Source organism: Oceanobacillus locisalsi (assembly GCF_042675985.1).
Lineage (GTDB): Bacteria > Bacillota > Bacilli > Bacillales > Amphibacillaceae > Oceanobacillus > Oceanobacillus locisalsi.
In genome coordinates this window covers 1-57,671 of sequence record NZ_JBHTKK010000025.1, presented here as the reverse complement: position 1 = coordinate 57,671, position 57,671 = coordinate 1, and the positions used below count along the sequence as shown (strand labels likewise).

53 protein-coding genes (1 of these 53 running past the window's edge) are annotated in these 57,671 nt (G+C 36.6%); 13 read left to right on the top strand and 40 right to left on the bottom strand.

From position 1 onward, the window contains the following. The 19 genes from ACFQ19_RS16760 to ACFQ19_RS16670 form a co-directional block, all read right to left on the bottom strand. Positions 1-24: the beginning of an SDR family NAD(P)-dependent oxidoreductase gene (locus ACFQ19_RS16760; protein ID WP_379593805.1), read on the bottom strand. The gene continues 744 nt to the left of window position 1, outside the view; 24 of the gene's 768 nt are visible here — the first part of the coding sequence; the start codon lies at positions 22-24; the stop codon falls past the left edge of the window. Positions 25-44: 20 nt separating this feature from the next. Next, entirely contained in the window at positions 45-794 is a 750-nt protein-coding gene (locus tag ACFQ19_RS16755) for an SDR family NAD(P)-dependent oxidoreductase (protein WP_379593811.1), read from the bottom strand. Between the two features lie 76 nt (positions 795-870). Further along, positions 871-1,629, bottom strand: a complete 759-nt coding sequence (locus ACFQ19_RS16750; protein WP_379593804.1) for an aspartate/glutamate racemase family protein — start codon at positions 1,627-1,629, stop codon at positions 871-873. Between the two features lie 296 nt (positions 1,630-1,925). Next, complete coding sequence (fahA, locus tag ACFQ19_RS16745) at positions 1,926-3,167, bottom strand: fumarylacetoacetase (RefSeq protein ID WP_379593803.1); 1,242 nt, start codon at positions 3,165-3,167, stop codon at positions 1,926-1,928. 363 nt (positions 3,168-3,530) lie between these two features. After that, positions 3,531-4,382: a cupin domain-containing protein gene (locus tag ACFQ19_RS16740; protein ID WP_379593801.1), complete on the bottom strand. Its 852-nt coding sequence runs from the start codon at positions 4,380-4,382 to the stop codon at positions 3,531-3,533. Between the two features lie 634 nt (positions 4,383-5,016). Beyond that, positions 5,017-5,670, bottom strand: a complete 654-nt coding sequence (locus ACFQ19_RS16735) for a GntR family transcriptional regulator (protein WP_379593799.1) — start codon at positions 5,668-5,670, stop codon at positions 5,017-5,019. Between the two features lie 469 nt (positions 5,671-6,139). Further along, on the bottom strand, positions 6,140-6,424 hold the full coding sequence (locus ACFQ19_RS16730; protein ID WP_379593798.1) for a class II aldolase/adducin family protein: 285 nt from the start codon (positions 6,422-6,424) through the stop codon (positions 6,140-6,142). Positions 6,425-6,656: 232 nt separating this feature from the next. Beyond that, on the bottom strand, positions 6,657-8,171 hold the full coding sequence (gene mqo, locus ACFQ19_RS16725; protein WP_379593797.1) for a malate dehydrogenase (quinone): 1,515 nt from the start codon (positions 8,169-8,171) through the stop codon (positions 6,657-6,659). 135 nt (positions 8,172-8,306) lie between these two features. Further along, positions 8,307-8,441, bottom strand: coding sequence for a hypothetical protein (locus ACFQ19_RS16720; protein ID WP_379593796.1), 135 nt, complete (start codon positions 8,439-8,441; stop codon positions 8,307-8,309). Positions 8,442-8,674: 233 nt separating this feature from the next. Next, the gene (locus ACFQ19_RS16715) at positions 8,675-8,803 is read right to left on the bottom strand and encodes a hypothetical protein (protein ID WP_379593795.1); all 129 of its coding nucleotides are present in this window, start codon (positions 8,801-8,803) and stop codon (positions 8,675-8,677) included. A 211-nt stretch (positions 8,804-9,014) separates the two neighbouring features. Next, positions 9,015-9,158 carry a hypothetical protein gene (locus ACFQ19_RS16710; protein ID WP_379593794.1) on the bottom strand — a complete coding sequence of 48 codons (144 nt, stop codon included), beginning with the start codon at positions 9,156-9,158 and terminating at the stop codon, positions 9,015-9,017. 949 nt (positions 9,159-10,107) lie between these two features. Beyond that, complete coding sequence (locus ACFQ19_RS16705; protein WP_379593793.1) at positions 10,108-10,746, bottom strand: class II aldolase/adducin family protein; 639 nt, start codon at positions 10,744-10,746, stop codon at positions 10,108-10,110. A 21-nt stretch (positions 10,747-10,767) separates the two neighbouring features. After that, complete coding sequence (locus ACFQ19_RS16700; protein ID WP_379593792.1) at positions 10,768-12,159, bottom strand: four-carbon acid sugar kinase family protein; 1,392 nt, start codon at positions 12,157-12,159, stop codon at positions 10,768-10,770. 33 nt (positions 12,160-12,192) lie between these two features. Next, the gene (locus ACFQ19_RS16695) at positions 12,193-12,714 is read right to left on the bottom strand and encodes a TRAP transporter small permease (protein ID WP_379593791.1); all 522 of its coding nucleotides are present in this window, start codon (positions 12,712-12,714) and stop codon (positions 12,193-12,195) included. Positions 12,715-12,732: 18 nt separating this feature from the next. Beyond that, positions 12,733-14,016 (bottom strand): TRAP transporter large permease, encoded by a 1,284-nt coding sequence (locus ACFQ19_RS16690; RefSeq protein WP_080872594.1) that lies wholly within the window; start codon positions 14,014-14,016, stop codon positions 12,733-12,735. Continuing rightward, positions 14,013-14,933 carry an NAD(P)-dependent oxidoreductase gene (locus tag ACFQ19_RS16685; protein ID WP_379593789.1) on the bottom strand — a complete coding sequence of 307 codons (921 nt, stop codon included), beginning with the start codon at positions 14,931-14,933 and terminating at the stop codon, positions 14,013-14,015. The genes ACFQ19_RS16690 and ACFQ19_RS16685 overlap by 4 nt, the downstream gene beginning before the upstream one ends. A gap of 112 nt (positions 14,934-15,045) precedes the next feature. Beyond that, the gene (locus ACFQ19_RS16680) at positions 15,046-15,525 is read right to left on the bottom strand and encodes a PPC domain-containing DNA-binding protein (RefSeq protein ID WP_379593787.1); all 480 of its coding nucleotides are present in this window, start codon (positions 15,523-15,525) and stop codon (positions 15,046-15,048) included. A 45-nt stretch (positions 15,526-15,570) separates the two neighbouring features. Beyond that, positions 15,571-16,587 (bottom strand): TRAP transporter substrate-binding protein, encoded by a 1,017-nt coding sequence (locus tag ACFQ19_RS16675; protein WP_379593786.1) that lies wholly within the window; start codon positions 16,585-16,587, stop codon positions 15,571-15,573. A 95-nt stretch (positions 16,588-16,682) separates the two neighbouring features. Further along, positions 16,683-17,396: a FadR/GntR family transcriptional regulator gene (locus tag ACFQ19_RS16670; protein WP_379593785.1), complete on the bottom strand. Its 714-nt coding sequence runs from the start codon at positions 17,394-17,396 to the stop codon at positions 16,683-16,685. Positions 17,397-17,656: 260 nt separating this feature from the next. Between ACFQ19_RS16670 and ACFQ19_RS16665 the strand changes: the two genes are divergently transcribed. The 9 genes from ACFQ19_RS16665 (at position 17,657) to ACFQ19_RS16625 (ending at position 27,201) form a co-directional block, all read left to right on the top strand. Continuing rightward, the gene (locus tag ACFQ19_RS16665; RefSeq protein WP_379593784.1) at positions 17,657-18,049 is read left to right on the top strand and encodes a helix-turn-helix domain-containing protein; all 393 of its coding nucleotides are present in this window, start codon (positions 17,657-17,659) and stop codon (positions 18,047-18,049) included. Between the two features lie 230 nt (positions 18,050-18,279). Next, positions 18,280-19,131 carry a MurR/RpiR family transcriptional regulator gene (locus ACFQ19_RS16660; RefSeq protein ID WP_379593810.1) on the top strand — a complete coding sequence of 284 codons (852 nt, stop codon included), beginning with the start codon at positions 18,280-18,282 and terminating at the stop codon, positions 19,129-19,131. Between the two features lie 31 nt (positions 19,132-19,162). Further along, positions 19,163-19,861 carry a hypothetical protein gene (locus tag ACFQ19_RS16655; RefSeq protein ID WP_379593783.1) on the top strand — a complete coding sequence of 233 codons (699 nt, stop codon included), beginning with the start codon at positions 19,163-19,165 and terminating at the stop codon, positions 19,859-19,861. A 111-nt stretch (positions 19,862-19,972) separates the two neighbouring features. Then, a complete protein-coding gene (locus ACFQ19_RS16650) occupies positions 19,973-21,421 on the top strand; it encodes a sodium/proline symporter (RefSeq protein WP_379593782.1) in 1,449 nt (482 codons plus the stop codon). Between the two features lie 31 nt (positions 21,422-21,452). Continuing rightward, positions 21,453-22,235 carry an SDR family NAD(P)-dependent oxidoreductase gene (locus ACFQ19_RS16645; RefSeq protein WP_379593781.1) on the top strand — a complete coding sequence of 261 codons (783 nt, stop codon included), beginning with the start codon at positions 21,453-21,455 and terminating at the stop codon, positions 22,233-22,235. 26 nt (positions 22,236-22,261) lie between these two features. Continuing rightward, a complete protein-coding gene (locus tag ACFQ19_RS16640; RefSeq protein WP_379593780.1) occupies positions 22,262-23,401 on the top strand; it encodes a M20 family metallopeptidase in 1,140 nt (379 codons plus the stop codon). Positions 23,402-23,418: 17 nt separating this feature from the next. After that, positions 23,419-25,155, top strand: a complete 1,737-nt coding sequence (locus ACFQ19_RS16635; RefSeq protein WP_379593779.1) for a M28 family peptidase — start codon at positions 23,419-23,421, stop codon at positions 25,153-25,155. Next, a complete protein-coding gene (locus tag ACFQ19_RS16630) occupies positions 25,155-26,168 on the top strand; it encodes an NADH:flavin oxidoreductase/NADH oxidase (protein ID WP_379593777.1) in 1,014 nt (337 codons plus the stop codon). The genes ACFQ19_RS16635 and ACFQ19_RS16630 overlap by 1 nt, the downstream gene beginning before the upstream one ends. Before the next feature lies 1 nt (position 26,169). Next, the gene (locus tag ACFQ19_RS16625) at positions 26,170-27,201 is read left to right on the top strand and encodes a ketopantoate reductase family protein (RefSeq protein WP_379593776.1); all 1,032 of its coding nucleotides are present in this window, start codon (positions 26,170-26,172) and stop codon (positions 27,199-27,201) included. 506 nt (positions 27,202-27,707) lie between these two features. Here the strand turns inward: ACFQ19_RS16625 and ACFQ19_RS16620 are convergent. The 12 genes from ACFQ19_RS16620 to ACFQ19_RS16565 form a co-directional block, all read right to left on the bottom strand. Next, complete coding sequence (locus tag ACFQ19_RS16620; RefSeq protein ID WP_379593775.1) at positions 27,708-29,630, bottom strand: BglG family transcription antiterminator; 1,923 nt, start codon at positions 29,628-29,630, stop codon at positions 27,708-27,710. 261 nt (positions 29,631-29,891) lie between these two features. After that, a complete protein-coding gene (locus ACFQ19_RS16615) occupies positions 29,892-31,280 on the bottom strand; it encodes a glycoside hydrolase family 1 protein (RefSeq protein ID WP_379593774.1) in 1,389 nt (462 codons plus the stop codon). Positions 31,281-31,290: 10 nt separating this feature from the next. Beyond that, the gene (locus tag ACFQ19_RS16610; RefSeq protein ID WP_379593773.1) at positions 31,291-31,599 is read right to left on the bottom strand and encodes a PTS lactose/cellobiose transporter subunit IIA; all 309 of its coding nucleotides are present in this window, start codon (positions 31,597-31,599) and stop codon (positions 31,291-31,293) included. A gap of 151 nt (positions 31,600-31,750) precedes the next feature. After that, a complete protein-coding gene (gene celB / locus ACFQ19_RS16605; RefSeq protein WP_379593772.1) occupies positions 31,751-33,034 on the bottom strand; it encodes a PTS cellobiose transporter subunit IIC in 1,284 nt (427 codons plus the stop codon). Positions 33,035-33,055: 21 nt separating this feature from the next. Further along, positions 33,056-33,364, bottom strand: coding sequence for a PTS sugar transporter subunit IIB (locus ACFQ19_RS16600; RefSeq protein ID WP_379593771.1), 309 nt, complete (start codon positions 33,362-33,364; stop codon positions 33,056-33,058). Positions 33,365-33,927: 563 nt separating this feature from the next. Further along, entirely contained in the window at positions 33,928-35,370 is a 1,443-nt protein-coding gene (locus tag ACFQ19_RS16595) for a glycoside hydrolase family 1 protein (RefSeq protein WP_379593770.1), read from the bottom strand. 178 nt (positions 35,371-35,548) lie between these two features. Next, entirely contained in the window at positions 35,549-36,907 is a 1,359-nt protein-coding gene (gene celB / locus ACFQ19_RS16590; RefSeq protein ID WP_379593769.1) for a PTS cellobiose transporter subunit IIC, read from the bottom strand. A gap of 17 nt (positions 36,908-36,924) precedes the next feature. Next, on the bottom strand, positions 36,925-37,431 hold the full coding sequence (locus ACFQ19_RS16585; protein ID WP_379593767.1) for a hypothetical protein: 507 nt from the start codon (positions 37,429-37,431) through the stop codon (positions 36,925-36,927). Between the two features lie 10 nt (positions 37,432-37,441). Continuing rightward, on the bottom strand, positions 37,442-37,768 hold the full coding sequence (locus tag ACFQ19_RS16580; protein WP_379593765.1) for a PTS cellobiose transporter subunit IIA: 327 nt from the start codon (positions 37,766-37,768) through the stop codon (positions 37,442-37,444). A gap of 228 nt (positions 37,769-37,996) precedes the next feature. Beyond that, the gene (locus ACFQ19_RS16575; protein WP_379593763.1) at positions 37,997-38,329 is read right to left on the bottom strand and encodes a PTS cellobiose transporter subunit IIB; all 333 of its coding nucleotides are present in this window, start codon (positions 38,327-38,329) and stop codon (positions 37,997-37,999) included. 45 nt (positions 38,330-38,374) lie between these two features. Then, positions 38,375-39,805 (bottom strand): 6-phospho-beta-glucosidase, encoded by a 1,431-nt coding sequence (locus ACFQ19_RS16570; RefSeq protein WP_379593762.1) that lies wholly within the window; start codon positions 39,803-39,805, stop codon positions 38,375-38,377. 255 nt (positions 39,806-40,060) lie between these two features. Continuing rightward, positions 40,061-41,989, bottom strand: a complete 1,929-nt coding sequence (locus ACFQ19_RS16565; protein WP_379593761.1) for a BglG family transcription antiterminator — start codon at positions 41,987-41,989, stop codon at positions 40,061-40,063. 322 nt (positions 41,990-42,311) lie between these two features. On the opposite strand from ACFQ19_RS16565, the gene ACFQ19_RS16560 reads away from it, so the two are divergent. After that, on the top strand, positions 42,312-42,527 hold the full coding sequence (locus ACFQ19_RS16560; protein ID WP_379593760.1) for a helix-turn-helix domain-containing protein: 216 nt from the start codon (positions 42,312-42,314) through the stop codon (positions 42,525-42,527). 105 nt (positions 42,528-42,632) lie between these two features. Here the strand turns inward: ACFQ19_RS16560 and ACFQ19_RS16555 are convergent, their stop codons facing one another. The 6 genes from ACFQ19_RS16555 to ACFQ19_RS16530 form a co-directional block, all read right to left on the bottom strand. Next, positions 42,633-46,985: an AAA domain-containing protein gene (locus tag ACFQ19_RS16555; RefSeq protein ID WP_379593758.1), complete on the bottom strand. Its 4,353-nt coding sequence runs from the start codon at positions 46,983-46,985 to the stop codon at positions 42,633-42,635. Positions 46,986-47,571: 586 nt separating this feature from the next. After that, the gene (locus ACFQ19_RS16550) at positions 47,572-47,658 is read right to left on the bottom strand and encodes an excalibur calcium-binding domain-containing protein (RefSeq protein WP_379593809.1); all 87 of its coding nucleotides are present in this window, start codon (positions 47,656-47,658) and stop codon (positions 47,572-47,574) included. Between the two features lie 132 nt (positions 47,659-47,790). Further along, a complete protein-coding gene (locus ACFQ19_RS16545; protein WP_379593757.1) occupies positions 47,791-49,062 on the bottom strand; it encodes a hypothetical protein in 1,272 nt (423 codons plus the stop codon). 659 nt (positions 49,063-49,721) lie between these two features. Beyond that, the gene (locus ACFQ19_RS16540) at positions 49,722-50,414 is read right to left on the bottom strand and encodes a TetR family transcriptional regulator (protein WP_379593756.1); all 693 of its coding nucleotides are present in this window, start codon (positions 50,412-50,414) and stop codon (positions 49,722-49,724) included. Continuing rightward, positions 50,401-51,951: a BCCT family transporter gene (locus ACFQ19_RS16535; RefSeq protein WP_379593755.1), complete on the bottom strand. Its 1,551-nt coding sequence runs from the start codon at positions 51,949-51,951 to the stop codon at positions 50,401-50,403. The genes ACFQ19_RS16540 and ACFQ19_RS16535 overlap by 14 nt, the downstream gene beginning before the upstream one ends. Before the next feature lie 55 nt (positions 51,952-52,006). After that, positions 52,007-53,149 (bottom strand): M24 family metallopeptidase, encoded by a 1,143-nt coding sequence (locus ACFQ19_RS16530; protein ID WP_379593754.1) that lies wholly within the window; start codon positions 53,147-53,149, stop codon positions 52,007-52,009. Between the two features lie 317 nt (positions 53,150-53,466). Between ACFQ19_RS16530 and ACFQ19_RS16525 the strand changes: the two genes are divergently transcribed. From ACFQ19_RS16525 to ACFQ19_RS16515, 3 genes are read left to right on the top strand one after another with little or no spacing between them, the layout of a single operon-like run. After that, positions 53,467-54,078: a hypothetical protein gene (locus ACFQ19_RS16525; RefSeq protein WP_379593753.1), complete on the top strand. Its 612-nt coding sequence runs from the start codon at positions 53,467-53,469 to the stop codon at positions 54,076-54,078. A 14-nt stretch (positions 54,079-54,092) separates the two neighbouring features. After that, a complete protein-coding gene (locus tag ACFQ19_RS16520; protein ID WP_379593751.1) occupies positions 54,093-54,590 on the top strand; it encodes a protein-export chaperone SecB in 498 nt (165 codons plus the stop codon). Then, complete coding sequence (locus ACFQ19_RS16515; RefSeq protein ID WP_379593749.1) at positions 54,591-55,313, top strand: hypothetical protein; 723 nt, start codon at positions 54,591-54,593, stop codon at positions 55,311-55,313. It begins immediately after the preceding gene. A 365-nt stretch (positions 55,314-55,678) separates the two neighbouring features. On the opposite strand, the gene ACFQ19_RS16510 is transcribed toward ACFQ19_RS16515, so the two are convergent. Genes ACFQ19_RS16510 through ACFQ19_RS16500 form a run of 3 tightly spaced genes read right to left on the bottom strand, consistent with a single transcriptional unit; the run spans position 55,679 to position 57,402 of the window. Next, positions 55,679-55,933: a hypothetical protein gene (locus tag ACFQ19_RS16510; protein ID WP_379593748.1), complete on the bottom strand. Its 255-nt coding sequence runs from the start codon at positions 55,931-55,933 to the stop codon at positions 55,679-55,681. 24 nt (positions 55,934-55,957) lie between these two features. Further along, positions 55,958-56,713 (bottom strand): IS21-like element helper ATPase IstB, encoded by a 756-nt coding sequence (istB, locus tag ACFQ19_RS16505; protein ID WP_379593746.1) that lies wholly within the window; start codon positions 56,711-56,713, stop codon positions 55,958-55,960. After that, positions 56,710-57,402: a Mu transposase domain-containing protein gene (locus ACFQ19_RS16500; RefSeq protein WP_379593745.1), complete on the bottom strand. Its 693-nt coding sequence runs from the start codon at positions 57,400-57,402 to the stop codon at positions 56,710-56,712. The genes istB and ACFQ19_RS16500 overlap by 4 nt, the downstream gene beginning before the upstream one ends. Positions 57,403-57,671: the final 269 nt, after the last annotated feature.

Here is a 57,671-nt window from a genome sequence, read left to right as displayed (position 1 = left end):
AATTACTTTTTCTTCAAAATTCAAACAATTACCCCCGTAAAAATTTATTGAGCAGTATATCCCCCGTCCACAGGTAAATCAATTCCTGTTATATAAGAAGATTCTTCCGATGCAAGAAATAAGGCCGCATATGCTATTTCAACTGGTTCAGCAGCTCTTCCAATAGGTCCAATCCGCCATAATTCCTTTGGATCAGCTAATAAAGACTCTGTCAGAGCAGTCTGTACGACCCCAGGGTGAATACAATTAACCCTTATACCAAATGGAGCAAATTCTATTGCAGCCGTCTTGGTCAACATTCTAGCCGCTCCTTTTGCTGCGTGATAAGATGCCGATAGCCCACTTCCAACTAATGCCCATATGGATGAATTATTGACAATAGACCCCTGCTTATTTTTTTTAAGTAAAGGTAGCATTGATTTCATTCCAAGTAAAACGCCCTTTGCGTCCACATCCATGACCTTCTGCCATTCCGTTTCTGTCATATCCTCTATAGAGCTTCGTCCTGCTATGCCAGCATTGTTGACAAGTATGTCAAGATTGTTATGCGTGTTTTCTATATATTTAGCTGCCTTATTCCAATCATCTAAATTTGCAACATCCATTTGTATAAAATTTGCATCACCACCCTCGTTTGAAATCTCTGCTGCAACTTTTTTTCCTTCCATACTCATGTCTGTTAAAATAACACTTGCACCTTCTCGGGCAAATAATCTTGCCATTTCTTTTCCTTGGCCCATAGCTGCTCCAGTAACTAAAGCTATCTTTCCATCAAGTCTACTCAAATTACTCATCACCTTTTTCATTTTTTGTATGTTCTAGTTTATTTTTCATGTATTATGATAGTCACACATAAGTTGTGTTTCTTGTTCAAGTTTGTGTCACCGGTAAAAATCTCGGTTTCTCGTAGTAGCCGTTTCTACTTATGGTTGTTCCTGAAACGTCTTGTAATGTGAGTTTTGTATCTGCCATTTTTAATACTGCTCCAGTAACATCCAAAATGGTTGCGCCTGTATTTCTAACCTTTGAAAGACCGTTTTGAACACATACAATATTAAGCAAACCACAACCAGGCAAAATTACTTCTGCTCCCTTTTCTACTGCTGTTTCACAAGCATCTAAAAACTGTTTAATAACGGCTTCAGGATCAGAAAAAGCATTTTCCAAATCCAATAGACTTACATCAAAATATTGTGTATTTATGGAAGAATGATTTAAATCGTATTTTTTAATTAAGCTTGGAATCTCCTTTTTAGCCAATTGAACAGAATGTGTTATCACTGCAAATTTTTTACCATACATTTGAGACAATAACATCGATGATTCAGCCATACCGACAACTGGTATATTAACTATTTCCCTGGCTTCATCAAGAACAGGATCTAAAAAGCAGTGCAATACAACCGCATCATAACCATCTTTTTCGGCATTAATTATGTTTTGGAGAATTTCCTTATTGCTTAAAAATTCACTTGCCATAAAATCTCCGGGTCTATATTTCTTCGTTACACCAGCTATGTCAAAAGAATAATTACCCGGAAGTATTTTTTTTGCATGACTTTTGATACCATCTCTATATTCCGGAAAACCATCAATTTCCGTACTGCTTTGAATCAGAATTTTTTTCATACTATATCTCCTCACCATTTTAGTATTAAAATGAACCTATTCCATATGTGATGTATTAGATTTCAAGGAAACCAAAAATGAACCACTTTCAATGCATCCCTCAATTATATTGGGTATTTATCCCACCTATTCCGGTTTTAAATCCAGAATAGGGTTTACAAATTTTAATAAGATTGTTAAACGGGGCACCTTTGGCTAAATCTACACTCGACCATATCCTGTCGGGTAGAGAAGGTGCGATTTCTTCAACTATCAGGGAAACCTCAACAATTTTACGCATGGCAACTGGTAATACCTTATGTGGCAGGTCGTATGGTACCGGTACACTCACCGAAGCCAATTGTGCTCCCCCTCGGTCCGGGGGCGCTGCCGCGAAGTGTTACCTGCTGGCCGTCTTGGAGAAAACTGTATTTCTCTCCCATTCTAGAAATTAGCGGTTCTTCCCCTCCCAATGTCAGCTCAATCAATGATCCACACTGATACGGTTCCGACCCAGAGATGGTGCCAGAACCAAAGAAATCTCCTGGGCTAAGGGCAGCGCCATTAACTGTCATATGGGCCAACATCTGAGGGGCTGTCCAGTACATCGTTGAATACGGGACTGTAGAAACATGTTGATCGTCGATATAGACCTCTACTGAAATGTCAAGCCCGTATGGGTCGGCACTGGAGTCGTCCAGATATTGCACGAGAGACTCATCTCGAACTGGTGGCACTACTCGGGCTGCGTCCAATGCATCCCAGGGCACCACCCACGCTGAGATCGTTGAAGCAAACGATTTACTCAGGTTGGGTCCCAGAGGCACAGATTCAAACGCTTGAATATCACGAGCAGACCAGTCGTTAAACAGAACTACCCCAAACAAATGGTTCTCAGCGGCTTGCGCTAAACTAACTTCGCCCTGAGGTGCCGAACTGCCCACGATGAACCCGAGCTCTGCTTCGATATCTAGGCGCCTAGAAGGGCCAAAGCTTGGTGCAGCCTCCTTCTCTGGCCGTATCCCTTTTGGTCGATGCACAGGAGTTCCTGAAACAGACACAGTCGAGGCGCGGCCGTGATAACCTACCGGCAAATGTTTCCAATTTGGTTTCAGCGGTTCCTCATTCGGTCGCAATATACGACCGAGATTAGATGCATGATTCTCTGACGCGTAGAAGTCGACATAGTCGGTTACGGTAAAGGGCATTGCCATGTTGATATCATTTATGTTAGTTGCTACAGCCACCACTGCTTTCGTATGGGCAGGGTCAGTGAGTGTCTGCCTTATCCAATTGCGCAGCTCAGACCAGATTGGCCTACCTGCAGTCAGCAATGCATCCAAATTGGGTTGATTTGTCACAGCGCTTTTAGCCTTTGTTCCTAACCCACCGATGATCGACGTCAAAGAACTCAAATCAATCGCGTGGTCCCCTAGTCTAACAACCAATCTAGGAACAGTATCCTCATTTGTGTATACTGAACCGTAGGGGAGATTTTCCACTCCGAATCCGGACTTGCCCAAGAAATCAACGGCGGTGGTGGTAAAAAATTTTTTCACCAAATAATCCTCCTTACAACATATAGTTTGAACGTTCTGCAGATACAATGTTCGATCAATCAAGTTCAGCCGATTTGAGTGATCCCACCAACTCTACTACCGAACAAATTCCAAAAGAATCAAACGAAAGACGCCTCCATCACTAATATCGATACCAAACTAATTGGGGCAGCACTATCCAAAAGGCAGGAATATAGCAGGGGGGACCCCGCCTTGACAACCTCAACAAGTGAGTTGGAACTTGGGAGACAACCTGCTACTCTACCCCTGAAACTTAGACAGCCCCAAGCCGTCCTTATGTGAAGTAGACGCAAAGCAGATGGGATTCTAAGCTATAAAGACCATGAGTGGGCTCATCGATGCTTAAAATGATGAGCCTTCAGGCGCTTCTACAGGTGTAGCGTCTTTCCATCCTGGAACACATAATTCCACAAGTTTGTAGTCCGAAGTTACACGATCAACAAAGTGACGATTTGTGTCTCCTGCACCTATACAGAAGGCGTCGCCTGCACTAAGTGCGTGCCTTGGGCCAGTCTCCACTCGAAGGTCCGCGTGACCATCTAAAACAAAAAAACACTGAGCCCAAGAATGGTAATGCCATCCCGTACCTGCTTCATATGGCTGGCCGGTAGTACGTATAACGTGAACATATACGCGACCATCAGTTGGCTCCAATGTGCCTAAATCCCGATACTCAAAAAATTCGCGGAGACCTTCACTCCAAGCCTTTTCATCCTCGTGCAAAATAACTGGGCGTCGATGAGGATCAAGGGTTTGTACGCGCTCTGGCAATGTCGCACCCTTCCCCCAAATAATGTTATACTCATCAGGGGCAAAGAAATGGAGTGCTTCAAAGTCATCACTGATTTGTGTGAAACGGTACTTATACAATGCAGGTACTATCGCAGAACTCTCGGACACAAGCTCATGCGACGAACCATCTTCGAATTCCAGACGAGCTGACCCCTTAATAATAAAGAACTGGTTGAAATCGACATCATCCGCCTGCCATTCTCCTTCAGAGGCAATACCCCGAACATGAGAACCGCCAAGTTTACCGTCAGAAGCCTTGCCGAGATTCAAAGTCCTCTTTTCAAAAAACGGTGTAGGCCCGTCCTCCCACTCCGCGTCAAACAATGGGGCACCAACTGACTTATTAATTGAAATGGGATGTTTGACATCCCAGTCCGTGATCCATGGAGTTACAGTAGTCATAATTATCAATCCTTCCTTTCAATCTTTTTAGTTGTTTTTAAAATAATCTTTCTGTTCTGCGTAACATTTACATTATCAATATTTATTATTGCCTCATCACATCCTCGACTATCTAACTGCAGGCACTATATCCCCTCCCTTCATAATCTATTAATCATATCCGTCAAGCATTCAGCGTGTATCTCCTGTTATCGGGATAGATCTTCCTGTATGGAAGCTAAGATTCTTAGTCCATTTTAAATTCTAACCCTAGTGATTCTCTTAAAAATGGCTATTATGAAATGGAATCATCTAGTTAGATTATCTTAAATCAATGAACCTAAATTAAAATTATTCTTCGCAGTCTGATTAACCATTTACCCTCATTTATTTGTCAGCGCTTTCATATTTTATAAAAACCTATTACTTATCAGATTTTTATAAAATAAATAGATGTGTTATTTATTATGGAAGGTTTTGAATTGAGAAACCTAACTCCGATTGGATGCTAAAAAAGACTTTTCCAAAGCAAACATCTCTTCTTTTGTCATTTCTTGAAACTTATTTTTCATCATTAATATTAGTTATTTTACCTAAATGGAGATATTTGTTATCACCACCTTCCATTCTAGTAAATAAATTCTTTTATTACTCTTCAATATTCAGATTCTTCTATCATATTTAACAAATTTTTATAACTTTTATATTTATGATCTTTAGTTAACTTTTCAGCTAATGCTTTATCTCTTTCTTTTAATGCTGCTAATATTTCTTTATGCTCTATAATCGATTGCTCTACTGACTCGCGTGTACGAAAAAGTTGTGGATACCTTCGAGTATTACTCCATAAATCAAAAATTAACTTATAAAGACGCTGGTTATTACAATGTTTATATATTGATTCATGAAAATGACGATTCCATTCTGCATAATCCTCAAATCGCTTTTCATTAATAAAAGTTTGCGAGTCTATAATTATATTTTCGAGCGTTTGAAGGTGATAGTTTGTTAAATGATCGACAGATAAATTGATAGCCAATCCTTCTAATGTGATACGTAGCTCAAATATCTCTCGTATGTTTTCAATGGACATGCTGCTGACAACAGCACCAATATGTGGCTTGAATGTCACATACTCTTCTATAGAAAGCTTTTGCAAGGCCTCTCTTACTGGAATTTCACTCATTTCAAATTGACGGGCAATTTGAGAAATTTTTAATCGTTCTCCGGGGGTAAGTAAGCCGTTAATGATATTTTCCCTAAGATGACTGTAAACCTTATCTTTTTTTGTACGATATATACGTCCCACAAATTTCTCTCCTTTTGTAAAAAACTATTATTGAAAATAATAATAGCAATAATATAAGAAGATTAAAATCATTTCATTTGCATCATTCATTTCAAATAAGTATAAGTTTTAAATTCGAACACTTGAATATTTAATACAGCATGACGAAACTATATTTTATGAGTGTTTACGTCTTCTTCTACAAAACAAAAGTGAAGACTTTTTACAATTTATTTTTTTGAATAAATTTTCTTAATAATTTTATATAAAATAATATAATACAATATATGATTTATGTCAATAATATATTGTTTGAATTTTAATATATTTTTAGACAAATTCATTTTTGGTAAGCACTGTTAGCAAAGACCTGATTCTACCAACTTACTAATGGATGTATGCATCATTTTATATTTTCTCTTAACAAAAAAGCTATCCACCCCGTCAAACTCAACAGAATGAATAGCTCTCTATCCTTATTTTACTCTATCTATCCCCTTATACCCCGATTCGCCAAAAATTCCTCCGCAACTTCATCCGTCAACACACTCAACGGTATACCCGATCCCTTCACCATAACCATCATCCTACACGTGAACTCCAACGTCTCCAATCGCATCATAGCTTCCTCCACACTATCATCCAAAACAATAACACCATGATTTTTCAAAAACAGGACATTCGCCTTCTTTGCTGCTTCACCAACTTCTTCTCCCAAAATTGCACTGCATGAATGAAAATATCTCACTTTCTCTATTTTCTCCAAATAATACATGGATTCAATAAATAACTTCGATTGTATATGGTAACTTAAAAGTGAGCCACCAAAACAATGGAAAACTGAGCCACTTTTAAGTTCCCGTATACAAACATATTAATAAAATGGAGAAACGGCATAAAAGAAAAAGTTAGGTTGTTTGAAGGGGCACTAGCAAAGCATAGATGCCCCTTCCTTGTTACTGAACCAAAAATTTAATGAAACAATGATGTCCGCTTCATTTGGTAAATCAAGATGTAACATTGTTATGTTCCAGGGCAAGGTAATGTGAACTAGATTTCTGGACCTTTTCCAGTAGCTGGACGTTTTCTGCCAGGGACTCATCAAAAGAAGGTATCATTTCTTTTATTTTTGGCTTCCATGTTTCCATATATTCTGGGAAATTCTCGCGTAAGACGTTTAACATAATAGACACAGAAGTAGAAGCACCCGGAGATTCCCCTAATAATGCCACGATAGAATTATCCTCAGATTGAATAATTTCCGTGCCAAATTGGATATATCCTCGGCCGGAATGATTCGTATCTTTAATTATCTGGACACGCTTACCAGCAATTAGAAGATCCCAATCCTTGTCCTTTGCTTCGGGTATAAATTTTCGTAACTCTTGCATCCGATCCTTTTTTTGCATGAGCATCTGTTGAATAGAGTATTTAACTAAAGGAATGTTCTTCATACCCGCAGCCAACATCGTTAACACGTTATTTGAATTAATAGAATTTAAAAAGTCTAAATTAGAACCACTCTTCAAAAACTTAGGTCCTATCGCAGCAAACGGGCCAAATAATAGGCTATCCTTATCTCCATGATATCGTCTATCTAGGTGTGGTACAGTCATGGGAGGCGTACCAGGAGGCTCTTTTCCATAAACCTTCGCTTCATGTTGTTTGACTACTTCTGGATTACTACAAACCAAAAATGCACCACTGATTGGAAAGCCACCAATCTGCTTGCTTTCCGGAATCTTTGTTTTTTGTAACAGGGGGATTGCGTTTCCACCAGCCCCGATAAAGACAAAATCTGCTATGTGAGACTCGAGGGTATTCTCTTTAAAATTACGAACGATTACTTCCCATTTACCGTCATTTAGACGATGAAATTTAGTAACAGTTGAATTGTAATGGATTTCTATATTGTCGTTTTTCTCTAAATTATTCGCTAGTTTCCGAGTAAGCTCACCAAAATTGACATCGGTCCCCAAATCCACTTTTGTTCCAGCAATAGGCGCTTCTGACGTGCGTCCTTTCGTCACTAAGGGAATCCACTTTGCTAATTCTTGAGGGGAATCCGAAAATTCCATTTCCTTAAACATGGGAAGGTGGGATAAAGCTTCAAATCGCCTGCGCAAAAAATCTACGTTCTCTTCCCCCTGTACAAAACTTATATGAGGTAATGGACGGATGAGGTTCTGAATTTCCTCACTTTTGACTAAATAAGACCAAAATTGCTTGGAAACTTCGAATTGTTCATTTATTTCTACCGCTTTACTAGCATCAATCGATCCGTCTTCTTTTTCAACTGTATAATTTAACTCACATAACGCTGCATGCCCGGTGCCGGCATTATTCCATTCATTGGTGCTTTCCTTGCCTGCACCGTCCAGCTTTTCAAACAGTTTCATATTCCAATTTGGTTCTAATTTTTGTAAAAATGTTCCTAAGGTCGTACTCATAATACCAGCGCCTATTAGAATAACATCCTTTTTTTTCTTTTCATTCATTGTCTTGCTCCTTTCTGTTTTCATTATCTCTTATGCCTTCACTATTTGGTCCCTTTGAATGCCAGCATTTTGCCAACTTCTGGTATCATACTGTCCCATCTCTCACTTCTATTGTTGTTCTATATGTTTAAAGAGCCGGCTATTCCTACTTCGATTATTTTACGAACCTGGTAAAGTTCCTTTTACATCTTCCAGCTTCATCAAAAAGGCAGAGGTTACCGGTAAGGTGAATTTTGAAGAATCAAATTCTTTCACATATGCGCCCTCGCCCTGCCGCATTTCCAAAAATCTCATGGTCCGAAGTCCGCTGAGCGCCTTCCTGATTGCCGAGCGGCATTGAAATGCTTTGCCAGATGTTCCACAGAACCCAGCTTATCTTCCGGGCTCAAGTTGCCGGCCTTCATTATATCAATCAGAGAATCTGCGACCTCTTCATAAACCCAGCGCCCCAAACAAGATTAATAGAATCGTAAAAGTCTTATGTTCGCTCTGAAATATCGAGGAGACCACTACATGACCTTCCATCCTCATACTGTCATCACCAGTAAAATAACACCAATAGAACTTATGGACATCCCCTTAATCGCTGGCATCCGTAATAATAAAAGCAAGATAAAGAGAACAATAACAGCACTAAGTGCCGCCATCATCAACATCGAATCACCCTTTTTCGATTATTTCCTCTCCTCCCTTCAAATCTTCCACATCCTTTAAATAATAAGGTCATCAGATGACTTACCGCCAATGTTAATCGCTTTCATTTTTAAATGCAACCTTTTTATTCATAACTTCTAGAAAAGAAACACGGGAAAACAGCGTGAATGCACTGTTTTCCCGTGTTTTTAAATTTCAAATGTATGCCTACTTTTAATCCTCTGCTAATAGTAAGTCCATCAACCGTTGTTTACTATTTGTACATATACTTTTCATTTTCGAAACAATCAAATCATTATCAGAGTTGTCTTTTTTAACTTGGAAATCCTTTTGGGCAGCTTTCCGGTAAGATTGCATTAACTCTTTCTTCCCTGCGCTTGTTCCTGGATTGTTTCCTAACCGGCCGCTTCGAATGTTCTTTACATGTTTGCACCTCAGAAATCATGCTCCTTTTGTTTCATTAAATAACACCGTCGTGTTTGTAAATGTTCACATTTAGTCAGCAGGAACCTTAAATATACTATCACAAATAATACGCGTTATTTCTAATATCGAATAATAATTTAGTTGCGAACCCTAAGCGAACATAAAATCCCCGGCAGGTTCGCGCGAAATTCTGGCAATGCATGTACTTAATAAGTTAAAATTGTTATATAGTCAACATATTACTTTGATTATAATTCAAGATGTAGTATTTGAGGAATTACGATAACAATATGTTGCAGTTGCTCCCTTGTTTGGGAGCGTGGATTGAAATATCTTTTCTGCACTCATATTTTAATCACTATCTTGTTGCTCCCTTGTTTGGGAGCGTGGATTGAAATTTCAACTTGTGCATTTCCTTCATCGAACGAATTGGTTGCTCCCTTGTTTGGGAGCGTGGATTGAAATCCATTCCTCCGGCACAACAGTCGTATTCACTACAGTTGCTCCCTTGTTTGGGAGCGTGGATTGAAATCTTGCGGAGTGGTATGGCGTTGATAGTGGCATCGTCGCTCCCTTGTTTGGGAGCGTGGATTGAAATATCAGCTCGTTGTATTCTTCCACCATTTGCTCTTTCCGCTCCCTGATTTGAAAGCATAAATGGAAATACATCCCTTGAATTGAATTACCTGTTCTTGCGTAGTAAATCTCCTATACAATAATCGTCCATTTGCATATAACAAATGAAAACAGATTTATGGCGCTAAGGACTAAAGTCTTTAGCGCCATCTTTCTTATTATAAGAGACTAATGATAATAAGCTGCTTCCATTTAAATATAAATTCATACAAATCCTCTAAACAGAATGAACAGCTCACTCCGCTTATTTCCCCCTCTTCTTATACCCCGAATTCTCCAAAAAGTCCTCCACAACCTCATCTGCCAACAAACTCAATCCTATACCCGAAGCCTTTGCCGTAACCATCATCTGAGACGTAAACTCCAACGTCTCCAACCGCATCGCCGCTTCTTCCACACTCTCATCAAAAACAATAACTCCATGATTTTTCAACAACAACACATTCGCTGCTTTTGCTGCTTTACCAACTTCTTCCCCTAAAGCCTCACTGCCCGGATGAAAATACGCTACTTCCTCTATTTTCTCCAGATAATACATCGATTCAATAAATAACTTCGATGCAATCGTTTGCTCCGAACAAGCAAGCAGTGTAGACCAAAAAGGAGATGCATGAATAATGACATTTGCGTCAGGGCGATTCATATATATTGCACGATGCATCGGTATTTCCTTAGAAGGTTTCTTTACTCCTTCCCACTCTTGCGTTTCTATATGAACAAAAGCAAAATCATCTTTTGATAGCTGGCCCATATTTGTCCCTGAAGCCGTGATAATCATGTTATCTTTATTATTACGAGCACTGATATTTCCGGAGTTTCCCCATGTAAGTTGCTTTTGTAGTAACTCATTTCCGGTATACAATAATTTTGATTTTATATTCATTGGCTCCTCCCTCAACTATATCTATACTTTTACAACATTCCCTTGATGCACTTTAGAAAAATAATCCACTTGACCTAATTGGCCTCCTTTTAAAGCAATTTCTAATCCATTAAATCTCTGGATATCTGAATATGATTTACAAAGTGGAGCTCCAGGAGCGATGCTACGAATCATTTCTAATGCATAAATATTCATTTTTAATGTTGCGTAACTTGACGTATCTCCACCAGCAATGACGATGCGTTTTAAGGATGTATTTTCTACCGTCTTTTTTATTAATGTTCCAAATTGCTCTCCTAGAAGTTGCCCGCTGTTACTTGGTTCTTTCCCAATAGCTTGCAAATATTCTCGGGTTTCATCAATTGATATATCATCAGGTCCAAGTGCCGAATAAACAATGATACTCTTTCCTTCATCAATCTGCTCCTTAACGTCATTCATCAGGCTATTTAAATAAGTTGAGTTTGTTTTCGAATCAATTAGTTTTACAGGAGAAACTTTTAATCCAGTAAATCCATTGTCTAATGCATGTTTTATTTGATCCGAAGTAATTGGTGAGCAACTACCTGAAACAACAAGTACTTGCTCTTTTGTTACCTTATTTTCCTTATCGCTATCAGCAATCTGTTCTTGATTTTCATTCATAGAATTCCAATAATTCGTTAGGGCGTATTCTACTCCAGATGAACCGATAACATATGATTGATTCGCTTTTGATTTTTCCAAAATCAGTTTTCCGATTTTCGTTAAATGATCATCCGTTAACACATCAAATAGCAGACCTTTTGTTTTTCTATTTTTAACTATTTTATTTACTATCTCTTCAAGCTCTGCAAAAGAATCATTCATTGTTAAAATATCTACCAAATCTATAAAGTAATCTGTCTGATCTGCTAAATGTTTTATTAAATCAGCTTCCTGCATTGGCGTTATTGGATGATTCGACATCACAGGATGTTTATCCAGTCGAAACGTTTTATAATCAACCCTGGCAAAATGATTTCCAAAAACGGTATAGCGATGTAATGGCGGAGCACCTGCAATGATAGGAACAAAATCCTGCGTAGTATTTATCTCCAAAACCATTTCCAATACTTTACCGATATTCCCCACACTCGGAGAAGAATCAAAGGTGGAACAAACTTTATAATGATTTACTGGTGCACCGAGTTCTTGCATTTGTTTCAATATCGGTTTCAATTCCTCCTCCATCTGTTCCGGGGTCATTGTTCGGCTGGTTCCAGCAATGCCAATGCATTGAATATCTGCAAATTTTTCATCAAGCAACTCTTTTGTAGGCGGTTTTAAAAATAAAACTGTCTTTAGACCGCTTCGTGTCAATGCCTCCATTGCATCTGTTGAACCTGTGAAATCATCTCCATAAAAACTTAAGAGCTTTTGTTGTAACTGCATTTGTAAACCTCCCCAACAGGAATGTAGTGTTTCCTAAATAGAAGATACATTATTATTAACTAATTCATGGTTCGTATCTTCTTTATTTTTCTTCTTATAACTCTTAAAAATATGATCGAGTGCATGTACTATCATAATGAATCCAGCAATCGGTATGATGGAATATACATAGCCCATTGAAATTCCCGATTGTAGACTAACAACCTTCATATTAAGTACTGCTAACTGTGTTCCATAGTAAATAAACAAAGCAAACAGGATTAACGCAAAAATATCTTGTATGACTTCAACATATTGTGCTGTTTTACCTTTTAATTTACTAACAATAAAATCCATTCCCATATGCTCTTTACGTTTAAAAGCAATAGCTGCACCTATGAAAGTCAACCACACAAATGTAAATCTTGAGATTTCTTCTAAAGACGCAAATGAAGTGTTAAAAAAATTCCTTCCAAAAATCATAATAACCAGGCTGGCTGTCATTACTACTGTAATCACAATCAACAGGAGCATACATAGTCTGTCCAAGCCTTTACTTAGCTTTGAAATAAACATGTATTCTTCACCTCTTTTCTATCCATTTAATAAGCTTGGTATAAAAGTAATTATCTGCGGAAATACGAGCATCAGGATGACACATGTTAATAACACCAATACAAATGGAACTAAATCTCGCATCAATTCATCAAATCGTAAATCCGCGATTCCTGCAGCCACATACGTACACAAACCCACTGGAGGTGTTAACAACCCGAGCCCCAATGTAGCAATAAGTACGACACTGGCATGAATTGGGTCAATTCCCGATGCTACAATTACTGGGGCAACCACTGGAACGGTCATAATAATGGCTGCATTTGCATCTAAAAACATCCCTAAGAATAAGAACAACAAAATAAACATAAGCATCAGCAGAAAAGGAGAAAGATTCATTTCAATGACAAAACTCGCTAAACTGCTTGGTACATCGTTAATGGTTAACAGGTAAGAGAATGCTCCTGCACTAATAATAATCATCATAACAGTAGCCGTCATTTTACCGGAGTTAATAATAATATCTTTCAAATGCTTTACCTTTAATTCCTTATATACGAAAAATCCAAGTAACATTGAATAAAGCACAGCTACAACAGCGGCTTCTGTTGGCGTTACAACCCCAGTGATAATACCGACAATGATAATTGCAGGGGTGACCAGGGCTAAGATACCTTCTTTCCCTTTCCCGAATACATTTTTAAATGCAAAAGGAATAGATGACTTATATCCTCTTTTTATCGAAATAACGGTAGATGCTGCTAATAAAGCAACACCGACTAAAATGCCAGCTCCAATACCAGCTAAGAATAAATCAGCTACAGAAAGACCAGCAGTGAATCCCCATAATATCATCGGGATACTTGGCGGTATGATAATTCCAATAGGTGAAGAAGCAGCTGTCACTGCAGCTGAATATCTAGAGCTGTAGCCTTGCCTGACCATTGCCGGAATTAAGATGGTACCTGTAGCAGAAGTATCTGCTACAGCGGAACCGGACACGCCTCCAAAAAACATACTAGCCGTGACATTCGTTGCTGAAAGACCACCTGGTAAAAATCCAACAAGTGCATCTGCAAAATCAACCAGACGTCTTGTCACGCCACCCTTTTCCATGATGTTACCCGCCAATATAAAAAACGGTATGGCTAAAAGTAACCATGAGTTAGCTCCAGAAAACATTTTTGAAAATACCTGCGTCAACATGCCAGGATCAATCATTAACAAAGATAAAATAGAAGCACCTGCCAACCCAAAAGCTACTGGTATGCCCATCAGCAAAAAGATAATAAAAGCTACAAATAGAACAACAGCAGAAGTCATTGTGATACCGCCTTATTTCTTTTGACAACTTCTATTTCTGCTAACGCTTCATATAACGTAATAACAGCAGCGTTATCTTTTCCACCTTCCCCTTTTGCCTGTAATGTTTTAAATAGTTCATGGACAAGCGAAGTTGCGTATAAAGGTACCTGAAGATCTTTCCCTACTTCAAGCGCCAACGAAATATCTTTGGTGTGCAAGTCCACCGTAAAACCTGGGTCAAAATCTCTGTCTAAAATAACCGGCATTCTATCCTCAAGTGCCCAACATTTTCCGGAACCATTCAAAATAACCTCACGCATAATTTCCGGATCCACGCCTCCTTTGACACCTAAAGTGAATCCTTCTGACATGCTGACCAGATTTACCGCTGACATAAGCTGATTAACAATTTTAACAGTCTGACCACTTCCAACCTCCCCGCAGTGAATAATTTTACCTCCCATGATTTGAAGTAAATCTAGCGCTTGATCATAGTTCCCTTTTTTTCCTCCAACCATAAAGGTCAAAGTTCCATGAACGGCTCCAGTTTGTCCGCCGCTGACAGGTGCATCTATCATATCAATGTTTTTTCCCTCAAGTTCTTCATTGATTTCTTTTGTAACAGTCGATGAAATACTGCTCATATCAATAATCAAAGCACCTGCAGATAACGATTCTATTAATCCGTCATCCCCGGTTATGGCTTCTTTCACATGAGGACTGTTTGGCAGCATGAGCAGTACAATATCAACTTGTTTTGCTAGTTCTTCCTTGGAATCTGCAATTGTCACACGCTCTTGGAACGGAAGCTGTGCCGCTTGTTCTAAATTAATATCAAAGACGACTAATTCTTTCCCTGCATGTAGTAAATTACTTGCCATCGGGAAACCCATTACACCTAAACCGATAAAACCAATTGAATTTTTGTTATTCATATCGTATAATCTCCTTATAATTGATTTGCATAGCCATCTGAACAACATTGTCGGAGATGTTCTTGGTTCAGATGGCTATGTATTTTTAATTACTGATCTTTTTAGCCATCTATTATTCTGCTTTTGGATTAAACTGAATCAAGTCTGTTTCGTCATCATAATCACGATACATATGTGCATTTTTCACTTCATTAATAACCAAATCAACAGTTGTTAGTACCGGCGTTTTTCCTTTAACCATATGACCGCCAAATACCTTTCCTTCTTTATCACACATTGTCGCATGGAAATGTGTATCGTAATCTCCTTCACGCTGGCAAACAACGCCTGTCCCATTTAAAAATTCAACCGGACTCTCTGCCACAAACAAGTCTCCATATCCAGCACCTACTACAGATTCTTCTTGCGGAACTAAATACATGTAAACTGCTTCCTGAAAACTGCCAAAGCAATTTGCAATAGAAGCATACGTAATGTCATTTGCCTTACAAATTTCTTCAATACCCGTGATTAAATCCGTTCCTGGTAATAATCTTCCTGCTACTGTTTTACCAATTTCTCCAGTTGCATACTGTACTCTTATCTCTTTCATTATTTGATACATCCTTTCTCATAATCTATTCTTATATAATATCGCTTAATCAGCAGCTGCTTGTACTTCTTCTAAAAACTGTACAAATTCACTGCCATATTCAGCTTCATATTCTGGGTAAACTCCCTCAACAACTTGCTTGAAAGCTTCCCAATCAATCTCGTCCTTATGAGTGATTTCTATTTTGTCTTCTAATTCATTGAGTATCTCTTCGTTCTGTTCAGCAGCTTCTTCTGACCAAAGCTCTGTTGTTTCCGAAGCTGCTTCATCCAATGCTGTCTGCTGTTCTTCAGATAACTGTTCCCAAACTGCATCACTCAATGCTAGAACGTTTGGCGTGTAAGCAAAATCCATAACTGTCAAATAATCTTGTACTTCATAAAACCGTTGCCCTTCAATATGCATTAACGGATTATGCTGCCCGTCAACTACCCCTCTATCCATGGCTACATATAGCTCTGAAAAAGATAGCGGTATCGGATTCGCTCCAAATTCCTCTAATGCAACACTGTACGATTGAACTTCCGGACTCCTTATTTTCAAGCCATTCAAATCCTCTGGTGTTTCAATTGGACCTCTCGAATTCGTAATCTGTCTAAATCCATGCTCCCACAAAGAAAGGGCTTTCAATCCTGCGTTTTCTTCTAAGTTATCAAGAACTTCTCTCCCTATCTCGCCGTTGTTAACCTTTAAAGCATGTTCTTTATCTTCAAATAAGAATGGTACTTCAAACGCTTCCATAACATTGTAGCTGGATGCAAATAAACCGGCAGAAATAATTCCTCCATCAATCGTCCCCATTTGCACTCCTTCCACAAGCTCTCTTTCGTCACCAAGCTGAGATGAATTATAGATTTTAATTTCGACAGAGCCTCCTGTTTTTTCTTCTACCAATTTTGTGAAAATATCTGCAGCCCCTTGTTGCGGACTAACTGGTGCCCCAACATGTCCAATACTGATTTCCACTTTTTCCTCTTCTGCGTTCGTTTCACTACCTGAATTCCCACAACCGTACATGAACAGTACGGAAAGTACTCCTAAAATGAAAAAGACCTTCTTCATTAATCCTATTTCCCTCCTTTTTATTAAGATTTTTCAGATATCGATGTTTGCCAATCACCCCCTTTAAGGATTTAAATAGTATGTCTACGCAGTCATTATTCCTTATTTTGTTCCATTTGCTGAAATAACCGCTTCTCTCCACGGTTCAAATGTATTTCCATCGTCTCTATAGCCTGCTCAACATTTTGTTGTATAATTGCCTCCAGAATACATTGATGCTCCTTGATGGAGTTTTCCACATTATGCGAGTCTTTGAGTACATTTTCGAACCACTCTTCCAACGACATTCGGATTAAATCCAATAAGTTGTAAATCATTTTGTTATTACTCGCTTTAGCTATTGTCATATGGAACATTAAATCGTTTTGCTTATTTCGATGCACTTGTCCTTCTTGCTGCATGTTATCTATCCATGACGCTAATTCTGCTATTTCCTCTTCTGTTCGATTTAACGCAGCCCGCTTTACTGTCTCCAATTCTAAAATCTTTCTTAATTCAATCAGTTCGTTAAATGGGGCAGGGTCCAGATATAGTCCCCATTGCAGCTGTTGTTTAATGTTATCCGAATCGACTTTTCTTATAAATGTCCCTTCACCCAACCTTGCTTCTAACAGCCCCATGGAAGTCATACTTTTAATCGCTTCTCTGATCGTAGACCTCCCCACCCCAAATTGATCTGCTAAATCTCTTTCAGGAGGTATTTTATCTCCAATTGACAATTCACCTTCTTTAATCATCCTTGTAAATTGGTTCATGATTATCTCTCGTGTTGAATCCCTTTGCGGTATTTTTTCAAATAATGGTTTCATTGTTTTTCTCCTATTATTGGTAGTATGTCTAATGGTCAGACCATTAAGTGCATACTGTGTTTTTATGTCTAAATCGATTCTTCTAGAATTCTATTCGACATTGTTTAAACAAATCCAAACTAAATTTTCTAACTATTTGACAATCATTTTACACAACAAATTATTGTTTGTAAATACTTTATACAATAATTTGTTGTATAAATAAAAATAACTCTCCTCTAACGGTATAATTTTACTGATAGTTAGGAGGGAATCTATACATGGACATATTTAGTGAAAGAATAATAGACCTTCGCATTGAACATGGATATAGTCAGGAAGAAATAGCCAAAAAGCTGAATGTATCAGCAAGTGGTTATGGTTATTATGAACAAGGCAGAAACGAGCCTTCTTTAGAAACACTATATAAAATTGCCGACTTCTTTCAGGTATCCATTGATTATTTGTTAGGCAAAATAGATTCTCCTCAGCATACTGCTTATTATTCTATTTCTGATAATTTGAATTTGAATGAAGACGAAATCAATGCTATTGAACGAATGAAGGAATTAGGACTTCTTGAAAAGATTGGTGAAAATCCTAAGTTAAATGTGGAACGGTTGAGCCGGTTTTGGGGATTTTTGGAGAATGAACTCGGGATTGGTCAAAAATAAAATAGTTTAATAATAAAAATAGGCTGTATTTATGATATTTACATAGATACAGCCTATTTTATTATTGCTTTTAAGATTCGTTTACTTATCAAAATCAATATAAAAGACAGAAAATTAATAAAAAAAGTATTGATTTAAATTTTCTAATACTTTATACTACTAAAATAAGAATAATATTATTCATTTTATATAAATATGAATCATTTAATTCATAAAAAGGAGGCTTAAAAATTAATATTCAAGACTTAATTCTTAAATATTATAATGATTTATCAAAAGGGCATAGAAAGGTGGCTGATTATTTACTAGAAAACACACTTGAATTTAGTGTATCGACTGTAGAAGAGATTGCGAAAGAAGTAAGTACAAGTAAAGCAACCGTAATTCGTCTCTCTTACGCCCTGGGATTTGGAAGCTTTTCTAGTATGCAAAAAAGTCTTAAAGCTCAGCTTTTAAATGAAGATGAATCACCTAGACAGACAGAAAACATTACAGATGACGATGTGAATAATTTACTCAGTTTAACTTTAAATAGAGATATTTTTATTTTAGAAAAATTGAAAGAAAATTTAGATATCAATAGATTAAATGATGTTATTAAGGAACTTGCGGATGCAGATGAAATTAAGATTGCTGGATATGGTGCATCCTTTTCTGCAGCTCATTGGTTTTATACAAAGTTAAGTATGATTAGAGAAGACGTAACCCTGCTGTCATCTATCATAAGTTTAAATGCACCTGGAGATGTATTATCCAGAGAAAAAGATAAAGTTATTTACGTTCTGTTATCTTTTCCAAGTTATATGTCAGAAACTTTAAAACTGGCAAATATAGCGAAAGAAAAAGGTGCAAAAATCATAGTAATATCTGATAGATTATTATCGCCAGTCGCTAGAATCGCTGATATATGTTTGACAACAGATATAAATGTCAGCTCTGTCAATCTTGTCTCAATGTCATCCGTTCATAGTTTACTCAATCTTATTGCAACTGGAATGGAATTTGATAATAAGGAAGTCGTAACGGAGAGACTACGCAAAATAAATGAAATCTATTCAAAAAATGAATATTTTTTAGAATAATATGGAGCGCTTATTTAGGGGGTATGAATAAATGGCGAAAGAAGCATTCTCTGTAACGTTTATTGTATTGATATTACTTTTATTTGCAAATTCAACTGTATCTGCTGAAGAGAAAGAACCACCCTTTTTAGAAAAAGCAAATGTTGATATTAAGGGCGACGAAGATAAACATTATGAGGTTCAACAAGATATTACAATAGGGAATATTAGTTCACTGGAAGATGAAGAGATTATGCACACCCTAACAAATATAAACGATGTTCAAGTAGATAATCTGACATTTACGTCTGCAGATGATGATTTAACTTATACCGTTGAGGAAAAGGATGCATTAGATAAATACATTTTAGATCTTACAGAATTTGAGGGGGACACGTTCAATTATCAAGTTTCATATACCGCACAGTTAGACAATGAAGAATTTACAGTTCCCTTATTTGTTCCAGAATTCGGAAGTATTGCAGAGGAAAATATTGTTGATATCCATTTTGAAGCACCAGAAGAGATGGTTTTACAATTAAACTCTTTTCCAGTTGTCAAAGGGAACGAAGGTAACAGTGATACAAATTATATGATGAATATACCATCACATGTAAAGTACGTATTCTATACAGAAACAAAACATTTTAATTTATTTAACATTATTGGCTGGGGTTCATTGGTTGCATTTTTATTAGTTGTATTTGTTTGGATTAGAGGAGAAGTAAAGAAAAAGAAAGGAGCGGTATAAATGGGAGTTCCATTCTGGGGGTTAGTTATCTATGCGATTGTTTTTATAAGTGGCTATTTTATTTGGGCGACTATAAAAAATTCGAAAGAAGATTAGAGAGGTGAGATAGACATGTTAGAAGTTAGCTCAGAGTTTTACTATATCGTAATTGGCTATTTTATCATGATTCTAGGAATCGGCCTTTGGGCAGGAAAAGGCAACAAGACTAGTGAAGATCATTTAGTTGCTGGGCGGTCAATTGGTTCAGTAATTGGCGGAGCTGCTTTAGCTGCAACACAAATGAGTGCAGGAACTTTTGTTGGCACAATGGGTATTCATTATTTAACAGGAGCAAGCTATATATGGTTCTGGCCAGGGTTGTGGCTTGGATGGGTCGTTTCTGCAATCTGGATAGCTCCGAAGATCCAACAATTTAAAGGCGGTGTTACGGTCCCCGATTTAGTTGAAAAAAGATTTAACAGTAAAGCAGGAAAAGTACTTGCAGCCGTTTTAATCATTGTGGCATATAGTGTTTATCTCATTGCTCAATATGTTGCTGGTGGAATAATCATGAACACTATTTTTGGAATTCCTATGTTTTGGGGCGCAGTTATTACAATTGGTATTACACTCATCTATACACTTAAAGGCGGAATGAGAGCAACTGCATACAGTGATTTCGTACAGGCACTTATTATGGCAGGCAGTTTTTTAATTGCAATCCCAATTGCACTCAATCAAGCAGGAGGAATTGGTTTTGTAGGCAGCTTTTTATCAGATCTTGACCCAAGTATTCTAGGTTGGCATTACGGCTTTAAAGATTTAATTGGCTTTGGTGCTGCCTTTGGATTTTCAATGGCTATTGCCCCTTACGAATTGGCAAGACTCTATTCTCTACGCAGCCCTAAAACAGTTCGCTTAGCTATTGGATTCTCCTTTATTTTTCAAGCTGTTGTCGCAGTTTCGGTAGCGATGGGTGGATTAATTATGAGGTCACTATATCCTGTTTTAGGTTCACCTGACAGTGCATCTTCTGTCATGGCTGTCAATGTGTTACCGCCTGTTGTTGGAGCATTATTGTTAGTAGCCATATTAGCTTCAATTATGAGTACTGTATCTGGAGTCTTAATCGTATCCTCCTCTGGAATATCTCATGATATTTTTGGAGTATTGAAACCAAAAGCTACTGATAAACAAAAGATGGTGCTCAATCGCATATGCGTTGTTATTCTAGCTTTAATACCATTATATTTCTCACTCAATCCATTTGATTTAGTGCAGTTTATGGTATTAGCACAAGCTTCATTAGTAGCTAGTTTTTTCTTCGCTCTTGTTCTTTTGGGTTTAAACTGGAAACGCGGAACTGCAGCAGGAGCATTATCCTCAATGATTGGCGGAGTGATTACTGTATTAATATGGCTCTTTATCTTAGACAACCCGTATGATATTAATGAAGTTATTCCAGGCGTATTCGTATCAACAGCCATCTTTATCATTGTCAGTCTATTTACAAAACCAACACCAAGAGAAAATTTAGAAATCTTTTTTCCTGAATTAAAGAAAGAAAGTTTAACCAAATAAATGTCTACACTAAAAAGTTGGGGTGTTCATAATGTATAAAACAGTAATTATAACAGGAAGTGCCTCAGGAATAGGTAAAGGAATTGCTAAACATTTCTTTCAAGAAGGATACAAATTATTGCTGATAGATATTAATGAAGAACAACTTAAAAGAAGTAAGGAAGAAATAACAGAAGGTTTCTCATACGAAAATATGGTTACCTACTTGGCAGGTGACCTAACACAAAAAGCATTTCGTGAAGATATTATATCATTTGCCGAAAAAAAATTAGGCCATCTTGACGTATTGATAAACTGTGCAGGTATTTTCCCAGCTACTCCAGCGTTTGATATCTCAGAAGATGAATGGGATAACGTTTTTGACCTAAATGTAAAAGCACTATTTTTTCTGTCCATCGATTTTGCAAAATCAGCAAAAAACAGAGAACTACAAGCTAATATTGTAAATATTACTTCAGCCGCAAGTGAAGTAGCAAGACCAGGTGTCTCGCATTACTGTTCTTCCAAAGCAGCTGTAAAAATGATGACACAAGTACTTGCATTGGAACTTGCTGATTTTGGTATAAGAGTAAATGCTGTTGGACCAGGTCTTGTAGAAACAGAGACATTATTGAAGACACTCAACAACGAAAAAGCAAAAATGGAACATAAAGAAAAAATTTCATACTCCCCTTTAAATCGAACAGCTAAAACTTCAGAAATAGCAGAAGTTGTTTCGTTTGTAAGCAGCCATAAGGCCTCTTATATGACAGGTCAAAATATATTAGTCGATGGCGGCTATTCGGCAGGTCGAGTATTTAAAAGTTTTAATTAATCTTTGAGAGAGGCAGGCAAACAACATTGGAAAAATATTATGACTTTATTTATCAAAAGAAACACCAAATGTACGATTCTGTAAAGGAGATCGTTGAACACGAATCACCTTCCCATGAAAAAGAGTTATTGGATCAGTTAGCAACATGGATTTCCAATCAATTTGAAACACTCACTGAAGGAAAAACAAAAATTATCAAAAATGAGCAATATGGAAATCATGTAGTAGGCGAATTCGGCACAGGCGATAAACAATTATTAATCTTAGCCCATTTTGATACCGTTTGGGAAAAAGGAACGTTAGAAAAAAAACCATTTTCCATAAAAGATGGTATCGCAAGAGGACCTGGCGTGTTTGATATGAAAACAGGTCTTATCCAATCGTTATATGCACTCCATGCATTAAAAGAACTAGGTACTCAATTAAATAAGAAAATTATTTGCATCTTTGATGGTGATGAAGAAATAGGAAACCCCTCTTCTAAACAACTCATTGAAGATGAAGCTAAAAAGAGTGAAGCTGTTTTTGTTTTAGAACCTGCTATGTCACCAAAAGGAAGTTTAAAAACTACTCGTAAAGGAGTTGGTATATTTACGATAAAAGTGACAGGTGTCCCAGCACACTCAGGCATTGATCCTGAAAAAGGAGTTAGTGCAATTGAAGAATTAGCTGATATCATAAAGTATTTCCAATCGCTCAATGATTATGAAAAAGGAACGACTTTAAATGTTGGAACTATTCGTGGCGGCACGACGTCAAATGTTGTTGCAGAAGAAGCATTTGCTGTACTTGATTTAAGAGCAAAAACAAAAGAAGAGTTTGAACGAGTTATTCCTTTGATTAAAGGAGTAAAAGCAAAGAAAGAAGGAGCTAATGTAGTAATTGAAGGTGGTGTCAATCGATTCCCATTAGAGCGAACAAAAGAAGTTGAGAACATGTTTATTACTGCAAAAGATTTAGCAAAAAAACATCTTGGACTTGAACTGACCGAGAAAGAAACTGGCGGCGGCAGTGATGGTAATTTAACAGCTCCTTATGCCCCTACATTAGACGGCCTAGGAGCCGTTGGTGACGGAGCACATGCAAACCATGAATATGTTGTTTTAGAAGAAATGCCAAAACGTACTGCTTTATTAGCAATGCTATTAGAAACTTACGGAAAGTAGAAAGGTGTGGAGAAGTAATGGATACAACGAAAATAGCTCAACTACGCTCTGAAGTAAATAAAAAATCACTAATGACACTTACTGAAAATATTGCAAAGGAGATTAGATTATCTGGATCTGAAGAAGAGTATCGAGCATTTGAATTTGCTGAGAAACAATTAAAATCATTTGGGTTTGATACAAAATTGTATACAAGAAAAGCGTATATTAGTCTACCAATGGATTCCAGCTTGAAAATCAATGGCCAATCATTTGACAGAATCACGCATTCAATGGCTGCATCAACTTCAGAAATTACAACAGGTGAAGTCGTATATGTTGGGGAAGGTACTCTAGAGGATTTTAATAGACAAGATGTGACGAATAAAGTTACTTTGATTGATGGCCTTGCTATACCTGGGGTTGTAAATATTGCAGAACGTTTTAATGTGAAAGCAGCCATTTTTATTAATGCCGAATATACCCATGAAATGATTGTTTCAACCAATTGGGGGAACCCTGATTTATCAAATGCTGAGAAATATCCATCGATTCCAGTTGTTTCTGTTAATTATCAAGATGGACAAACAATTATCCAGGAAATACGTGAAAAGCATACTGAGTGTGAATTAGAAGCAAAAGTAGAAACAAAATGGACCGATATACCCACATTAATAGCTGATTATAAGGGAGTGGAAGATCCTGATTCATTCGTTTTATTTTCAGGTCATATAGATTCGTGGCATTATGGCGTAATGGATAATGGAACAGCCAATGCAACGATGTTAGAAGTTGCTAGAGTTATTGGAGAAAATAAAGAGCCACTATATCGATCATTACGTCTAGCCTTTTGGTCTGGTCATTCCCATGGTCGTTATGCAGGTTCTACTATCTACGCAGATGAGAATTGGGAAGATTTATACGAGAACTGTGTCATGCATGTCAATGTTGACTCAGTTGGCGGAAAAGACGCTGTCGTGTTATCAGAAGGTAATGCCATGGCAGAAACCAAAGATATTGTCCATGAAGCGATTATGTCGGTAACAGGAGAAACATTTAAATCAAGTCGTTATGGAAGATCTGGTGATCAATCGTTCTGGGGAATGGGAGTACCTTCTTTACTAATGGGCCTGTCAGAGCAGGTTAAAAGTGATACACCTGCTATGAAAGCATTTTCTAAGTTATTCGGAGATGGGGATGGTGGCGGATTTGGATGGTGGTGGCACACAACAGAAGATACATTAGATAAAATCGATCCTGAAAATCTACAACGTGACTGTCAAATCTATTTAACGATTATTCTTAATAGTTGTAATAGCAGGATTTTACCATTAAACCAACAGAAAGCGATTGAAGATATCGAACAAGCTGTTCAAAAATATGTGAATCTCTCCCCTTCTCACGCAGGTCTGCAAAAAGCAATAGACCGAGTTTTAGAAGCTAAAAAAATGATTATTAGACTTAAAAAATATGCTAGTGCAAATTATGATGTCGAACAAGAAAAGCAAATCAATCGGATGCTTATAAGAATCTCTAAAACATTAGTAAGATTAAATTATGTGAATGAAGATCGATTCGGACATGATCCAGCATTATCTCAAAACCCAGTACCTTTGTTAGCCGATGTCCAAAAACTTCAAGGTAACTACACAGATGGAGAGAAACATATTATTGAAACAACACTTTTAAGAAAATCTAATAAATTTAACTTCTTATTAAAAGGATTAATTGAAGATATGAAAACATTTGAAAAACGTATGGAAACGGAGGTGTAATGTTTATGCTATTCGAATCTTTCACACTAAAAGATTTAACTTTAAAGAACCGTATTGTTTTATCACCAATGTGTCAGTATCAAGCAAGTAATAAAGAAGGAATACCAGAAAATTGGCATTTGATTCATCTTGCTTCACGGGCCATAGGCGGTACAGGACTAATCCTCACCGAAATGACAAATGTAGAAGCAAGAGGTAGAATTACGGAAAATTGCCTCGGTTTATACAATGATGCCCAAGAAGCCGCATTTAAGGAAATCATTCAGGAAGTGCATAAATATAATGCTAAGATTGGTATTCAACTCGCCCATGCTGGCAGGAAGTCAAAGATTCAAAATGGAGATATCGTCGCACCTTCAGCTATTCCATTTTCAGATGACTCTCCTCTTCCACGCGCACTAGAAAAAGATGAAATAAAGAAAATAATTGAGCACTTTGCAAGTGCAGCTGAAAGAGCAGTAAGAGCCGGTTTCGATACGATAGAAATCCATGGTGCACATGGTTATTTATTACATCAATTCATGTCAAAGAGTTCAAACAAGCGAACAGATGAATACGGAGACCCTACGAAATTCTGCCGGGAAGTTATTCAAGCTGTCAAAGCTGTTATACCTGCAAACATGCCACTTATAATGAGAGTATCTGCCATTGAGTACAATCAACCAGCGGGCTATACGCTTGAAGACATGGTTCATTATTGTTCAGAGTTTAAAAAGCTAGGTGTTGATTTATTTGATGTATCGACTGGAGGGAATTCTCCAAATAGACCAAAGGTTTATCCTGGTTACCAAGTTGAATATGCGAATGAAATAAAGGAAAAGTTAGACGTACCTACGATATCTGTAGGAAGCTTAGAAACTCCCCAAGTTGCAGAAATGGTTTTACAAGAAGACAATGCTGACTTGATTTGTATTGGAAAAGGTATGTTAAAAAATCCGTACTGGGCGAAAGATGCTGCGATACAGTTAGGTGAAGATATCCAATTGCCTGGTGTATATGAGCAGGCGTATTAATATGAAGTTTACAATAATAGGAGCTGGAGCAATCGGTGGAGTCATTGCAGGTTATCTAGCCTACCATGAGAACAATGTAACATTGGTCGATATCAATCAGGAACATATCGATACAATTAATAAAAAGGGACTAACAATTGAAACCACGCATGAACCAATTGTTGTTCGTATTGATACTTGTATGTTGAATCAGTTAATACAACTATCGGATAAGCTGGATGTCATTATCTTGGCAGTGAAATCACAACATACCAAACATGTGATAAATGAAATCAAACATTTGATTGGAAAAAATACAGTTGTTATTTCTATGCAAAATGGATTAAATGAACATATTATTGCTAACATGATTGGACAAGATCGAACAATTGGTTCTTTTGTTAATTTGTTTGCCGATTATTTGGAACCTGGTCGGATTCAATACGGTGGAGTTGGAAGCTTATACATTGGAGAGCTAGATGGCAAAATAACAAATCGATTATTAGATATTCAAAATAGGTTAAAAGCGTGGGGAAACGTCCAGATTACGTCAAATATTTTTGGTTATTTATGGAGCAAGTTAGCGTATGGTGCGATTCTCACAGCTACAGCCACTGTAGATGAAACGATGGAATATTTAATCGCTAATCATGAATATCGAGAATTATTTGTAGAAATTAGCACGGAAGTTTTGCAAGTTGCGGAACAACTTCACATTCAAACAGAAGCATTCGATGATTGGGACCCTGCAATTATTTATAGTCCAAACAACAAAAGAGATTGGGATAGGATTCACGAACAATTTGATTTATTAGTAAAGCGACTCCAAACGTATAAGAAAAAGAAAAGTGGTATCTGGAGAGACTTGGCTGTTCATAAAAGAAAAACAGAAGTACCTAATCAATTAGAACCAGTAATTGAAAAAGGTGAACAATTTCAGTTAGATATGCCATTAATTCGAAAGTTGCTTAACATGATAACAGAACTGGAAACTGGTAAACGGGAAATGAACTATCAGAATTTAGATAAGTTGAAAACAATAATTAATCCTTAAATGAAATACACCTTCTATTATTATTTACAGAAAACACTTCTGTACCGATTTACATGGGGGATTTTAAAAAACTGTACAATCACACCTGTATTAACGTAACATTCTATACGGACATTTTTTTAAAACAAAAGATAAGAACCTATATATAAGAAATCATATATAAATTATAGAAAACCTTCCAGAAATCTCAAAGCAGTCGAGAAGTTTATCCGTTTTTTAATCTATTGATTTCTCTTTCTTTTTCCAGCACAAAACACGCTTCCTGCATAATAATCAAAGCAGGAAGCGTTTATCCGTGAACCAATTAGAACGATGCATAATACAATATCATATTGGTAAATCCAGCAAATACACTGAAAATATTGAGTTCTTCTATTTTCCTATACTATCGAATTCTTAATACCACGTTTACTTATTTACTTCTAACTTTAGATTTTGATGCTATTCGATTCTCTTCCACACCTTATCGAATTTGTTTTAAAAATATACATAGATTAAAACACCCATTACTGCAAATTTCCAATAAACTCTTTATAATTTCTAGCTTTTATCAATCTCTTAACTATCACGCTATTATCAATTATCTTTCCTAGTATTTCGTACATTTCCTGCAGATCTTCTTGGGAACCTGTTTTAACACATAAAAGACAGACAAATTGTACCAGTTTACCCCTCCATTTAATTGGTTTTTCTAAGGTACATACAGTGAGAAACGTTTTTTCCGTTTTTGGTGTTATAGGGTGTGGTATTGCTACCAGATTACCGTATGAAGTTGGAGCGATCTCTTCTCTCTCATAAACTGCTTCTATAAATGTTTCATCTACTAACCCCTTTTGGATTAATTCGTCATTTAGAAATCCTAACACCTCATCCATTGTTTGAAATTTTTTCCTGATAAAAGTTAATTTTTCATCGAAATAGGTATTTATAGAAAGGTTTTTTTTATCTATAAATTGTCCAATTTTCATTAAATCATTTTCTCCTAAAATAGCATTGACCTGAATTACCGGTACCGAAATGTTATCTGAAATCGGAATCGAGCTAACAATAAAATCAATATCATTTAAATTATAATCATGTAATTTGTAATACTCTGTTGTACCAGCAACATCCAGTTCCTTACCAAATTGATTTTTCAACTTATAATAAATTAATTGTGCTGTACCAAAGCCTGAAGCGCATACAATTAAACAACGCTTTGCTCCAGACATAAGCTTTTTTCGTTCTATTGCTGCTCCTATATGAAGCGCAATATAACCAACTTCATTTTCATCTATTTCTGCTCCCATTTCTTGACCAATTGTCATACCAGCTGAAATAGCTGCTTCAAATGCCAAAGGGTAATTCTTTTTTATCTCTTCCAGCATTGGATTGCGAATATTCATACCATACTTATATCGATTTACTGCTGGTTTTAAATGAAGACTTAACCCAAAAATCAATTCTCTATCATCTTTTATTTCCAAATTGAATTCCTGATCTATTTGATTCAGTGCGTTCGAAACATAACATTGAATATTCTCATCGATGATTTCATCTACTACATCATTCGCTTGAGAGAGCATTTTTGTTCCAAGCAAATGAAGTGCAATATAAGCTACCTCAGCTTGAGGAAATGTCACCCCTAGCTTTTCCTCTATTTCATTAATAATTTCCCGAGCTACTTTATATTCCTTCTGTTTCAGAATATCTTGTACATCCATATTGTATAATTCTACATAATTTCCGCTTTTAATTCGTCTGTAAGCAATAACAATATGTACCAGCAAATTATTTAATGCAATATCTGATAGAGTTATTTGATGAAAATTTATTTGATTCAGAATTATTTGCAAAAAATCATCTAACAACTTTTGGTCAAAGTTTTTTAAATATAAATCTCCGCATTGTTCACCAATTTCTTCATTTCGATTAAATATATATTCAGACATACAAAAACGAATCTTCATCTCGTTCCCTTTTATCTTCAAACCATAATTAGGACGTACATCTATGCTAAGTTCATATGAAGAGAGTATTACTTTTACATGCTTTAAATCATTCTGGATGCTAGACCTGCTGATATACATTTCCTCTGCTAAATGATCTAACTTCATATAATTTTGATTGAGTAAGAGTCGAATAATAATATATTTTATTCTTTCTTCAGGTGTCCGTGGAACACACTCACCAATAGATTGATCATAACTTGATATTTCTTTTAAGAAGTTACGAAAGTGTTGTTCATCGATAATCGTCAGCTGATATCCTTTCCCTTTTAACGATTCAATCGTTGCACCATGCACCTGTAACAATCCAGAGAGTGTCTTCATATCTTCCCTTGTTGTTCTGTCTGTTACATGATTTACTGTTGCAAAATACTTCCCTGTTACAGGTGTCTCTGCTGCCATTAGTTCTCGTAATATCGTTTTCATTCTATTATCTAACATTTCCTTACCTCACCTTACTTTCGGGTGTGCAAATACGTTTTTTCGTTCCTATAAATTATTTTAACAATAAAGGTTCTGACTCAAAATAGAATCAGAACCTTTGCATATACTTTTTAGAATCAGATAGCAAATCATTTATAAATATCTAAGAAACAGCATTCCAAAATCCATATTTAAATAAAAAAATGATATCTCAAAGGGATACTTACAGATAATCTATAGAAAGCAGACTGCTATGTCATTTTTAGAAAAATCTTCTTTCTAAAAACCATTATTTTTCGAAACTTCTTTGATCCAATATGCACTTTTCTTCGGTGTACGTTCTTTCGTTTCTAAATCGACAGCAAAGAATCCATAGCGATTTTTATAACCATTCATCCATGACCAGTTATCCATAAAGGTCCATAGATGATATCCCTTTGCATTACACCCCTCTTGAATAGAGCGATGCAGCCATTTTAAGTGTCCCTGAATAAATTCAATACGATAATCATCCTGAATTTCTCCATTTTCCAAGAATCGTGCTTCATCTTGAACTCCCATTCCATTTTCAGAGACAAAGGATTCAATGTTTCCATAGTTCTCCTTTAAGTTAATCATAATATCATAAATACCTTTTTCGTAGATTTCCCATCCGCGGTATGGGTTCATTTTTCTACCCGGCATTTCATAGTTATCAAAGAACCAGTCTGGCATAAAAGGACTATATGGATTTGGTAAATGTTCTTTCGCTTTCACACGGCGTGGTTGGTAATAGTTAACACCTAGAATATCAACCGTATTGGCTTTAATAAGCGCTTTATCATCTTTTTTAGTTACTGGTAATTGACTATACTCAGTTAATATTTCTATTAGTTCTTCAGGATATTCTCCTAATACTGCAGGATCTAAAAAACTGCGGTTAAAAAATAAGTCTGCAATACGTGACGCTTTTAAGTCGGCAGGATTTTGGCTTCGCGGATAGGATGGAGTCAAATTTAAAATGATGCCAATTTTACCATCCTTCACTCCAGAAGCACGGAAAGCTTCAACTGCTTGTGCATGAGCAACCATCGTATGATATCCTACTTGTACAGCACGCCTTCCATCTACTACATTTGGATAATGGAAGTCATATAGATAACCTCCTTCCACTGGTACAATAGGCTCGTTGAATGTAAACCATTTAGAAACACGATCTCCAAACAATCGGAATGATTCCCTGGCATATGTTGTGTATGCATCCACAACAGACCTGCTTTCCCAGCCGCCTTCTTCCTGTAACTCATATGGCATATCAAAGTGGTATAGGTTCACAAAAGGTTCGATACCATTGGCAATTAATTCATCAATGACATGATTATAAAAATTTACAGCTTCTTGGTTTATTTTTCCGCGTCCGCCAGGAATGAGACGAGACCAAGAAATAGAAAGACGAAATGTATTATGGCCAATTTCCTTCATTAATTGAATATCTTCCTTATAATGGTGGTAAAAGTCTGATGTGGATTCTGGTCCTACTCCTTCGTAAAAACGATTAGGTTCTGTTTCATACCAATAATCCCAAATATTTTTTCCTTTTCTACCTTTATTTGCAGCACCTTCCGTTTGTGTGGCTGATACTGCACTTCCCCACCAAAAACCTTCTGGGAACTTGTATTGTACACTCATGATATACCTCCTAATTTTTATGATGATATAATTCAATAAACTCTGTTGCTAAATCACGAACAGTCATCGCATTCATTAAATGATCTTGAGAATGGATTAATATAATATTAATTTCAGTACTTTTTCCATTAGCTTCTCTCTGAAGCAGGTTTGTTTGAAATTCATGTGCCTTATTTAGTTCCTCTCCTGCTTCTTTTAATTTACTTTCTGCCCCTTCAAAATTTCCTTCTTTTGCTTCTTGAATGGCCTCCATTGCACTGGAACGGCCATTTCCTGCATATAAAATGATTTGAAATGCAGTTTCTGTAATATTTTCCATGCACTTTCCCCTCTTTCAATAGCTGAGATCCTATATTTTATAAATAGGATTAGATTGGTCCTGTTATAACAAAGAGACTATTATCTTATTAAATTTGGTAAATAATAATGAAGTATTATATTCTGCTAAACAAATATCATCGTGCTGTGCTTTATTCGTTACTGTTTTTCTCATTCTCATAGTAGCTTTTATCAATAATTTTAAGGAAAGGCCACCAAATTAACATAACGACTACTAAATTAAATGCTTGTAGTACCGCTCCCTGCCATGCATTTCCTGTTGCCAAGAATCCGCTAAGAAGTGGAGGAGTCGTCCACGGCACAATAATTCCTGCTGGTTTTGGTACAAGTCCCGTTGACATGGCAAAGTACGTAATAATCGTGACAACAACTGGTGCAAGAATCCAAGGAATCAAAGATAATGGATTCATAACTATTGGCAACCCAAAGATAATCGGTTCATTCACATTGAATATACTTGCTGGCGCACCTAGTTTGCCCAGTTCTTTCATCTGTCTGCTACGGCCAATTATTAAAATTAGAATAATAACCGCTAACGTCATGCCGGTGCCGCCCATACCAACTAAGAATGTATCGATAAACTGTTTTGTAACAACGTTGGGTATCTCTTGACCTGCTTGGAATGCTTGTAAGTTTTCATTATTCAATGCGTACCATATTGGGTCAAATACAGAGTTTATGATAATTTGCCCATGCAGTCCAAAGAACCAAAATACTTGGATTAGAAGAACCGCAATAATTGTTGCTGGTAAGCCGCTCCCAAGTGCAGTCAATGGCTCTTGAATAAGCGTGTAAATAAAATTTTGTATTGTATCGAACGTTGTAAAGCTAAATGCAATTCGAAAAACTAAAAAGATGGATAATGTCAAAGCAACTGGTATTAATGCACTAAATGATTTAGAAACCTGATCTGGAACTCCTGCCGGCATTTTAATAGTCCAATTTTTTTGAGTAAAAAAGCGATATAACTCCGCCGAAACAAATGCTGTAACAATCCCTAAGAACATTCCTTCTGCTCCTAAGCTTGCAGCCGGAATTGCACCTACAACACCTTCCAGAACTTGTGGCGTTAATATTAAGAACGACGCGATAGCAACTGCTCCGCCGTAAATTGCTTCCAAACCATATCGCTGCGTTAACTTATAACCAATTCCAACAATAACAAATAACCCCATTAAACTTAATGTTGATTCTGATGCTGGTGCTAAGGCATTTTGATAAGTTGCAAATGCTTCTTCTCCAATCAACCTATCTAAGAAAGGTAAGTTTGCCAAAACAACGAAAATGGAACCGAAAATAATAAATGGCAAAGCAACCATGAAACCATCACGTAAAGCTGTCAAATACCTATTGTTATTTAATTTATCTGCAATTGGTAACAGAATATTTTCCAAAAGCTCCATAAATCTATTCATTTATTACCCCCCCTTTGACAGTTATTTATCAATCATTTCTAAAGCTTGATTTAAAACAGCTCCCCCATCTACACGTCCATAAGTCATTGGATCAATAATATCTAATGGCACTCCAGTCTGTTCTGCGATGGGAGCAAGTTTCTTCTTCATAAATCTCATTTGTGGACCAATTAAAAGGACATCTGCTTTTTCTAATTCCGTTAGTGCTTTATCTTGTGCTACAGCCCATATATTTACTTCAACCCCTTGAGCTTCTGCTGCTTCTTCCATTTTTTTAACTAAAAGACTGGTTGACATACCTGCTGAACAGGCTAATAATATTTTTTTCATTTGTATCTCCTCCTTGTTTGGTTACCATAATTATGTTTGTGGACTACTATTATCTTAATATCAAAGCGCTTACAACTAAATACATTGTTTTTCCTCCATGAAGAGGAAATGCTTTAAAAATTGTTGGACAATTGCTGGTGTTATTTTGGTTTTATTTGGTATCATGAATTAGTTTAAACATATCGGATTAGTTGTTAATACTATGGAATAGTTAATCAAACTAGTATTGTATCAAATAATTCGATGAATGCATGGCAAAAAAGCTGTTATCGATTCGTCTTTAAATCGGTAACAGCTTTTTATCGTTTTTGGTCATGATGCCCGGATTTATCTTTTTTTCTGTTTCATTTAATCACGAGGACATTCTCCAGTGTTTTAATATATATATCAGAAAACATTGAACATTTAATCGGCGAATCTACACTTTCTCATTCACTATTCTACCCTCACATTCACTAATTTTTTCAAGATTCACCATATTCGGGATTTTCAACTTTTGGTTGCATATCCTGCCATTCGCAGAATAAGCTGTATCCCTATAGAGATACAGCTTATTCAGTATACTAGTTGAGATTTTCCCCATTACTTGCAATGACATCTTTATACCAATAGAAACTTTTCTTCCTTATTCGACGAAGGTCATGCTCCCCTTCTTCGTGTTGATTGACATAAACAAGTCCATAGCGTTTTTGGTAGCCATTTAGCCAGCTGAGTAGATCTGTAAAAGACCATACACAATAGCCAATCATTTCTGCTCCATCTGTTATAGCTTCTTGAATAGCCTTTAAATGAGTACGAATATACTCGATACGATAGTCATCTTGAATGGAATCATCATCTTCTACCTTATCGTATTCGCCCAGACCATTTTCACTTATTAAGATGGGTAGCTGATAACGGTTAGTGACTCTCCGAATACCGATACGCAGCCCTTGTGGATCAATATTCCAATCCCAATTAGTCCTTTCTAAATTATCATTGGTGACGGTTTTGTATACGCCCGGCAACCCCGTATCTTCCATCGTTCCTTTTTCACCCGTAGTGTTGAAGTGACCATCGAGGGTAACACCGTTTAAAGGATTTTTCTCATAAGTAGTCGTTTGATAATAATTAATACCCATAAAATCCGGTTTTCCTGCTTTTAATAATTCCAGATCTTCCTTTTCTATTCGAGGGGCAATCCCGTTTCTGGTAAGATAATTCCAAGCAACTTGGGGATACTCTCCCCATGCATATACGTCCATCCACCAATGGCTAGTGAATTCCTCAGCATTATCAGCTGCAAGTACATCCTCTGGTTTGGATGTTTTTGCATATGCTGGTGAATAGGCAAAGCTTGGTCCTATTTTCCCGTCCGGAACATACTTGCGAAATGCCTTTATAGCAGCTGCATTGGCTAAACTAGCATGATGATTGACTTGATAATATAATTTGTCATCTTTTTCTCCAGGTGGATGCATCGCTGTTTGATAACCTAAACGAGTAAAAATGTTTTGCTCATTTAACGATACCCAGTATTTCACACGGTCACCGAACGCTTTAAATAATGAAATACTGTAGTTTTGGAAATCCTCTACAATTTGTTTGGACTCCCATCCGCCATATGCATCTTGTAATGCTTGAGGTAGATCCCAGTGATAGATAGTAAGAATCGGCTCAATATAATGCTTGCGTAATTCATCAATTAAATGATTATAAAAGTCAATGCCTTCTTGATTTACTTCTCCTTTTCCGTGGGGGAAGATGCGCGTCCAGGCTACAGAGAAGCGATATGTTTTCATTCCCATTTCTGCCATTAATTGAACATCTTCTTTATAACGATGATAGTGATCTACTGCCACATCGCCATTAGTCCCTTTAAATGTCTTACCTGGGACACGTACAAACGTATCCCAAATGGACTTTTCCTTTCCATCAACATTCCATGCGCCCTCTACTTGATAGGCTGCAGATGCTGCTCCCCACAGGAAGTCGTTTGGAAAAGACTTCAGATTTTCATGTATCATGAATAGGTTCTCCTTTGTTGTTTAGATTGAATCATACGTTCAAAGGACGTACCCGGAACCATATGATAGTTTCCATTGTCCTTACACATATTGTTTTAACCAATACCATATCATCTTTTATCTTCCATTAAGGTAACAACTATTTAAGTTGGTATGACACAATAATCATTCATCCTATTTAAAGAACGGATTCTCCACCTTCTTCTTGAACGACCAATTTGTTGTCATACATTTTAATAAATGGCAGCCAAATGAGAAAGGCTACAACAACACAAATCAATGCAACAAGAATTGCCATATAATCCCCGCCTGTACTAATAAAAGCTCCCGCTCCTGCCGGCGTTGGCCAAGGCATCATAGCGATAATTGGTTGAACAAGATTTAACTCAATGGTCCAATAAGCGATGGAAGCTGTTGCCATTGGCGCTACAAAAAACGGAATGGCTAAAAATGGATTATAAACAATTGGCAAACCGAATATTAATGGTTCATTAATGTTAAAAATACCAGGAACGACAGCTGCTTTTCCTAACACTTTTAACTGTTTTGACCTAGCTAAGAAAGCAATAAACACAACTAAACCTAATGTTGCTCCGGAACCGCCAATCACGACAAAAGCATTCTGAAATTCACCTGCGAATGGAATATTTGCCCCATCTGCGTTGGATTGTAAATTGGACATAACAATAGGGAAAAGAAATCCCTGATAAATTATATTGGCACCATGAATACCAACAATCCAAAGTGCATGGATTAAGAAATAAATAACCATGATACCGAGCCAACTGCTGGTTAAATTAACAACAAATCCAAAAGGTAGAGCGATTACTTTAAAGATATCTGTACCAAAAGCAACCAAGATACCATTAATCAATAAAACAGCAATCGCAACAATAAATGCTGGTATTAATGCCGTAAATGCATTAGCCACACCAGAAGGCACGGATTCTGGCATTTTGATAACCCAATTCCTTTTCACACACAGTCTATATAGTTGCACTGCTAATACAGCCATAATAATAGCTGAAAAAATGCCTGATGCTCCTAAACGACTTACACCATCTTCAACCATTTCCCAACCATGAATAATGGCTGTATCCTCATTAATTTGATTTACTAAAGTCATGCTTCCATCTTCTATAACGATTTGTGGAATCGTCATAAATAAAGCAAACATCGATAATAAAGCGCCACTGATCGGACTTACATTTAATTCTTCTTCCTCCGCATATATTCTTGTATATTCATATCCTACAACAAGTCCAAAGTATAGTGCTAATAAACCCATTGATGCTTTATTTGCCAACATATACAAATCACTAACCCGGAAAACGGTTTCATTAAAGAAACCTTCTAAAAACGTAAATGTTTCTGGTAATACGTTAAAAACTAAGAACATAGAACCAACGATAACAAATGGAATACTAGCCATCCCAGCAGCCATTATAGAACGTACAATACGCCATGAAGCAACTTTACTCATAGGGCCTAATAGATACTTTTCCATCATATCGAATATCTTATTGCCTGAACTCATGAAAATTCTCCTTCCAATTATGAATGAATAACCTCTTCATATTTTTTAATACGACTATAATGCTTGTCTTCATCGTGTCTAATTAGGTATAAACGATAGAGAATGAACCCACTTAGCACTACTCCGATTCCCAATACGCCTAAAACCAAAATTTGAGAACTTGTTTGATTGACAAGAAATGGATATAATTGGGTAAACGAAGAGGAAAAACAGGTCATTATCATTAACAAAACATTTGCTATAAACAACGTGCTGAAGGAATATTTGGTATATGTGGCTTGATTCGTATGATGACTCAATATTTTTACCTGCTCTACGACACTACATAATACAGCGATTATTAATAGTAATGGAATAAAAAATAAAGGTGAATCACTCATTAATAATGAAGTCAGCCAATATACATTTGTAAAAAAGAATAGTGCAGAAACGTATCTTACCAGTAAATACCGATTAAAATACATTGATTTTATACTGAGTTTTTTCTTGTTTTTTTCAATCTGCGCCCTTTCATCTTTTTTCATGGAGAATCCCTCATTTATTATCTTTTTCAAGCCTTTCATACAGATGTAACATCTCCAACGCCACTTCCCTTAATGTCATCGTGGTCATTAAGTGATCTTGAGCATGGACCATAATGATTTCCATGTTGATGTCTTCTCCAGATGTGTATTGTTGAATTAAATCAGTTTGAGATTGATGTGCCGACAATAATTCTTCATTGGATGCTTCTAGCTTATCTGCAGCATTTTTAAATTCACTATTTCGCATCATTTTAAATGCTTCGTGTATCATTGTTCGTGATGAGCCACTATGCAAAATAATATCAAACGCAACGCTTTGAATTTGGTCTTGTTCCATTGATGTCTTCCTCTCCTCTATCTAACGTCGGGGTATAAATAATAAAATATTACATTTTAGTCCCTCTTTTGGTTTATATGATGAATGAATCTTCCGGTGATTAAGATGCTATGATGGAGACAAGCGGAAAACAGGGGATTCGTCTCTCATCCCAGAATTCTTTAAGAGATAAGATGACACGCAGCACTTTTCCCTGTACCACTTGATTCATAACACAGATGTATATTTCTATTTAACTTCTCCATTCGGAAGGGATTCCAAAATCACGTTCCCTAACTTCTCTACACCCATCGGAATAGGAACATATGCCTGTGGCGGGATGTTTTCAACTGGTTTACCTACTCGATCACCAGCTTTTTTAAGCCCGTCATAATACATTTTTGTCTGAGGACTCACTAAATACAGATCATAACTAGCTTTTTCAATTCTTTTTCTACCTTCTTCGGTGGATGTAGCATCTACTTCCATATCGTATCCTTTATCTCGCAAAAACTCTGTGGTCTTCTTGGCCATTAAGGAAGATGACATACCACCTGCACAAATAATTAAAACATGATTCATTTTGAATTCCTCCATTCCATTATTTTTATAAAATAGTACGTGTATCTATAATGTCTCCCCATTGGAGGCGATAACCTCTTGATACCAATAGAACGAGTCTTTACGATAACGTTCTAACGTGCCATTCCCTTCATCATCTTTATCAACGTAAATAAAGCCATATCGTTTGTTCATTTCACCTGTACCTGCTGATACTAAATCAATGCATCCCCATGGCGTGTAACCCATCAGGTCAACACCATCTTCATCTACTGCTTTTATCATCTGCTCTATGTGCATACGAAGATATTTGATACGGTAATCATCATGAATTCTTCCATCATCATCGAACTTGTCCACTGCTCCCAACCCATTTTCTACAATGAATAGAGGCAAATGATACATATCCGTGAACCAATTCAACGCGTAGCGCAGTCCTTCAGGATCAATAGCCCAGCCCCAATCAGAAGTTTCAATATATTCATTTCTCACAAGATCCTTCGATTCATTGTAATCATAAGTTTCATCTGACTGATCATGGCTAATTGCAAATGACATATAATAACTTAAGCCAATATAATCAACGGTACCATTTTTTAATATTTTCAGATCTTTTTCTGTTACATCTAAGTTAAATTTTTTACGTGCAAAATACCTTGTCATATGCCCTGGATATTCCCCAAGGACATGAACATCGGTAAAATAATAACGTTTTTGCATGGCCTTTTGCGCTTTCAACATATCCTTAGGATGAGAAGTAGATGGATATATTGGACACATCGCAATCATACATCCAATCTGAAAGTCAGGATTAATTTCATGACCAATCGTTACTGCGCTTGCACTCGCAACAAGTTCATAATGAGCAGCCTGATACATGATTTTTTCACGATTTTCTCCTTCTTCATATTTGATTCCTGAATTAGTGAATGGAGCAAAATCATCATGATAATTCGCCTGGTTATTAATCTCATTAAACGTCATCCAATATGTCACTTTATCTTGATAACGCTCAAAACATACTCGGGCAAACTTCTCGAAAAAGCCAATGAGTTTACGATTTCTAAATCCGCCATACTCCGTTACCAAGTGATAAGGCATTTCAAAGTGAGACAATGTAATGACTGGTTCAATTCCATGCTTCAAACATTCATCAAATAAATTATCGTAAAACTTTAATCCCTCTTCATTTGGTTCTGCTTCGTCCCCATTCGGGAAAATACGTGACCAGGCTATAGAAGTTCGAAAGCACTTAAACCCCATTTCAGAAAATAGTTGAATATCTTCTTTATAGCGATGATAAAAATCTATTGCTTCATGATTGGGATAATTTTTACCTTCTATCACGCCATCAGTAATTTCACGAGGAATACCGTGAGCTCCTTTCGTCATCACGTCAGCAACGCTTACTCCTTTGCCACCTTCATTCCAGGCACCTTCTAATTGATGTGCAGCGACTGCTCCACCCCATAAGAATCCATCTGGTAATTTAGACATTTATTATCTTCTCCTTTCTGCCATTTTGGTTAAATCGCTTTCATTGCTATGCTAAAAAATAATATATACAGCAATTTTGTCATGAGGCTTTGTTCAAGCTCTAATCCTTTAATTATTATCTATTTGCTGTACCTTCACCCTAAAATAATAACGCTTTCATTTGTAGAGGGGGTTTTTCGGTTGGCAACAGAAATAAGTTAAAAACTATCTAAAAAAAGGGAAACTGTAGAACAACTTTACAGCTTCCCTTCCTTTTTATACCTTAGTTAGTACTTTTTTTATTTCAGCATAGGTTTCACATTGCAATAATTTTTGCATTATCGTCCGATTATCCAATAGCTTCACTAATACATCATACATTGGCTTTAAATCATCCATTTTATTTTGTGTGCTGATATTTAGTAAACAGATAAACTGAACTGGTTTTCCTCCCCATAAAATGGACTCTTTTAAGGTTACAATAGACCAAAAAGTTTCATCGGTTTGCGGGTTCATTGGGTGCGGGATAGCTACCAAATTGCCAAAGCTGGTAGTAGAATAAGCTTCACGCTCAAGAACAGAATCAGTAAAATTCGCATTGACCTTTCCCGACTCTAACAGCTTATTTCCTAAAAACGTAATGACTTCTTCCTTGGAAGAGAAATCCATTTTCAAGTACGTAAAGACTTCGCGCATATATCTTTCTATCATCTCGAGATCATTATGAACTAATTTCTCTATTTTACTTACATCCTGCTGTCCAAGCAAAGTACTTACTTGAATAACTGGGAGGGGTAATTTCTCAGGAATTGGGATAGTGCTGATAATAAAATCTACATTATGCAAGGATTGATGCTTTAAATTATAGTACTCTGTTGTACCCAAAATAGTTAATTCATCATCAAATTTTTCTTTTAATTTTAATAAAAGCAGTTGTGCTGTTCCTAAGCCAGAAGCACAAACAATTAGACAGCGTTTTTTATTCTTTTTACTTTTTTCCTGCCGTTCCAATGCAGCTTCAAGATGAAGTGCGATATATCCAATTTCATTCTCATCAATAGTTATATCCAGCTTTTCCTTAATCACGTCTGCACCGATAGCAAGAGCCGCTTCATAAGCAAATGGATATTTGTTTTTTATTTCTTCCAGTAATGGATTTCTCAGATTCATCTGATATTTATATCGGTTTATCGCCGGTTTTAAATGTAAACTCAACCCCAATAATAATTCTTCATCTTCTGATAGATTTAAAGAATAGGCATTATCAAGCCGTTCCAGAATAATTCTGGTTAGCCGCTGAATATCCACATCCAGAATTGATTTAATTTCTTCTATTTCCGAATCGGAATGCGTCTTTTTCGTCCCTTGTAAATGAATAGCTAAATACGCTGTTTCATTCACGGAAAAAGATACATGCAGCTTTTCTTCTATTTCTGACACAATCTCTTCTGCAATCGTATATTCCTTCTTATCAGTAATTTTACCAAGTTCTTCTTGATACATTTCTACAACTTCTTTATCACGAATCCGCTTACAAGCTATAGCAATATGAGTAATTAAATTATGCAAGCTGACATCGGTGATAACTGTTTTGTATTTTCTTAATTTGGATAAGATACTATCTCGAATCAATTCCATTTCATTCTTTGGTAATATTTCCATCCAATCGGATGCCTGATCAACCAAATTTGTCTTTTGATTAAAAATGTACTCGGAAATGCAAAAACGTATTTTCATTTCATCTCCATAAACTTTTATACCATAACCGGGTTTTTGGTCTAAAAACAAATGATAATTTTCCAATACTTGACGAACACTATTTAAATCACTTTGCAATGTCGAGCGGCTAATAAACAACTCGTCAGCAAGGTCATCCATTTTAATATAGGCAGATTGCAATAACAGCTTTTCCATTAAGAACTGGATGCGATCCTCAGGCTCCGTCGGGATAACCTGATCATCTTTTTCAGCTGCTTGCTTTAAAAAATGCTTAAATTTATCTTCATGGATAATATTTATCCGATACCCTTTTCCCCGATGCGATTCAATGGATGCCGTATCACTATTTAATAACTTACTTAATTCCTTCATGTCAGTCTGAATCGTTTTAGAGCTAACTTGAAGAACAACTGCAATATCAGCGCTAGTTTGTAATTCATCCGTTGTCAGTAACTGCTGGATAATTTGTTGCAGGCGAATATTCATTCTATTATTTCTCCTTAAATGGTACCAATTTTTATTAATCAGTATAGAATAGATGATTTTCAATGACAATTTTCATACAAGCTTATTTAGTATTATTATACTTTTACGAATGGTTGTTTATGGCAAAATAGAAATACATAGTTTGGCTGTGAAAAAATACTTGAGCGACAACGCAAAAAGCCTTGCTAGTCATCCATTAATCTATTAACCTCTTCATAATCCTTTTTCTTTATTCTTGGTACGTTTATTAGTACCACATTTCTGATTAGTATATGCTAATTTTTTTAGTATAGTCAAATACTTTTATCAGGTGGCCATCCAAATGGAAAAACGCATTGTTGTAAAAATTAAAGAACTGCTTATAAAAAATGATATTTCTTTAAGGGAGCTTTCTCGATTAACGGACATCCGACATGCAACATTGAGCGAGTTGTCTAATCATAGAAGAGAAAATATTAATTTCCAGCACATCGTCAAGATAGCGGAGTCCTTGGATATTCATGATATTAGAGAGATTGTTGATTTGGTGGATGAATAGCTAACAACATTCATAAATTTTATAAAATACAAAACGCCCTTGAGATTTTTCTAACATAAAATCTCAAGGGCGTTTGCTTTATTAGTTTAAACTTACAGTTCCAATCTACGTTCCAACACCACTATCCAAAACCTCATCCCCTCGCAACGGCTCAATCCCCATATCATCCAACTTCTCCCAAAGACCTTCCATCGCTTTTGTCCGATCAAAGTAGAATTCTCTGCCGCGAATACGCCAAAAACGCCAGCCGGCTCTTTCTAATGATTCCTGTCGTTGCATATCTTCCTCGAATTTTTCTGGACCATGCCACTTTTCACCATCACATTCAACTGCAAGGCGATCGCGCATGCCTTCCACAACCAGGTCAATGCGATATCGCCCTACATTCACTTGGGCTGTTACTTTATAGCCTTTGGCCAAGATCATTCGAAGTACATCAACTTCAAATGGAGAATCACATTTCTCTTCCAAATTGGCTACTTCTTCATTTAGCCTTGATGGTTGTCTGGAATAACTGAGCAATCGATAGCGTAAATCCTCTGGATTCAATTCTTCCAGATTGACCGAGTGATACAATCGCATCTGATTCTTGGCGCGGCTCGCTGCCACATTGATTCGCTGCTTTTCACTGTTTTTCGTCAGTGCACGGAAGTTCCGGTTACTGGCTACGACCATGGAAAGGAAAATGATATCACGTTCGTTTCCTTGCAGGGTATAAGCATTGCCGCAAATGATTTTCCGTTTGACGAATGCTTCATCGCCGATTTCTTCCCGGATCAGGACCTCCAGCAGGGCCTGTTGGTTGTTCCCTTGCAGCGTGATAATGCCAAATGTTTGTCCGTCATATTTGGGGTCCCGGACCATTTCTGCAATGTCTGCAACGATTTTTTCTGCTTCCGGCCGATTAATATCTTTGTTCTTGTCGTCGTTATAACCATCGTTTACTTTAATGGCCGTTACCGGTGGATCAATCTTTTCGTTCTCCACCGGCAGTCGCAGCGGAATCATTTCGCCGCCATAACTTAAGTCATTGGAAAATTGAATGATTTCCGGTACACAGCGAAAGTGTTCTCGCAACATCAATTTCCCTTCTTTTGGAAATGTCTGTTCTGCCATTTCATAGAGGGAGATGTTGCCATCAAATAAATTAGCATTCGGTATATCCGATAAATAGCGATGTACTAAGTCATGGACATCTTCCTGTTTTGTACCAATCGCTTGCGGGCTTATTTGTTCTTCATCCCCCACAACAATCATTTTCTTGCCCCGTAATAAGACATTGGCAGAGAACACGTCACATTGGCTGCTTTCATCAAAGATAACGACGTCGAACTTATCATTGGTAACTGGGAAATTTTCCATTACCTGATTGACGGGCATAATCCACACCGGAATGGCGCTCTGTGCGGTCTTCATCGACTCGCGCGCCCCTTCCAGCTGGACACGTGCATGTTTGCCGCTGCCTTTCCCAAATCGTTTAATGTAAGTCTTCCATGATGACAACGCACGTTTTTCTTTCTCCGAGATCCGCTCGATTTGCGTTTTCCAGGTGGAGGCTGAAACAATTTCGCGAATCAGTTGCTTCTGCTCCTGATGTTCCTGTTCTAACTGATCCTTCATGACTGCAATATTCATATCTTTTGTTTCATCCAGCCACGTCTGAAGCTTGCGGAGTTCAAATGCCTCCTTATACTGTTCCGGAAATTCCCAGGCCGTGCCGACGGAAGACTCCAGAGCTATTGCCGTCGCTGGCAGCAATGCACGTAAGTCATCCAACAGACGATAAAATGCGGTAACCTGCTCTTGTTTGTTCGCCAGCTCAATTCGCTGATCAATCAACTCGCTCCACGTAGCAGGATCTTTATTTTCAAGAGCTTCCATGAATTGATAAATAATTGGATGCATGTTCGCTTCCGTACTGACCTTTTGAAGAAATGCTAGCTCCTCCTGCTGGCGCTTCCGCCATTTTTCCAGCGCTATATAATGGCTCACAATATCTAATTCCTGCACAAGCGTTTGTAAAGCTGCAGGTTGGTAGAAGTCCATCATTTCTACTTGATCGGCGGTTAATTTGCCCTGAACAGCAGTAATAAAATCAAACAGTTCTACGATCGAAGCAATGGCTTTTACCGTTGCGTCTGCCTGATGGGGGAACCGGCCCGACATGTGATCAACAGTGTCATGGCCTATCTCTTCCATATTGCCATTAATCACTCTGGCCGTTTCCTCTTTTTGTACTGTATAAGCAAGATGAGTCTCTACCGCTTCTATATCATCTTGATTTTGAATCGGTTTCCCATTTAAAACTGGCTCCTGGAATAAATGTTTCGTCCGTTTGCCTTTCAGCAGAAAGAAAAACATGCCAGGCTTTTTTCCACTCTGGATCCGTTCTTTCGCAACAGCAATATCCGCTTCCAGCTCTTCCGTATTTTTATGCGGAAGACGGACATCATGGGCGATCAATTGATTATAAGATGCAAACAGCTGATCCACATTTTCCTGCTGCTCCTGGACAAAAGTACGCCACCGCTCTTCGCGGACACCGCCGGCCTTTAGATCTTCTATCACGTAGGCGTAAGCATCGTGTGTCAATAGCTCTTCCTTTTCCAGCACGTTCGCTGTACCCTCTTTCAATTGCCCGATAAAATCGGCATCATCCGTTAGACTGTACTTCTGAAGAATCTTTTTCCCTTCGTCCTCATACATATTCAGCTGATTTCCTTCTTCGACTAGCTGGTCAAAGGAACGGCTGCTCCGGATATGGTCAGTTAAGCTCGGTAAATGTTGATGCTGCAATGGTAAGTCAGCTTGGTTCAGCATATCCCGCAGGTTCCATAGCTCGCGAAAATCGGCCTGCTCCAACGGGAACGCTTTTTCCAAGTCTACATCATCTTTTATCCATTGGTAATCAAGATCAGTCTCAGCCAACCGCTTTGCTACGTCGTATTTGTATAACTTCTCCCCTTTATAATCAATCGGCGTACCTTCTTTTTGCGAGTAGGTTTCCAATTCATTATGTAATGCAGCCGTACGCCGCTTGCTTTTATCCATATCCGTTAAATGCCGGTCAATTTGATTTTCCAGCCAGGGCGGGTCCAATTCCCCCAGTTTTTCACTAAGGGTCCGAATCGATTTTTCAATCTCCTCCATCGACTCTCTGCCCCCGCCTAACACAGGGACACATAAATCCTGTATGGACGCTGGTATTTTATTCTTCAGCACCTTTAACGGATTTTCCTTTTGACTCGTGATTAAGATACGTTTCCCCTGTGCCAAAAAATGGGAAACAAGGTTCGCAATGGTATGCGTTTTCCCCGTTCCTGGAGGTCCCTGAACCGTGACCCCATAATTTCTTTCAACGCGATTGACGATTTCTTTTTGCTGTTCATTGGAAGCAAGCGGGAAGTATAAATAGTCTTTGGGTAAGGCAGAAGAACGATCGGCTTCCCCTTCATGAGCCGATTCCTGCTCCTTCTTTCCATCTAAAATGGACAGGACAGACTCCGACAGCTCAATTTCATTCGAATGGATCCCTTCAATAATATGTTCCAAATCATCTCGCAGCACACGCACATTCTTGGTCCGCAGCGCAAACATCGACGTGTTATATAAGACAGGATCATCCCGCAATTCGAATTTGTTATCTTCTGCATAACGCCCATTGGCATGAATTAAATGAATATATTGCTGAAATGCCTCTGTCATATCATCTGTTATCGAAAGTTCCTGGATTTCCGTCAATACCTTATTAACCTGTTCTTTATTCGGCAGACTCACACCTGACAACATCTCATTTTCAATGGCAATATCATCATCCACTTGTTTCGCTGCCACCACACCTTTTTGCGCATCTAATTCCATTTCCAGTTTGCACGTCACTAACGGATGCCGAATCGTTCCAACCTTTTTATCTGGATGCGCCCAAGTCAAGATACCCTTGCCAAAAACAAACTCCAGAGACTCCCCTTCTTTTTCAAAACGCGACATGAGTTCAAAGAAATTATTATATAATACATCTACTCTCTTCTTCTCTCTAAGATGATTCGCCCATTCTTTCCATTCAGCCATCCAATGTTGGAAAACTTTTACCCTTTCCGGATCATCTTCAAAATATTCCCTTACCTTTTCGCCATCACTATCCACTGTAACTTTTTCGGATTTGTATTCAGGGATAACATCTTCATTATGTATATCCGTTTTCACCCAATCATCCAGCACAGAATCAAATTTGGGCGATTCTTTGTCACGATTGGTAATCACCGGTTTATGAATCTCCAGGAAATTTTCTTCCTCCTCACATTCATCAAGCACATAGCAGCCATCCAACTGAGAAAAATCTTCCATAAACCAATGTTTATCATATTCCTTGTAATCCCTGACGACCTTTCCTACTAGATTATTAAGCTCAAGCAAATACTCAAAAAATCGAGCACCTTTATCTTTATTGACCTCTTCCAATGCTGACACCCCTATGTAAAACTTCTTTATTTATTGTTATGACCTTATGGTTCTTTTTTGGCAGTTAAGAAAGGATAAACTTTCTTACTGCATAAGTGCAACTAAGGTTGTCACCTAAAGGCTTGGTGACAACCAAGTTTTCTAATAACATTTGATTCTTTGATAAGATTCTCTTTCGTACCATTATACTGCTTTTCAGGCGGGAAATCATCTGAAGAATTGAAATTCACCTATAGATATAAATATGGTGGAAATGCTTTTATTTTAATATCTTTACCTTTATCCTCTGAATCGTTAATATACCTATGATAAATCTCATGGATTAAATTTAATACTTCTTCAATAATAAAATTAGGTTGTCTCTGTATATAGAGTATCAGAGCACCTAGTAATAAAGTGATGTATTTATTCAATCGAATTATATAGATATCAATATTAAAATCAATACGATTTCCTGAATAAGATATTAAGTAAACGAATGTGTCTTATCCCTAATAATACAAAGCGAGTCTGCCTCCAGTAAAAATGCATGAATACAGACCCGCTTGTTATTTTATTTATTGTTAATAATTTATGCCTTAAACTACTATATCCCACATCCAATCCCGTCTCCATCACGGTCTAAATGAGACACATACACAGGGTCCCCTTCATAGATGGGTGCCGTGTCCACACGAGTAATTCTGCAGTTGCAAAATCTGATACCAAATCACTTCCATCATTCTTTAAGGAATCATTCTCTGCATACAAGCTTATTTCAAAACGAAACATTTAACTCTTTTCCTTTAACCTATGTTGGTAATATTTATACAAGATTAGATGGACTTTTATAATTTTCATCAAATTCTTTCACTTTTTTTATGACAAAGCTATGGTCTCTTGGACCTCTTCCTCTACCATAACATTGAGTATTTTCATTAGCTTTTGTTAGTAAATCTTTTAGTTGTTCCTCATTAAATTCATCAAGAAAATCCAATAATAAATCAAATTTTGTATTAGCTTCATCAAAACTATGAGATTTATAATATAAATAAATAATAAATTCAAAATATTGATTAAGTGCATTAGATTCTTCAGCAAATACTTTGAGATTATTAATACCCTCTGCCAATCCTACTTTAATGTCACTAATACTTGTAAAATATTCCCTTAAATCTTTTATATGATTATCAAAAGAATCATGAAGAAAAAAGGCATAAATTCGAGCTTCAATATTTGTTTCTACATGATCCTTAATTTCAACCTGTGTTGTTTCTTCTAATACGTTAAATACTTCAGGATGTTCTGCAATAAATTTTATTAAAACAGATAAAAGAGGCTTTTTAACTCTAAATTTACCTTGTTTTCCTCTTACAACCTGCTCAATATCCAGTGAACATTCATTATAGAATACACTTAATGCTTTAAAATTAATATCACGATTATTATTTGTATCATCATTAATAAGGTTAAATACAAATTTCCATAGATTTGTAAATATAAGTTCTTGTTTCTCTTTACTTAAATGTTTTATATATCTATTTTTTATTAGTGATTTTAATTCTTGTTTAGAGATTGGCACATCAGAATCTTCTCGTGTTTTCAGGTCATGAATTAAATTTTCAAAAACATCTTTAGTGAAGTAAGGTGGTTTTATTAAAACTGATTGTAATACATTATACATAAGTGCTTGTACAGTATGTGAATCTGGGTTATAAAGTGTTAAAGTATGTATTGTTGGATGTGCGCTTAAGTTTCTCTTTTTCTTCAAATGTTCTATATCCGTTTTTTCACCTTTTTCAAATAACTCTGTCTGTTCATCAATTCTATTGATTAATACATTCTCCCATTCTGAGGAAGTAGGGTTATCCTCTTGAATCTGATTAACCTTTTCTAATGTTTCTTTAGCCTTTTTATCATTATGAACAGAACTTAACTCCTCCAGTTTTGCATACAAATCATACAGTAAGACAGAATACAGGAAAACAACAGCAGAGCGGTTATTTCCATTTACAAATGATTGAAAGACCTCTTTAAAATACTCTTTTGTTTTATGATTGTAAATTTTTTCTTTTAAACTATCTATACTTTGTGTCATAATATATCCTCCATTTTGTCCTATTTAAATAATATTGTACTATTTTCAAATAAAAATTTCTATTGCGAAAGATTCATAAAAAATTCTATTCATTTAGTTGTACTAGTGGCATTTTGTCACGTGTCTTATACAAGACATATCGGGTTAGTTATATTGCTTTTTGTGACATGTTTTTTTATAAAGAATACCTTGCTGGATATTTTCATAGTAAATCAATTAAAATAGAAATTATATCCTTTTCATAAGCTATTTATTAAGAAAAAATAAGATCCCATAAAATCAACAAATTCGCAGGAGCTGTAAGCTAGTAAAGTAGATAAAGCTAGCACTATTATCTATAGTGTTATAAAGACAAAAGAGAATGGATTAAATCAATTTAAATATCTTTACTATCTATTTGAGGAACTCCCAAATATGGATAAGGCGGGTAATGAAAAATTAGACCACCTCTAACCTTGATCATCGGCACTTCCTGAGGAATGTCGTGTTCCCAATCCATCTAAATAAATCATAACAATAGTCCACACCTTTTAGTAAGTGTGGACTATTTTACTTACCTTACCCCATATAAAATGAATGCATACGGAGCAGCTTGTGAAGTTGATTCTATTGTACGGAAGTTCCTTCACGTACGGTAATCATATAGAGATATGATGATACTACCATCTGAAGTTAACCTCTTCCTGTTTATCTTTATGAACCATGCGTATGACACTTTCATAAATATAATGCAGTGTTTGGTCAGTGGCCTCTTCAACCGTATATAACCGACGTTGATTCATGAATGTACTCATCATGCCTTTCCACAACATAAGGGTAATGTCAGCAATTAATGCCACATCTTTCGTTTCAATAAAACCTTCCTCCGCAATATGTTGTAAATAGGAACTACTGCGTTTGGAAAAATCATGTTCCATTATAATAGATTGAATCGGTTTTGGTAATCCAATCAAATCATGTTGATAAATCTGATAATAGTCATTTAGCATATCCGCTGCAATAGAACCTAAATTTTCAATAAAAATAACTGAGTATATTTTAGGTTGTTGAAACGAATGGTGACAAAAACATTCCCAGGAGTAAAGCCATTTCTCTAATGTATTATTTCCTTTATCCATATAGGAGGGTAAATCCTCCATGTACCCCGTGGTAAAACGCATAGCCGCAAAAAATTTTAAATGGGTTACATCTTTAAAATAATTATATGCCGTTGAGCTTGTAAAGCCGGCCCTATCTGCTATTTTACGGATGGTTACATGATCAATACCTTCTTCTTCCATAATTTCCGTTGCTGCACCGAGAAAGTAATGCCACATACGCGTTCGCTGCATTTCTTTTCTATTTGATATCATGTTTTGATGCCCCACCTCTTTTATTTATATAATAATGCAGATGTTCATTATTATTCAACCATTTTATTAACGACATAGCCATTAGTACATACAGCACTAAGATAGGGACAGAAACGAGGACAGAAGATGTCTGTACAACATCCAATCCTCCAACGATTGTTAAACTAATCGCTAACGCAGATAGCAAAATCCCCCATAACAAACGATGCCAACGAGCTGGCTCACTCACAGGACCCAATTCTTTCGTTGCTACACTCGCGATTACATAGCTTGCAGAATCCAAGGAAGTAGCCAGGAAGATAAACCCAAGAATAACAAAAAATATGGACACAATAACCGATAATGGCAACGAATTTAAAACAGCCACAATCACTGCCTGCTCACTTACTTCCGATAAAATATTCGTTACATTTACTTCACCACTCAGTTGAAGGTTCATGGTATATCCGCCGAACACAGCAAAGTATAAAAAGCTTCCAATTGATCCCCATGTCAATACATTAAAAACCAACTCACGTATACTTCGCCCTTTTGATATTCGCGCTACAAATATTCCAATAAACGGGGCAGTTGCAGCAAACCATGCCCAATAAAAGACCGTCCATGCCTGCGGGAATCCACCTTGTGCAATGGAATCGGTGTACAAGCTCATTCGCATAAAGTCATTCAACATAATACCTAAACTGTCCGTAAAATAGGTTAATATAAACAACGTTGGACCGACAATAATAACAAACAACGCAATGCCGAGAGCCATATATACATTCCAATCACTCAATTTACGAATACCCTTGTACAACCCAAAATAAGCACTGGAACTGAAAATGAACGTCCAGATTATAATAATGCATATATTCAGCCATAGGGATGGTTCAATCCCTAATAAATCTCCAATAACTGCTGATACCATAGGAACACCAAGTCCCAGCGAAGTCCCCAGTCCACCAATCATACTCCATACAACCAGAATATCGATTGCTTTACCCAGAAACCCATCTGCATGCCTGCCAAGTATGCCTCGACAAGCAGCACTTATTTTAAGGGAAGAATCTTTACGAACAAAAAAACTGTATGCCATAACCACTGCCGGCAGTGCGTATAATGCCCAAGCTGAGATTCCCCAGTGGAATAACCCGTAGCTTAGCGCATATTCTGCGGCCTCTGTAGACTCTGGCTCCATACGGAAGGGCGGCCCTGTATAATAGTAAAGCGGCTCCACAATAGACCAAAACATAATGCTCGTTCCCATACCAGCACAAAACAACATGCCGCCCCAACTAAACCGGCTAAATTCCGGACGATCATTCGGTTCGCCTAACTTTATCCTTCCGTACTTTCCTACCATTAACCATATGAGAATAATAAACAGACCAATGGTTAAAAACTCAAATGCCCAATCCAGACGAAATGTAATTCCGGTCATTAAACTCGCAACAAACGGTCCAGCTGTTTCCCTAAAGATCACCAATAGTAACGTTGCAGCTACCACCAAGGTAATGGATGGCCAAAAAATAGACTTATCTAATTTTGAATTCATAGCTTCTTTACATACCCCCTGTTTTATTATAATAATGGTTCATGCTACCTTTCTCTTAAAACATCATATCTTGTAATTCCCGTGGATATTCCGTAATAGTTCGAGATCCGTTTTCGGTTACAATGACTGTATCCGAGTGCCGGAATCCACCAACACCAGGAATATAAATACCAGGCTCAATGGTATATACCATGCCCTCTTCTAATACCAAATCATTGTCAAAACGCAAATAGGGTTCTTCATGTTCTGTTAACCCCAGTCCATGACCAATCCGGTGTTGAACATAATCAGCATATCCCGCTTCCTCAAACACTTGAAACGAAGCAATATCAACATCTCTCGCCTGTACACCTGGTTTAACGGCTTCAATTCCTGCACGCTGCGCATCAATAGCTAGCTTGAGACATTTTTTCTGTTCTTCGGTCGGATTGCCAATTAAAAATGTACGTTCATTTTCCACGCGATAATTATTCACCCAAATCTGACGGCTATGTACAACAACATCATTCTCTACAAAACGCCGTGTACTGGAATATAAATGAGGCATAGAACTTCGCTCAATGCCAGAGCATGTCCAATTTTCAAACCCGATTTCTATATGGGGATATAACTCAGACGCTTTAGCTAGAAGTGCTTGATCGCCATGTGCATCAAATTCCAACTCACTCATTCCCACATGCAAATTTTTAAACGATGCCTCTAATGCTAAATCAGACAAATAACTTGCTTGTTCAATCCAATAAATCTCATCCTGGTCTTTGACTGCACGTAAGTCAATCAGAGCTTGACCGATATCTTTTAACTCGTACCCTTTTTGTGAAAGGTGCTGATAAATAAATGCTGGTGCAATATTCATTTCGAGACCCACAACCGTATTTGCATCCATATCATCTATAATTCGATTTAACGGCTGTATATAGTCCGTATCCTTATCACGCTCCTGAATCTTCTCATGATAGACAAACAGTTCATCGGTATGTGCTTCCTTTTTAGCGTGATCCTTTTCCAGTTCCGGAATAATATATTGTGTCTTATCCATATAGATAATGTACACAATCGGGCGTGAATACGATATAGCACGGAACCCACTCAAATAATACTGATTGTCCGGCTCCCATAGTAGCGCCACATCAATGCCGCTATCACCCATACGTCGGCGTAAATCGCTTAATCGTCTTTGAAAAGTTTCTTTCTGCATTCTCCTTCTACTCCCCTTCCACAGAATATGAATTTGTTTTTTATATGAATGTGTTCATATTAACATAATAATTCTATTTGTCAAAAATTTATACGATTATTTTGATGAAAATAGTAGTGTCAGACTTAAATAGACATGTAAATAGGAGCATGTCTTTTTCTTCTTGGAAGTTTTACATTTAAATAGAATAAAATGGACTTGAAACATGAATTATTAAAATAAATCATAACAAACTGTATCTCCTACATAATAATAGGAGATGATAGTAAATAAGTTTTTACTTTGAAAAGTCAAAATGATAAAATTGGAGGTAGTATATGATGAAAGGAGTTGTGATTATGACAAGTATTAATCTTCAAAATCAACGTTCTTTAAGCTACTCTGAAGTTTTTTTTAATGAGAAAGAAATTAAAACAATAACAAGTTATCATACAATTTTACAAAACAAAATCACTGCAGTATTTGAACTTATTTTAACGGGCTATAATAAACTGATTACTTTCTCTAAGAGTTATCTTAATCAAAATAAAATAATTGATTCTTCCTCAGAGGAAGCAGCGATATTTAATGATATTGCCATAGAATACAGCGATATTTTAAAAAACGGTATCCCTTTACTAAGCTCTCTTTCTTACCATCTTGAAGAGAAACAAGTTGATAAAAAAACATTGGAATTTTTAAAGAAAATAATCAACTATCAAATGGAAACAACAAAAGAACTATTGATGAAGGAATTGACACTGGAACGCGTTGACGTTATTTATAATCATCTTAAAGATGTACCTTATTATCTTAAGACAGATTTAGAACTAAGCTCTCTTCCTAATTTAAAACCAGCAGTCGATAGAAAACCAAAGAAATCTGAATATAACGGCTGGAAAGTCGTCAAACAGAAATATAACCCAAATCATAAAGATTATATTGCATAAAGGGGAATAATGGAATGTCAGAAGATCAAAATCAATATAAAAAATTAATTGAAGCCATCGAATTAAATGAAATTGAATTACTATCGCTAAATTGCAATCAGAATAAAGATTTCCCTCATGAAAAAAGAGAAAACTTGAGTTTAGCTTTAAAAAATAATATTGTAACTACTGCCATTGAGGGAATGGAACTCCATGTTCAAATTGAATTTGGTGTCATAGCATATGATGAAAAGAATACAGAAACCTCCGCTAATTCAGAAGATAAAGAAAATATTCATGAAGAAAATATTTTATTTAGAATAGATTTTTCACTTATGTTGAATTATGTATTTGATTTGGAAAACGTCGAAGATATTGCGTTCGTATTTGATAAAGAAATTGATACATTTGTCAATAATAATGTTCCTATAAATGCTTGGCCTTATGCTAGAGAAACAATTAGTTCGATTACAACTAGAATGGGTTTTCCTGCGCTTATCATCCCAACTTATAAGAATTTACAATTTATTTAAATGATGGCAATCGAAATCAAAAGTACAAAAGGAATATCAGAAAACCCTTTCGTTGTAGATATAGTTAAAGCTGTCCAAGCAAATAATTCTCTTTTCTTATACCTTTCTAGAATTTTTTCGACTTATAAAAAAAATAGTTTAGCCTTAAGGGAAGAAACCTTTTCTTATATAGATAGATTATTGAACTCACCAAAGCTAAATACTTCTTCAGATTCATCCACCATAGACAAAGTGAAACAGACGATGAAAGCAATATATACTTTAAATTCACAACAGTTTAGCAACGTTCGTTCCAACATATTAGAAAATACAGTGTACCATTTTGGACCTGTTACAACAAATTTGTTAAGAAGATGTGTTTTCATTGAACCTATCATAAAAGAGAACGATATCATTATCGGAGATTCAGATATTAAATGTGACTTTGTTTTTGTTTATAATGAATCGACACCTATGGAGTTCATAGAATGTAAATCAGATATTGCTAATGTTATTCCTAGAAATCTTCCCTTGGAAAAACTCCAAAAACCTCACAAAAACAAACTCACTTACCTTAATAAGGCTTATAATCATCTAAAAAAATATGATGTAGAGCCAAAAATTTATTTCGCTTGTTATAATTTGGATTATGGTAAAGAACTAGTAAACCTTCGAAATAATTGGGGATATGATAACATGATGTTTGTGAACGCTGAAGAAATAATTTATGGAAAAAGTGAGTAAATCGTAACTTCCAGAAAGAAAACACGGGAAAACAGTAAATTCACGCTGTTTTCCCGTGTTTTAAAATTTCAAATGTATGCCTACTTTTAATCCTTTGCTAATAATAAGTCCATCAGCCATTGTTTAATATTTGTACATATACTTTTTCATTTTCGAAACAATCAAATCATTATCAGAGTTGGCTGAGTATTGCGGACAGATTAAGCCAGTAGTGCGGAGTTTTGAGCCACTGTTTGCGGAAAATTGAGCCAGTCATTGCGGAAAGGAGAGCCACTGTCTTATGAACGCCGGTTTTCTTTCTATACTAGCCTTTTATTTCTAAAAAGCCCTAAAGCTTATTAATAAAACTCTAGGGCTGTCTTATTCTATAAATCTTCCATATCAAAATATAATTCAATATATTTCTGATACCTTATTATAGTTGGATAATCAAAGAAATTTTCGTAAATATCACTGTGAAGTTCAAAATAAGGAAGATTTTCACCTGCCGGTGTTAATGCATTTACTTCTGACCTGAATTGAATTATCATTCTTTCTAGTTTTTTTGAATAGCTTATTAGATTAATAATTAAATCCAGGTTATCCATTTCCTCTTTGCTCATTTCATTAAGTTTTCGCATTTTCTCAACTCCCTCGTTATCCTATTAAGATTTCCTGTCTATTCCATGGCGTTCTCTCATTGAAATTGCTCCATCTAGTAGGATTTTATAAGAATCATGGACAATGCGGTCAAGAATCGCATCTGCTATCTGTGCTTGGCCTAATTTCGAATGCCATCCTTCTGGTGAAAATTGCGAACAGAATATAGTAGAAGTTCTCTTTAATCTTGCTTCAATAATTTCTAATACGTGAAGCACGTTTTCCTCGGAAAGTTCGGTTAATAACCACTCATCAAGAATCAATAAATCTATTTTTTTATATTTTTGAATTAGTTTACGAAAGCTGCCATCAGCTTCATACTTCGCAATAGCTAATTCATCAAGTAGTTCAGGCAATCTAATATATTTTACTTTGTAAAATTGGCGACATGCATGAACTCCAAAGGCATTCGATATCCACGTCTTTCCGTTCCCTGAAGCCCCCATTAAAATGATGTTATGATGATTTTGAATATAATTCCCTGTTGCTAACTCTAGAATAAGCTTTTTATCCAGATTACGGTCAGAATGATACTCTATATCTTCAATGGCTGCCGTTGGGTCGTTGAATGTCGCTTGTTTAATTAATCGTTCCAGTTTATTTGATTTGCGACGGTCATATTCATAGTCTATCAAGAGATTTAACCGGTCATCGAAATCCATATTATGATAATCCTTGTTTTGACACTGTTGCTTGTACAGTTCTGCCATTGCTCCCATTTTCATTTCAATTAATTTTCGTAGTGTTTCTTCATTCATCATTTATTAACCCTCCCAAAATATTCAGCTCCACGTACAAATCCGTAATTATCATTATTGGTCTGATGGTTATCTATATCTATCTTTCTATTTTGTGTTTTCTTCTTCTTTCTCTTTAGTATGCCTTTCAAAACGGAAACCGTTGGATTCGTTGCTATTTCAAGTAATGTTTGTGTTGCTTTTTCCAGTTCTTTCTGTGTATACTTTGTCGATAGATTCCTTAATGAGCTAAGAATAGTTAGGGCTTTCTTTTCCACGTTCATTTCCAATATATAAGAAACAAATTGTGTCATGTAAGGTCCAATCTCTTCTGCCCACTTTCGGTTATTATCTGGGTTATGTTCCAGATATAATCGATGATTATCAGGCATATGATCTGTATTTGTAGAAAATTGACCCATTTCACCTTTTAATCGTTTATGAGATGCAATTCTGGCTTCATTAAAGTAAACTTCAATTAGATCCGTGGTTAACCGAACGTCGACAGACTCACGGACGTAGTCATATGGAACGGAATAATACATCAGTTCAACTTGAATGTGGTAGTTTAATTGAACTTTTGCTGTTTTCCATTCTGTAAGTTTGTATCGCGTTTGGGGAAGCTGTTGAAGGTAGGATTTCTCTTCTTCCTCAAACACCTTTTTACGTGAGCCAGGACGCTTTTGAAAATCAATCGTATTAATTTCTTCCAACTTTTTAAAAATCTGCCGATTTAAGTCTTCGATATGAAAACATTGATAATTCCTTAGTGAAGCAATAATCTGTCGAGAAATATATCCAACGGCTCCTTCTACACTTGGCTTATCTTTTTTATCCTGAATTCGGGATAAAAAGGACAAACCGAACGTAGAGGGAAATGTTGGTCATATTTCAACCTGGATTATTGCTTCTCTTCGAAAAGAGAAATTCTTCTCACTGCCAGAATTAAACAAAGCTATTTGGGAAAAGTTAAAGATTGTGA

Excerpts from the sequence above, each read along its gene's own strand:
- ACFQ19_RS16755 (WP_379593811.1), bottom strand. The coding sequence starts at position 794 with ATGAGTAATTTGAGTAGACTTGATGGAAAGATAGCTTTAGTTACTGGA.
- ACFQ19_RS16750 (WP_379593804.1), bottom strand. The coding sequence starts at position 1,629 with ATGAAAAAAATTCTGATTCAAAGCAGTACGGAAATTGATGGTTTTCCG.
- ACFQ19_RS16740 (WP_379593801.1), bottom strand. The coding sequence starts at position 4,382 with ATGACTACTGTAACTCCATGGATCACGGACTGGGATGTCAAACATCCC.
- ACFQ19_RS16730 (WP_379593798.1), bottom strand. The coding sequence starts at position 6,424 with ATGTATTATTTGGAGAAAATAGAGAAAGTGAGATATTTTCATTCATGC.
- mqo (WP_379593797.1), bottom strand. The coding sequence starts at position 8,171 with ATGAAAACAGAAAGGAGCAAGACAATGAATGAAAAGAAAAAAAAGGAT.
- ACFQ19_RS16720 (WP_379593796.1), bottom strand. The coding sequence starts at position 8,441 with ATGAGATTTTTGGAAATGCGGCAGGGCGAGGGCGCATATGTGAAAGAA.
- ACFQ19_RS16715 (WP_379593795.1), bottom strand. The coding sequence starts at position 8,803 with ATGTTGATGATGGCGGCACTTAGTGCTGTTATTGTTCTCTTTATCTTG.
- ACFQ19_RS16710 (WP_379593794.1), bottom strand. The coding sequence starts at position 9,158 with ATGCAATCTTACCGGAAAGCTGCCCAAAAGGATTTCCAAGTTAAAAAA.
- ACFQ19_RS16705 (WP_379593793.1), bottom strand. The coding sequence starts at position 10,746 with ATGAATATAAAATCAAAATTATTGTATACCGGAAATGAGTTACTACAA.
- ACFQ19_RS16700 (WP_379593792.1), bottom strand. The coding sequence starts at position 12,159 with ATGCAGTTACAACAAAAGCTCTTAAGTTTTTATGGAGATGATTTCACA.
- ACFQ19_RS16695 (WP_379593791.1), bottom strand. The coding sequence starts at position 12,714 with ATGTTTATTTCAAAGCTAAGTAAAGGCTTGGACAGACTATGTATGCTC.
- ACFQ19_RS16690 (WP_080872594.1), bottom strand. The coding sequence starts at position 14,016 with ATGACTTCTGCTGTTGTTCTATTTGTAGCTTTTATTATCTTTTTGCTG.
- ACFQ19_RS16685 (WP_379593789.1), bottom strand. The coding sequence starts at position 14,933 with ATGAATAACAAAAATTCAATTGGTTTTATCGGTTTAGGTGTAATGGGT.
- ACFQ19_RS16680 (WP_379593787.1), bottom strand. The coding sequence starts at position 15,525 with ATGAAAGAGATAAGAGTACAGTATGCAACTGGAGAAATTGGTAAAACA.
- ACFQ19_RS16675 (WP_379593786.1), bottom strand. The coding sequence starts at position 16,587 with ATGAAGAAGGTCTTTTTCATTTTAGGAGTACTTTCCGTACTGTTCATG.
- ACFQ19_RS16670 (WP_379593785.1), bottom strand. The coding sequence starts at position 17,396 with ATGAAACCATTATTTGAAAAAATACCGCAAAGGGATTCAACACGAGAG.
- ACFQ19_RS16665 (WP_379593784.1), top strand. The coding sequence starts at position 17,657 with ATGGACATATTTAGTGAAAGAATAATAGACCTTCGCATTGAACATGGA.
- ACFQ19_RS16655 (WP_379593783.1), top strand. The coding sequence starts at position 19,163 with ATGGCGAAAGAAGCATTCTCTGTAACGTTTATTGTATTGATATTACTT.
- ACFQ19_RS16650 (WP_379593782.1), top strand. The coding sequence starts at position 19,973 with ATGTTAGAAGTTAGCTCAGAGTTTTACTATATCGTAATTGGCTATTTT.
- ACFQ19_RS16645 (WP_379593781.1), top strand. The coding sequence starts at position 21,453 with ATGTATAAAACAGTAATTATAACAGGAAGTGCCTCAGGAATAGGTAAA.
- ACFQ19_RS16635 (WP_379593779.1), top strand. The coding sequence starts at position 23,419 with ATGGATACAACGAAAATAGCTCAACTACGCTCTGAAGTAAATAAAAAA.
- ACFQ19_RS16630 (WP_379593777.1), top strand. The coding sequence starts at position 25,155 with ATGTTTATGCTATTCGAATCTTTCACACTAAAAGATTTAACTTTAAAG.
- ACFQ19_RS16625 (WP_379593776.1), top strand. The coding sequence starts at position 26,170 with ATGAAGTTTACAATAATAGGAGCTGGAGCAATCGGTGGAGTCATTGCA.
- ACFQ19_RS16620 (WP_379593775.1), bottom strand. The coding sequence starts at position 29,630 with ATGTTAGATAATAGAATGAAAACGATATTACGAGAACTAATGGCAGCA.
- ACFQ19_RS16615 (WP_379593774.1), bottom strand. The coding sequence starts at position 31,280 with ATGAGTGTACAATACAAGTTCCCAGAAGGTTTTTGGTGGGGAAGTGCA.
- ACFQ19_RS16610 (WP_379593773.1), bottom strand. The coding sequence starts at position 31,599 with ATGGAAAATATTACAGAAACTGCATTTCAAATCATTTTATATGCAGGA.
- celB (WP_379593772.1), bottom strand. The coding sequence starts at position 33,034 with ATGAATAGATTTATGGAGCTTTTGGAAAATATTCTGTTACCAATTGCA.
- ACFQ19_RS16600 (WP_379593771.1), bottom strand. The coding sequence starts at position 33,364 with ATGAAAAAAATATTATTAGCCTGTTCAGCAGGTATGTCAACCAGTCTT.
- ACFQ19_RS16595 (WP_379593770.1), bottom strand. The coding sequence starts at position 35,370 with ATGATACATGAAAATCTGAAGTCTTTTCCAAACGACTTCCTGTGGGGA.
- celB (WP_379593769.1), bottom strand. The coding sequence starts at position 36,907 with ATGAGTTCAGGCAATAAGATATTCGATATGATGGAAAAGTATCTATTA.
- ACFQ19_RS16585 (WP_379593767.1), bottom strand. The coding sequence starts at position 37,431 with ATGAAAAAAGATGAAAGGGCGCAGATTGAAAAAAACAAGAAAAAACTC.
- ACFQ19_RS16580 (WP_379593765.1), bottom strand. The coding sequence starts at position 37,768 with ATGGAACAAGACCAAATTCAAAGCGTTGCGTTTGATATTATTTTGCAT.
- ACFQ19_RS16575 (WP_379593763.1), bottom strand. The coding sequence starts at position 38,329 with ATGAATCATGTTTTAATTATTTGTGCAGGTGGTATGTCATCTTCCTTA.
- ACFQ19_RS16570 (WP_379593762.1), bottom strand. The coding sequence starts at position 39,805 with ATGTCTAAATTACCAGATGGATTCTTATGGGGTGGAGCAGTCGCTGCA.
- ACFQ19_RS16565 (WP_379593761.1), bottom strand. The coding sequence starts at position 41,989 with ATGAATATTCGCCTGCAACAAATTATCCAGCAGTTACTGACAACGGAT.
- ACFQ19_RS16560 (WP_379593760.1), top strand. The coding sequence starts at position 42,312 with ATGGAAAAACGCATTGTTGTAAAAATTAAAGAACTGCTTATAAAAAAT.
- ACFQ19_RS16545 (WP_379593757.1), bottom strand. The coding sequence starts at position 49,062 with ATGACACAAAGTATAGATAGTTTAAAAGAAAAAATTTACAATCATAAA.
- ACFQ19_RS16540 (WP_379593756.1), bottom strand. The coding sequence starts at position 50,414 with ATGATATCAAATAGAAAAGAAATGCAGCGAACGCGTATGTGGCATTAC.
- ACFQ19_RS16535 (WP_379593755.1), bottom strand. The coding sequence starts at position 51,951 with ATGAATTCAAAATTAGATAAGTCTATTTTTTGGCCATCCATTACCTTG.
- ACFQ19_RS16530 (WP_379593754.1), bottom strand. The coding sequence starts at position 53,149 with ATGCAGAAAGAAACTTTTCAAAGACGATTAAGCGATTTACGCCGACGT.
- ACFQ19_RS16525 (WP_379593753.1), top strand. The coding sequence starts at position 53,467 with ATGATGAAAGGAGTTGTGATTATGACAAGTATTAATCTTCAAAATCAA.
- ACFQ19_RS16520 (WP_379593751.1), top strand. The coding sequence starts at position 54,093 with ATGTCAGAAGATCAAAATCAATATAAAAAATTAATTGAAGCCATCGAA.
- ACFQ19_RS16515 (WP_379593749.1), top strand. The coding sequence starts at position 54,591 with ATGATGGCAATCGAAATCAAAAGTACAAAAGGAATATCAGAAAACCCT.
- ACFQ19_RS16510 (WP_379593748.1), bottom strand. The coding sequence starts at position 55,933 with ATGCGAAAACTTAATGAAATGAGCAAAGAGGAAATGGATAACCTGGAT.
- istB (WP_379593746.1), bottom strand. The coding sequence starts at position 56,713 with ATGATGAATGAAGAAACACTACGAAAATTAATTGAAATGAAAATGGGA.